We start from the raw sequence: 57,069 nt of genomic DNA on the forward strand, positions 1-57,069 counted from the left end.
ATGGTTGACTGCATTCAAGATACAATGTGGAAGTATCCTTTCTTGACACTTTAAAAGTCCAAATTTCGTTACTAGCTGTTCCGACTACTCCTTTGTCTTCTGGAGCTAAATACATATGATTCGTTTAATGTATAATGGCTTGATCAACGATCGTTGCTAACTCTGGCCACTTGAAACCAGTCGTTTGGTTCGACTAAGTGTGAGCGTACGCATGGAAGGACAAACATCCCGATATTTGCCATATAAATAATATTTTAATTCTTACGGTCCAATATTAGGCATCACAATCGGAGGAGGATTAGACATGAGCGAAGGTCTACCAATAATAATCATAGCTCTTGTACTCGTAGCAGTAGCCATAGCTTTGGTTGCTTTACGCAATCGAGGGAAATTAAAGCAGCCTATCGTTAGTAATAAAAAGTCGTTCTTTCCACTATTTATAATAGGACTTGTGCTATCGTTGATGGCTGCTTTCTTTATGTTTGATGGTGATATTCTGGGAGAAAATACCACAGGCATTGCAATGGTTATTGGCATTGTAGGAATTGGCTTAATAGCTATGTCCAATTTTACCCTATTCAAGCGGTAAGGCAAACGGAGTGGAAGCCATTTCATCTTGCCATAAACATATACGTACTGAAAGGTAACGATCCCAATGAATGGACAAGTGACATATTCTAACAGAGTGGACGAAGTAATCTGGGTTGTTCTTCAAGAATAAGTGAAGCGAAAGCTAGTTTTTTGCTATATTTTTGCAAGTGGTTGGTGGGCGGCCGTGGACTCGAACCACGGACTTCCTGCGTGTGAAGCAGGCGTTCTAACCACTGAACTAGCCGCCCTAACGGTCAGGCCATTTTATCCCAAAGAATGGCAGATGTAAAACCAACACTTTTATTAAAGCCCTAGTTCATATAATGTTTTATTTACTTATGGTTATTTTATTATTATTAAAAATAGGCATTTTGGCGTATATACTTTTGTATATATTATGGTTATTATATGTCATATCTAGAACATCTTATATTACCAAGGAGGTGCAGAACTTCACTGACGCTTGGAAGAGACCAGGTGGCTGCGGGGAAGTCCGCGTTATTTAAATTTGATAGGAGAACGAGATGACCAAATTCCATTCCACACTCAGCCGTCGAGATTTTATGAAAGCACTGGGTGTATCCAGCGTCGGCATGGGCGCCGCCGCTGCCCTGGCTCCAGGTTTCAAGGACTTGGATGAACTAGCTGCTACCGCCAGTAATCAGTCTCAACCCTGGTGGGTCAAAGAACGTGAACATCATAATCCTACAAATGAAATAGACTGGAATACTTTTAAACCATTTGATCGTAGTGCTAATCCCATGCCCAGTATTTCCCAGTCAAATCGTGAAGCTAATACAGCCCGGGATAATGCAATCCTAAAAGCCTCATTTGCCAATAAGACTCCCGGCGATTCACTCCGCGACTATGCCTTTGGCCGAGGTTCCAGCTTCATTGGCCCCAATGCCCCTTGGGACGGTCCTTCCGGTTCATTACATGACTTAGCAGAAGGCAAACGTTGGGAAGACACTCCGGAAAACAATCTACAGATGATGCGGGCGGCTCTGCATACCTACGGAGCGGTATTGACCGGTGCCTTGGAAGTCAATGAAAAGACCAAGATGATATTTGATGCGTCGGGTTATGTCTTTGACTCAACTGACGTAGGTTATCGTGACGAAAGCGGCACTTACCACATACCGCAAAAAGCCAAATATATGCTCACCTTTACTACCCAGCAGCACTATATCCAGAGTCTGTACCAATTACGTAAAGATGATAGTATGCCGGGTGGGTATGGCACCAAAAAACAGCTCGGTAACCAGGCAATAGGTCACGCCTATTCACATGCGGCTCAGGTTGGGTATATGGCTATGGGAATGGTGAAGAATTTGGGGTATGGTACTTATAAAACCGGAGTCCGCGCTAATGTACCGCTGGGTGTATTCTCCGGACTCGGCGAACAGGGACGCTCAACACACCTGATGACTCCACGCTACGGCCTTATGATCCGTTACACCAATTATTTCTTCACTGACCTTCCTCTTGCCGCAACTCCACCAATTGACTTTGGAGCATCCAAATTCTGCCCCACCTGTAAACGGTGCGCCGAACGATGCCCTTCTCAATCAATTTCAGAGGATGATGACATGTCGTGGGATACCGTAAGCGGCGGAAATCGCCCTGGATACAAAGGTTGGTTTATGAATTGGCAGACTTGTATTGACTTCGGATCTCCCGGAGCCTGCGGCAACTGCCAGGCCACCTGCCCCTTCAACCATCCATCTGATGGTATTATTCATCCGGTAGTTCGCGCCGCGGCAGCAGCCACGCCAATCTTCAACAGTTTCTTCGCTACCATGGATCGTGCTTTTGCTTACGCGGAAGCCAAGTCCGACGAAGAACTGGAAGGCTGGTGGACCCGTGACCTCGATAACTGGATGGGAGACACTACTCTCGGTTCCGGCAAGAACGTCTGGTAACCAAAGCCCAATTCATCAAGGCGGGTATCAGTTGATACCCGCCTTGATTTTGTTTTATTGAACTTATCCATATTTATATGTGTTATATTTTGTGATTTTTACTTTACTAAATAATCATGATAATTACGCATAATGGCGGATAGACTTACTATAGTTTTTGTTTTATACTACTTTAGTCGTTTTTTCTAATCTAATAGTAACACATAAAAATAAAAACGTTAAAGGAGTATCTAATGGTAACAAAATTCCACTCTTCGGTCAGTCGTCGGGATTTTATGAAAGCACTGGGATTGACCGGTGCAGGTTTGGGTGTTGCGTCGGCGGTCAATCCATCTTTCAACGATTTGGATGAACTGGCTGCCTCATCACCCTCAGCACTGCATCCCTGGTGGGTCAAGGAAAACGAACTTGAAGATATAACATCTGAGGTTGACTGGACCACCTTCAAACAGGTTGATCTTTCAACAACCGGTATGCCATCTCCAAGCGCTGAAAATGCCGCCTGGCGTAAGGAGCGTGATGCGAATTTTGACATGGAGGGCCTTACTCAGAAAATACCCGGGCGTGATGTCCGTTGCGCGGCGTTAGCTGACATGGTCTCCGGCTTACAACCGTCTGCTCCCTGGGACGGCCCGCCTGTAACCACTCCTCAGGATAAAGGAGTAAGCCCATGGAACGGGTCCCCTGAAGAAAATACCCGTATGCTTCGCGCGGCCTTGCACCTGGCTAGCGCTGACCAAGTCGGCGCCATGGAACTTAACGACCATATGTTGCAGATATTCACTAAAGGTGAAGTTATTTTCGATGGTGTCGAAAAAGGCATACGGGATGGGAGCGTCTATCATATTCCGGCTAAGTGTAAATACTTGTTAACTTATTCCATTCAACAGAATTATATTCAAGGTCTTTATCAACTCCGTGAAGATGAAGCTTATCCCGGCAAGCTCGCTATGCCCATGCCGTTAGGCCGTCCCGCAATTCATCGTGCCTATGGTGATGCCCGATATACTGAATGGCAGGCTATGAGGTTTATTAAAAATCTGGGTTATCACGCCTATAAAGCCGGTGTCCGTACTAATGTCGCTTTGGGTATTTTCACCGGGCTTGGTGAACAGGGACGAGCCACATATATGATGACACCTCGCTCGGGACTGCAAACCCGTATCACTAACTACATCATCACAGACCTGCCCCTGGCCCCTACCAACCCGATTGATTTTGGTGGTACCAAGTTCTGTGAAACCTGTATGCGCTGCGCTGAAAAATGTCCCAGTGAAGCCCTCGGTCAGGAAAAAGAACCAACTTGGGAAGTCGGACCCGGCAACCGTCCCGGCTATCGTGGTTGGCGTGTAGACTGGTTGAAATGCCGTGAAACAGGAGCTCCCTCTCGCTGCGGTGTCTGCCATACCCTGTGTCCCTTCAATCATCCTAATGAAGGGCTGATTCATCCTGTTGTAAGGGGTATTTCTTCCTCCACACCGGTTTTCAATAGTTTCTTCGCAACTATGGACCGGGTTTTCCAATATGCCGAACCCAAAAACCATGAAGAATTGGAAGCATGGTGGAATCGGGATTTAAATAATTGGAAGGCTGATGTCACTCACGGCGCCGGTACCTTTAAGTGGTAACCAAAGCCCAATAACTGAAGAGAGGCAGGTTTTTTTAAACCTGCCTCTCTTTTTGAAAACATCTAAAAAAGAAAACTTCATGATGTTTCTTTATGTTACCATGCTGTTAGCAGTGGTTACACATAGCTTTTTCTAGTATAATAGGTCTCAACATATTGTGGCTTCATAAAAACTGCAGCCTTTTTGGAAAGGGTATTTTTTTATTATGGATGTTTTTGTTTCTTGGAGCGGCGGCAAGGATTGTTGTCTTGCTACCTATCGCGCGCAAAAATCCGGACACCGTGTGCGACGGCTGGCCAGCATCGTAACCGAACATTCCGGAGAAGTGTGGCCTCATCGCATACCTCCGGAAGTAGTCGAGCTCCAAGCTAAAGCTCTGGATATACCGCTTACCCGAACCATCACCACCGTCGCTACCTATAATGACAACTATCGGAAAATGCTTCATTCCTTCAGCGAGGAGGGTATCACCGGAGGAGTTTTCGGTGATGTCAGCGTCGGCAATTACCTGGCCGAGAAGCATTTGAACTGGGTCAGAAGTGTATGTGAGCCAGCCGGTATTACCCCTATTATGCCTCTCTGGAACGAAGGCAGGGCATCACTTTTGGCCGACCTTATTGATTCCGGTTTTACAGCGCCATCATTATTGTCGTTGACAACGTAAGGTTGGGCAGGGAGTGGCTGGGACGCAAACTTGACCATCAAACCCTTGACGAACTTCGCCGCCGTGCCGAATCTTCTCCTTCAGGTGAAGTCGGCTACTATCATACCTTGGTTATTGACGGCCCCAACTTTAAAAAACGTCTTGAAATCACCGATTCAGAACCTAAACTCATTTATGACAACTGGTTTCTCGGTATCAAGTCATGCCGCTTGGTTGAAAAAGACCAGATGTCTGATGAACCTGAAATAGTCTGCACCGGAAGCAAGGAGAATCTATAGTGCTCCCCAAACATTCAGATACAACCAAATCTGAGCGCCCGTATGTTGGCCATTTGGGTGTGTATCACGTTGTCTACGAACCCAGTTACAAGTCCATCATTTTCCACCATTGGACTGAATGTAATTTGAAGTGTCAGGGGTGCTACTGCCAACGGGAGAAACTGGACTTTTCTCTTTTTCCTGATTGGCGGGAAAGGGTTGAATCCAATTCCCCAGAGTCCCCACCGCAAAGATTGCTTTCTTTGCCAGAAGCTGCTGAATTAATACAGGGTCTGGATATCCAAAGGGCTATTTTTATTGGTATTGAACCTTCCCTCGACCGGGGCTTACCGGCTTTGGCCAAATTCCTGAGAAATCAATATCACAGTTATAATATTCTTTTCACTAATGGAATGGTGTTGCCTGACCTGACTAACATTGATGAGATAATAGTAAGCCTTAAGGCAGTAACCCCGGAAATATATCGCGAATACACCTCAGCGGATAACCACAAGACCCTGCAAAATTTTCGGATTCTGGCGAGAATGGGCAAACGGTTACAAGCGGAAATAACATTGATACCGGGAATAATCGAGGCACCGGAAATTGAAAAAGTAGCAAAGTTTATAGCCTCAGTCGACAGTGATATACCATTGCGTATTACCGGATTCATCAGCCTTAAAGGGGTTGAATATAGAAGTCCGTCAGGCGAAGAGGTAGCGGCCGCGGCTGAGCTTGCCCGGAAACACCTCAATACTGTTAACTATCTATCAGGAGAAATGGAACGACAGGGCGACCCGCCCGTAAGGCTTTTTTAGAGAGGCAAAAGGATGAGAGTATTACTTATAAATCCAGGCTCAGAAATTAACCCCAAATTCAACACCTATGCGGTTTTTCCCAATGGTATTTTGTTTTTAGCCGCCGTATTGGAACGAGCTGGACATGACGTAAAAATATTCGACAATGTGGTTGACCGCCGTACTCCTTCTGATTTCCTTGATTTCAACCCTGAACTGATCGGATACTCAGTATTAACCGGGCCGGATATCACCCAGGCAATAGCGCAATCAAAGGATTTCAAGGCGTTGCTGCCTGAGGCAAAAATCGTTTGGGGCAATGTTCATCCTTCCTGTACTCCGGAACAGACCATGAACGAGGACTTTATTGATTACGTCATTGTAGGGGCAGGAGAAAATGCCCTGTTGCGACTTATAGAACATTTGGAAACCGGTAAACCCGCCAAGTCTGAAATCCAGGGCCTGGCCTATCGAGAAAACGGTAAAATAGAAATCAACGAGCGCGCCTCGGAAATAAAGAATCTGGATGAACTGCCCGATCCGGCATGGCATCTTATTGATGTCCCAAAATACTGGCAGATATCACTCAACACTTCCCGAGGGTGTCCGTTCCGATGCACCTTCTGCTACAACTCAGCTTTCCATTCAGGTTATCGCGGTGATTTTTCGGCGGAACGCATTATTTCTCAGGTCGAACATCTCCAAAAAACCTATGATGTTAAGTTTATTCGATTTTTTGAGGACAATTTTACTTTTAACCGTAAAAGGCTGCATCGGTTTTGCGAACTTATCATTGAACGAGATATTAAGCTCAAGTGGGATTGTGAGGCACGGGCAGACTTATCGGAAAAAGATATTGACCTAATGTCACGCGCCGGCTGCGTATCCGTAGGCATCGGGGTTGAAACAGGCTCAAAAAGATTATTGGATTTTCTTAAAAAGGATATAGACCTCGATGAAATGCTGAAAAGCTTTTGGAATGTCGTCCGCCATCGCATGATGCCGCGCATTTACATTATGGAAGCGGTACCAACCGAAACTATGGAGGACTACCAGGCCACGCGAGAATTATTGCACCGAATGGGCGATACCCCTTACTTCTATATGCGCTTTGTCCCATATCCCGAAACTCCACTTTATCACTATTGCGTTGAACAGGGCCTTATCACGCCACCGGAAAAACTTGCTGACTGGCCTCACTTTTCATTTAACTTAGCCACAAAGGGGAACCTGTCGGAAGTGCCGACCGAGGTGGTAAATGAAGCCTTTGCCGAATACGCCCGCACTTATGCTTCCCGGCGTGTTCGCTTTATGTGGCGTTACAATAAGCGTTTCTTCTTAAGCATGATAAAAAATCCGCCTCAATTCTGGGGCGCGGTGAAAGAACTTATCAAAAATACTCTTCCGGTCATGTTTAATAAAAATTCCAGCGAACCCTCCATTAAACCTGAAGACATCCGGACAAAAAAAATAGCTGAAACGGTTAATAAATAATATTATTCAAACAGAATAGACTTCAACATTCGACCAACTGCCTGAATAAAGCTGGTACTAATTACTGGTAGTTGTCTATCTAAAAATTCAGCCCAAAAGCTGCTGGCGTTAGTATTGCGACTCAAGAATGGTTGAGTAACGTGATCAAATCTGCAACTATCTGCTTCCGGTACGCTAGAGTATCAACCACGGTTACCAGGTTTTCCTGGTTTTTCACCCAGCCTTGGGTTTCAACTTCTTGTGCGGCGAAGAAATCATGTAACTGATACAATCTATCCAGATATTCCCGGTTTTTGTTTTCATTTTCATCACCCTCTGTTAATGCATGCCTGATCTGTGCCGCGTAATTTCGCCACTCTTCAGTTTTCATACCGGTACCCTGCAGGAAAATACGCTTAGCCACCGGGCGAACCATTATACTGAGCTGTTCATACTCTTCCGCAACAGCCTCCATAGTTTTTTCTAACGCCTGAGCAATGGCTGCTTTTGACCCTGGCTGAAATTGTGATGATTCAATAGTATTTTCTTTTGTGGGTAATGAACGGCCCTCATTATCCAGCTTTATTTTAGCCAGACCGGATATGATACTAATATCCTGACCGTGAAATTCCCGGCTAAAGCGTATTGCCCCCACCAGCCCTGCCGCGGCTATTTCAGTATCCAAGCATCCAGAAGTGTTAAATGAAAAAACCGAAGCATTCCCATCATCTCCACTTTCCCTGACCAGTGTCTCTCGGAGAGGAGAGGCAAGCTCGGGCTCCCCGACAACAGCTATAACTCCATAGCGTCTCTCAATCATGTCCGCCAAAAATTTATCGACCCCCAGGCACCTGCCGTCAATCACCAATAGATCAATTTTGCCGCAATTTTTTATGACTTCAGGATATAAAAAGTTAAGGTCTATCTTTCCCTGAACATCAATGCCAATATTAGCTGGTGCAGCTTCTCCGCCTTCCTTTTTGATCAACTCAACAGTTCTAACTCCGGCGGCACCATCAGTATCTGCCACAACTACGTTGACCCCGATACGAGCCAGGCTTCTTGCGGAATCTCGCGCAATATCATTCCCGGCACAGACCACCATAGCTGCATTACCACCCAAAGCTTCAGGGTCAAGGCCAGCATTATCTATTATCATAGGGAGCCTCCAGCCAAATTCAACATGAGACCCTAAAACCGGTATTCCCGATAACAACTCTTTTCTACTGGTTTCAGATGATGTAAGAACACGGCTAAGTCATTACTATAGGCGAAAGATTTTAATCCGCTGTTAGACGGCACCAGACTTCGCGCTTGCGTGGCCCGTCAAATTCAGCCAGAAAAACCCCCTGCCACTTACCGAGTTTAAGTTGTCCTTCTTCGATAAAAACCATCTCAGAGTTACCGATAAGACTGGCCTTCAAATGGGCAGGGGAATTACCTTCAGCATGCTCAAAACGGTTGCTTTCAGGTACCAGGTGCTCCAACCCAGTAGTTAAATCACGGCATACCGCTGGGTCGCAATTCTCATTCACGGTAATTCCCGCGGTGGTATGCGGAACAAACAACCAGCATAAACCGGATTCTGTATTACTTTCGCTCACTAATGACTGAACATCCTTAGTGATATCACACCACTCATTTTGGTAGCTGGTAACTATGGTTATTGAATATATTCTGCTCAAGCGCTCCTGCCAAATTCAGTAAGCCGCTGGTTTAATATGCGCGGCAACAGCTTCCCGAAGGTCTTCGGGGGTGAAAGGTTTGGTGATATAACCGTCAGCTCCCAGGCTTTCGGCGAAACGCCGGTTCAGCTCATAATCAATTATTGTCAATACCAATACTGGTATTGAACTCGTAGCGGGGATGCTTTTTATCTGGCTGCAGGCGGTCAATCCATCCATTCCCGGCATCAGTATATCCATAATTACCAGATCCGGCAGCAGTTCCTGGGCCGCCTGAACCGCTTCTTCACCGCTGCCGGCTTCAAAAACCTGGTAATCATTCCCTAAAATACCAGCCACCAGCCTTCGAATCTGTTCCTGGTCATCAACAACAAGTATTTTTGATGTCATACGCTATTCTGAAAAGTATAACCTGCATTATTGATGGGCGCAAGATTTATCTGAAACATGATTTATCACAGCTTTTAGCCGCATAGTTTACAATGGAATAAGATAACATTATTTTATTTAACCTTTTTCAGGCTGGCAACATTATGTTTCCTAACTTGAAAAACATGTTAAAAGTGCTAAAATGGGGGTTAATTATTTCTAAGGATGTAGTCATGAATTCATTCACCCACCGTAAGTTATTGTTATTATTATTATCGGTTACCCTAACCCTTGGTTTGGTAGTCACCGGATGTGGTAACGGCAATAATGACCCATCACCCACTACCACAGCACCTCCAAATACCTATACACCTACCGGACCGCTTACGTTTCCTCAAGGGAAATATGAGCACTATGAAGTCTTTAATGACCTCTTTGCCGTAGCCACCAGCAATGATGAAGCTATAATATCAGTAGGCATAAAAGCCAGGACTACTGGCTGGGTGGCAATAGCCCTGTCAAATAGTTTACAGAAAGCCGGCGCCGACCTTTGGATGGGTTATGTGGATGCTCAAGGAGCAGTAACTGCTATAGACTCATTTAATCCCGGCTACAGCGGCAGTCATCCGCCGGATTCAGCCTATGGAGGAACCGACGACCTCTATGACATAACCGGAAGCGAATCAAATGGAGTTACCACCATTGAATTCAAAAGGCATATTCAAACAAATGATTCCTATGATGTACCTATCCTGAACGGACTAAATGCCTTTATCTGGGCAGTAGGCCCATCAGATAATACTTTTGAGGAACATTCCTTACTCGGTTATGGCGACATTACCGCCGATATTACCCACTCCTGATTGGCTTTAAGCATTAAAATAAATTGGATTTATAATACGCGCACCTCAACAGGTGTGCGTATTACTTTTTAAGAAGTTATTATCAGAGACTGGAGTCCTGAAAACAAACAAGACCGCCAACTGAGTCAGTCTGCCTTCTCACACACGGTTGTCCAGTTTTAACAAACAGCGTAGAATCAGATAAATGTCTGAATTCAATCCTTATCAATATACCGGCAAAGATGACTTTTCGGTAGAACCGTTGAATAATTCGGGTTCATCACAGGATTTCACCCTGACCTTCTCCTCCGCCTGCCCTACTGATTATTCTGAGTTAAACAACGTAACCGGTGAATACCGCCTGCCACGGCAATATGATAAAGTAGCGCCCCTGGTACTGCTGATTCACGGCGTCGGGGATACCAGCACCATCCCCTGTCGCCTGATTGCCGGCGCTCTGGCCAAATCCGGAATCGCCAGCTTGACGCTGTATATGCCCATTCATTCCAGGCGCCTGCCGACAGAAATGAAACATGATTTTTATAATCTGTCTGCCCAGGACTGGTATAACTTATACCGGATTTCCGTAATCAACATCCGTCAGGCGCTGGATTGGGCAGATACCCGTCCGGAATTGGACTCCCGGCATATCGGGATAGCCGGTATCAGTTTCGGAGGTTATGTATCAGCCATTGCCATGGGTATCGACCAAAGGCTTCGTTCAGGCGCATTGCTATTTACCGCCGGGAATATAGAAAAGCTGGCTAAGACCAGGAGCAGCAGCCGATACAAGAAATATGAAGTAAGTGACGAACTGTTTCGTAAAAATCAAAGCCGCTACCTGGCTTATGTGGCTGATGTTGAAGCATATGGCTTTGAAGAGGTAACACCTCCGCAATTGGGATATCTTTTCGACCCCTATACATTCACCCCTGAGCTGAAAAACAAGTCATTGCTTATGATAAACGCCCGTTGGGATGAGTATTTCCCAAAGGATACAGCCAGGGAATTCTGGCAGGCATCAGGAAAACCGAAACAGGTATGGCTTCCGGCCGGACATGCGTCATCTTGGCTTTTTTACCCGTTAATCCGTCGTCACACTGTAGAACTGTTCCGCCGGACATTACTATAATTTCCCTCTGTCAGTATCTATATCCATTTCTTCCAGTAGTTTTATGATGCGAATTCTGATTTCATCTCTAATAAGTCGCACTTCATCCGGTTCCTTGCCTTTTGGGTCCGGCAGTGCCCAATCTTCAGCCGGGGTAAAAACTAGCGGACATACCCCTTCTCCCTTCATACATCCCATGGTAATCACTCTGTCGGCTGACTTTATCATTTCAGCGGTTAAAAGGCGCGGTTTCTTGTTCTCCAGGCTGAAACCCAATTCCTTCATCGCTTCAGCCACCACCGGATTAACGGAATCACCGGGTGATGTTCCCGCGGATTCTGCGACTGCCTCTTCACCAGCGTAACTATTAAAAAAGGCTTCCGCCATTTTACTGCGGCCGGAGTTATGGATACAGACAAATAATACTTTCATCACCAGGTTCAGTACTTACCACCAATTTCTTCCTGCTTACCGGTAACTACAAATACAACACGCTCGCAGATGTTTGTTACTCTATCGGCTGAACGTTCTAGATTATGGCCCGCCCAGATAAGTCTGGTAGCTCTGCTGACAGTCTTGGGATCCTCAGCCATAAAAAGCAGTAATTCTCGAAATATCTGGTCATACAAACCGTCAATCTCATCATCATCATCAGTAACTTTTCTGGCTTCATCCGCATCTCTATTAACAAAAGCATCGAGGGACCGGCGCAGCATGTCAGCCGTTTTCTCTGCCATCCGCGGTAAATCGATGAGCGGCTTCAATGGCGGCTCATCACCAAGCATTATGGCAATCTTGGCGTTTCCCGCCGCATGGTCTCCAATGCGCTCCAAATCTATAATTATGTTTAATACAGCAACTATTATCCGCAAATCACTGGCCATCGGTGCCTGGGTTGCGATGAGATGAATGCAATCCTCTTCAATCTCGAAACGCTTCCTGTTAATTTTTTCATCCTGCTTGACTATTTTTTCAGCCAGTTCAAGATCACGGTTTTTCATTGCGTCCATGGAAATTATCAGGGCATGTTCTACCATGCTGCCCAAATTGAGCACCTTACCCTGCAATTGCTTTAAATTTCGTTCATAGTCAGTTCTCATTTAATCTCCTTTAACCGAAGCGGCCGGTAATATAGTCTTCAGTACGTTTATCCCGAGGATTTGTAAAAAGTTCGCTGGTCGGTCCATATTCCACCAGGTTGCCTGACCGGTCTTCATCAACCATGAAAAAAGCTGTCTGGTCGGAAACACGTGCTGCCTGCTGCATATTATGAGTAACAATAACAATAGTGTAGCTGGACGAAAGAGACCTCATTAAATCTTCAATCTTAAGCGTCGCTATAGGATCAAGTGCAGAGCACGGCTCGTCCATCAGAATGACCTCCGGTTCAACCGCCAGGACCCTGGCAATACACAATCGCTGTTGTTGACCACCGGAAATAGAAAGACCTGACTGACCCAGTTTATCCTTAACTTCATCCCAAAGAGCTGCCTGGCGCAGACTCTTCTCCACTATTTCCTCCAGCACATGTTTTTTCTTGATTCCATGGCGCCTCGGTCCAAAAGCAATATTATCAAAAATTGACATGGGAAAAGGGTTGGGTTTCTGAAAAACCATCCCTACGCGTTTGCGAAGTTCTACTACATCAACCTCTTTTTGATAAATATCAAGCCCGTCGAATTCAACCAAGCCTTCAACACGCGCGATGGGAATAAGGTCATTCATCCGGTTGAAAATCCTGAGAGCGGTTGACTTCCCGCAGCCAGAAGGACCAATCAGGGCTGTGATGCCGCAGGAGGGAATATCCAGTGAAACATCCTTCAGTGCCTGGAAATTCCCGTAAAAAAGATTTACATCCCGCATTCGCAACTTGCCGCCTTCACAGGCGTGTTCTGTTTGGCTTGCATTAACTAATGATGGCCTGATATCCATTATTTACCTCTTGCGCGTTTTCATTCTAACAATGGTAACCATGATATTAAAAAGGAGCACCATAGCAACCAACACTATTGCTACCCCCCACATCACTTCTTTGGACATACCGGGTACATGAGAAGAAACGGTATAAAGGTGATATGGCAATGCCATGAATCTATCGAGCGGGGATGTCGGTAAACCAGGAACGAGAAATGCTGCTCCGACAACCAGGATGGGCGCGGTTTCACCTGCAGCACGACTCATTGCCAGAATAGCTCCCGTCAGAATACCTGGAAAGGCTTCAGGCAATACAGCGTGCCTGATCGTCTGCCATTTAGATACTCCGATGGCCAGGCTTCCTTCTCGATATTCTTTTGGGACTGCTGTAATGGCTTCACGAGAAGTAGTAATAGTCATGGCCAGTGCCTGGGCCGCCAGGGTCAACGAGGCTGCTAATATTGACATGCCAAAATTGAGCGCCATCACAAAAACCGCCAAGCCGAAAAGGCCGAATACAATACTGGGTACACCCGCCAAGTTTATTATCGCCAAGTTTATAAGTCTCGTAACCCAATTGTCACGGGCATATTCGGCAAGGTATATTCCCGCCAGCACTCCGATCGGCAATGCGAAGATTATGGTACCAACCATTAAATAAAAAGTGCCTACTATGGTCGGAAAAATGCCTCCGGCTCGACCTGCCTGTGAAGGGGCTTCGGTAAGAAAATCCCAATTAAGTACACTGTAACCATTGGCTATCATATACACTAATATGAAAATAATAGGAACAACGACCAGAATGGTAGCCACACCCAGCATGGATATAGCGGCCCGTTGGCTAAACATGCGTTTGCGGTGAACACGACCGGCTAAATGACTACTCAAATTTTATGTCCTCGCGAATTTGCGCTTCTGCGCTTCCAGCACATGCGCCGCAATATAATTAACAAAAAGAGTCAGAAGGAAAAGAATTAAACCAATAGCGAAGAGCGCTTGATAAGCAGGCCCGTTTACCACCGCGTTACCGATACCGGAGGCAATGGCTGCGGTCATCGGCATCATCGGTTCAAAAGGTGAATTGGGTATTGATTGAGCACCGCCGGCAACCATTAAAACCGTCATCGTTTCCCCGATGGCCCTTCCCACACCCAGCATTATTGCCGCTGAAACGCCAGACAGAGCGGCCGGGAGTGACACATTCCAGATGGTTTCCCATTTTGTTGCGCCCAAACCATATGATGCCTGGCGAAATTCATCGGGCACAGCCCTCAGTGCGTCTTCAGACACGGAAACAATAATCGGCAGGCTCATCATGGATAACATGATGCCTGCGGTAAAACCGGTCAAACCAGTATTCAAGTTGAAAGTCTCCTGCACCCAGGGCGACAAAAGCGCCAAGCCTATAAAACCCATTACCACCGAGGGAAATCCCGAAAGCAGTTCCACCAGCGGTTTAACAATATCGGTAATTCTCTGCGGGGCTACCTCGGCAAGATAAACAGCACAACCTACCCCAATGGGGACAGCTAGAATAGTAGATACAGCCGTTACCCAAAGGGTAGACACAAAAAATTGGGATATACCCAGAACCGGCGGTTCCGAATATGGCTGCCAGCGGTTTCCGGTCAAGAATTCCCACGGTGAAGTTTCAAATAACGCTGGGATACCGTTCTGCAGTAAAATAACAAAAACTCCGACGAGCACCACAATAGCCAGTAATCCGGTGAAGCGTATCCCAAGTTCAATAAACTGTTCTACTGGTCTTCGACGTTTTCTTAACCGCACCGCGGTCTTATTAGCTGCATCAGTATTGCTGTTAATCATTCTAAGACCTTATGCTCCGAGTTAATCTCGTTTCCCCGCTATATTGGAGGAGTCTATTAGCTGTTTATCACCGGAAGCATCAACAGAAACAAACGTAATCCGTGTTTCGAATAATATTGCTTCGGGGCAAGAATGCCGTCTGGTACCAAATACTCGGACGTTATATTGGACTGAAGTTCTGCCCGTGTGATGCCTGGTTACTTCAAATTTAATAATCTCGCCGCCGGCAACCGGATGTCGGAACGATACATTATCTAAAGCAATGGTAACAAATTTGTTTCCTGGGAAATCTTGTGTTGCTGTAATATAGGCAAACTCATCTATCCACTTAAGCATATTCCCGCCGAACAGAAATCCATCATGGTTAAGATGTTCCGGCAGGATCAATTTATAATGTTCCATTAATAACCAATATCCATTTCACTATCCGCATTTTACGTTTTATTATCGCAGATTATAGCATCTGAATATATATTTTCAGAACCCAATCAGATAAGCTCGAATTACCCCCGCCAAATAAATGGCGGGGGTAATTCGCAATTGTGACCGATTACTGGACAGCCACGAAACCCAGATCTTCTACAATCGCCTGACCGGCGGCTGAGAGACCATAATCAATGAAAGCTTTGGTTAGTCCTTCAGGTTGACCGGCAGTATAGTAGTACAGGAAGCGGGCGATCGGATACGTCCCTTCCTTTGCCGTATCCAGGGAAGGTACAACTGCTTCATCATTTTCAGTCTTTTTTATTCCCAGAGCCTTGACTGATGAATCTACATACCCCATGCCGGCATAGAAGATCGCATTAGCGTTCTGGCTTACCTGGGTAATACCGGTCGTGGTTGAAGGCAGCAACTGCGCCGCGGGGGCATACTGCAGGTCTGAATCTTCCTTATCGGGTACCAAACCCAGCTGAACAACTTCTTCAAGAAAATAGGCATAAGTACCGGAGTTGGTGTCGCGGGAGAGCAGCACAATCGGGGCGTTATTGCCCCCAACTTCACTCCAATTGGTTACTTTACCGGTATAGATATCGGAGAGTTGTTCGATAGTCAGACTATCTACCGGATTGTTAGGATTGACTACCACAGATAAAGCATCGAGGCCAACTATGGTTTCCACCACGTCAACACCGTTTGCTTTTGCCTGGTCTATTTCGGATTGTTTGATGGAACGTGACGCTTGAGCAAATGTGGTTGTCTGATTGATTAAAGCGGCAATTCCCGCACTGGAACCGGGGCCGGAAACTGAAATATTAACCTGTGGGTGCTGATTCATGAATTCCTCAGCCCATGCGGTGCTGATTGGGGTTACTGTGTTGGAACCGATAATATCCAGTGTCCCGGTTAAGGGAGCCGGTCCAGTAGTCGTCGGTGTCGGGTCATCGTTGTCTTCACTGCAACCGGTTACAACCAGCGATGTTGCCATTACCAGTGCCAAGGGCAGGGTTAGCCATTTCAGGGATTTCCTTGATTTCAACTCTTTCTCCTTTATTTTTTTCTTTATATATACGGAACTTAAGTGGTTCCGGTTAAAAAACGGGCGTGCAAGGAAAGCTCCTTGATTATTTCGGGGTGGTCAAAGATCAGGTGCAGCAGAGCCTCTGCTGTAGCCAGATTGGTAGCTAAAGGCACATTATGCACATCGCATACTCTGAGAAGAGCAGTGACATCCGGTTCGTGTGGTTGTACGGTCAGGGGATCACGCAGAAATATAACCGCCTTGACTACGCCAGAGGCTACCAGTGAACCAATTTGCTGGTCTCCGCCCATTGGGCCGCTTTGCATTAAGGTAACCGGTAAATCAGTTCGGGCCTGGATAAGCATTCCGGTGGAACGGGTAGCTACAAGTGATAATTCAGAGAGGTCGTCCCTGTGGTCTCTAACCAGGGATAGCATTTCTTCTTTTTTGTTGTCATGGGCGATGAGAGCCAGGGTTACGGTATTCAAGTTGCCTCCTTGAGATTCTATACTTCTTATCATATTACTGATTCAGTATAGAGCCCCAAGTTTAAGGCTACTTTAAGGGAATATTAAGATATTGTTAAGAATTATCCGCTGTGATTTTCCGCACCTTTGTTATAGCTTCCCGGATACCAGTTTCCTTCACCATCCGGTGGGTAACAGCCCTGACTTGCTCGGAACCAATAGGTATGAGTTTAACGCCAACGGCTTCGGCCTTATTAACAAAATCATGAGCATTCCAACCCGATGACAATCTAAACATCACGATATTTGTAGCCGGTATTTCGACTTCTATGCCGGGTATTTCATTCAAACCTTCCGCCAGTAGCCTGGCATTCCGATGGTCTTCAGCCAATCGTTCGGTCATCGTTTCTAAGGCGTTGATGCCCGCTGCCGCGATAATTCCAGCTTGGCGCATACCGCCGCCCAGCATTTTCCTGATTTTTCTCCCACGGGCTATAAAATCGGCGCTGCCGCACAGAACCGAACCAACGGGAGCTGAAAGCCCTTTAGAAAGACAGAAACAAACGGAATCAACCGGGGCGCATAAAGCGCTGACCGGAACATCAAGTGCTATGGCTGCATTAAAAATCCGGGCGCCATCAAGATGTATTTTCAAACCGTAATGGCGGGCTGTTTCAGCAGCTTTGGCGCTGTAGTCAATATCAAGCACGGCTCCGCCGCAAAAATTATGGCTGTTTTCCAGGCACAGCATTTTTGTCTCAGGCCAATGAATGTTTTTTCCGCGAACCGCTGCCATAATAGAATCAATTGGAATAGTACCATCTGCTTGATTGGGTACCGTCCTGAAGGACACCCCGCCCAAGGCGGCCGCTCCTCCGGCCTCATTGAGGAAAATATGACTGCGGTCACCGAGTATGATTTCGTCGCCGTGACGGGTGTGTATCATAACGGCAATTAGGTTGCTCATAGTACCGCTGGGTGTAAAAAGCGCCGCCTCTTTGCCGGTTAGTTCAGCGGAAGTTTTTTCCAAACGGTTAACTGTAGGATCTTCGCCGAAAACATCGTCCCCAACTTCTGCCACCAACATAGCCTGCCGCATATCCGGAGTGGGATGGGTAATTGTATCGCTTCTAAGATCAATTATTGGCATACAGCCTCCGGTTCAATTCAAGTATTTATTCGGCAAAGGTGGTGATCAAGCAGGTTTACCCTGCTATTATCATCCCGATAGGGTAAAAAAGATAGTGGTTCCCTGGCCTGGTACACTTTCCGCGCGAATTTCCCCTCCATGAGCTTGAATGAGATGCTTGGCAATGGCCAATCCCAAACCTGTACCACCATCATTCCGGGCCTTATCTGCTTTATAGAATCTTTCAAAAATCCGCGGCAGGTCATCTGGGGGTATTCCGCAGCCAGTATCCCGGATAGAAACTTCAACCCCTTTACCCTTGGGTTCAGCCGCTATGGTTATGCTGCCTCCAGGAGGTGTAAATTTTATGGCGTTATGAACCAGGTTCATCAATACTTGTTCAATGCGGCCCGCATCAGCCTGAACTGCCGGTACAGCCTGTCCAACTTCTACTGACATAGCTAATTCAGCCCTGTCTGCCTGAGGACGCAATCTCTCGACAGCATCAGTAATAACGCTGTCAATATTTGTCTTTTTCTTATGCAGTGGCGCTGCGCCGCTTTCAATTCGGGATAACTCTCCCAATTCATCAATCAGCTGCCCCATTTTATCAGCTTCAACCACGATACGAGTCAGAAATTCTTCAGCTGCCTCGGTATCATCAGCTGTTCCATTTCTCAATGTTTCCGCCAGTAGTTTCAATGAAGCCAGGGGCGTACGTAGTTCGTGAGAAATATTAGCCACAAAATCCCGCCTCACCGTCTCGAGCCGCTTCAAATTAGTTAAGTCCCGTATTACAACCACTGCGCCCGGTTCGTTCTGTAATGGCGTTATGATTACCCCGTATTGGCGTCGTCCCGGCCGGTATAATACTTCACCCTCCTGCCTTTTTTCTTCAGATAGACACTTTCTGAGCATATCATCAATTTCATGGTTGCGTATTGCTTCCATCAGTGTCTGCCCATCAGATTTACTATCAAGATGAAACATCGTTATGGCAGCTTCATTTTGATGAGTGATTTCTCCATGTTTATCAACTAGAAAAATGGAGTCGGTAACATGAGACAATACCAATTCCATCCGATTTCTTTCAACACCAAGGGTTTTCAACCGGTCACCGACCTTTTTAGCCATTTCATTGAAAGCATGCTTGATATCAGCAAGTTCCCCGATTGCCACCAGCCGGACTCTATCAGTGGATTCACCACCAGCCATCCTCTTCATTGCCAGCTCAATTTCAGCCTCATCATCACCGGTAGAAGGCACCATCAAATAGATAGTAACTGCTACCGCGATGCTTGCGGCGATACCGGCCACAAGCAGATCCAGGGAAAATCCTCGCACCAGGCCAACAACCGTCAAGGCAACCGCTATAGTAACAACAGCGGTAATGATTAATCGTCGCAGTAGTTTTTCAGTCATGTCATCCCTCAAATTTATATCCGACACCACGTACCGTCAGCAGGTGAGTTGGTTGTGATGGATCAGATTCGATTTTTTGCCGCAGCCATCGGATATGAACATCTACCGTGCGATTATCCCCCGGATAGTCATAACCCCAAACCCGGTCAAGCAGGCTTTCACGAGAAAACACTTGACCACGGTTGAGCATCAAATACTTTAATAAATCAAATTCACGGTGAGTCAGTTCCACTGTTTTCCCCGAAACTGCAACCAGATGGCGAGTATCATCCAGCTCAACATTACCAGCCTTAATGCTTTTTGCTGGCGCCGATGCATTATCACCAGCTGACAATTCAGACCGACGCAGCATGGCTTTGACTCTGGCCAAAAGCTCCCTCATGGAAAAAGGTTTGGTCAGGTAATCATCCGCCCCGAGTTCCAGTCCCAATACTTTATCCAGTTCCTCACTGCGGGCAGTCAGCATAAGTACCGGAATCGGGCTTTCTCGCCTCAAAATACGCGTTAGTTCAAAACCATCAATTCCCGGCAGCATCAAGTCTGTAATAACAATGTCCGGTTTCTGCTGTCTGATGGTCTCCAGACCGCCGCTGCCGTCAGCAGCGGTAAAAACAGTAAAACCTTCACGGCTGAGATTATACTTCAACAACTCAGCCATGGTGCGGTCGTCCTCAACGACAACTATCGTAGCCATTGTTATTCAGTATAGGGCCTGCTGAGGCTGGCATCAACCTGTTAAAAATACATATTATATCCGCTAATTTGCCAAATCAACATACAGAACGTATCATATGCTAACTATGTATCGTCAATACAATCGGCCCATATGGCAGGACCCGCTTTTTGTACTTATCGGGGTCAATGTTTTAATCTACCTGGTTTCTATGGGTATGCCATCGCTCATATACCAGTGGGGACTAATGCCGGCTGCCTTTCTCAGTGAACCATGGACAGCGGTTACCAGCATATTTGTTCACGGCAGCCTTACCCATGTACTTTTTAATATGCTGGCATTATTTTTCTTCGGCAGTTACTTAACTCAAGCGGTTGGCGAACGGAACATGCTCAGCATATACTTTGTCGGAGGTATAATCGGAAGCATCTTTTTCTGGCTGCTGGGACCGTCCAATGCCGTTGCTGTGGGCGCCTCAGGTGCCATATTTGCCCTTGGCGGAGCGCTGGCGGTATTGCGCCCGATGACCAGGGTTTTTATTTTTCCAATTCCGGTCCCCATGCCGCTTTGGATCGCCGTTATAGGCGGCGGACTGCTGATATCTCTTCTGCCCGGCATTGCATGGGAAGCCCACCTGGGCGGGCTATTAACCGGTATCGGTGCGGCTTTGTTTTTCAGTCGCGGACGACTCCGTTACTAGTATCTAATTAAAGGGTTTAAGCCCCCGCAAGCCTATTGTCCACTATTGTTTTGATAGCTTTCCCTTATCTGCATTCTGGTCTAATTCTTGGTTCTGTAGACTATAATGTTTCTTAACCATACTATTGACAATTGTCCCGCTAGGGTTATAAGATGGATAATGTATATATTAAGGTTAAGGGTATATTTTGATAACCGATAAGAAAAAAGTCCTGATAATCGATGACGAACCGTCAATTTGTGAATTCTGTCGGAGAGTCCTTTCAGACTTCGAACATCATATCATGTGTTCTGATAACGGACAGGAGGGCTGGCGACAGGTACTGTCGGGGGAATACGATGCCGTTTTACTTGATATTCGCCTGCCATTGACTTCCGGTAAAACCGTTTTTCGCGAGCTGAAAAAAGAAAGGCCTGAACTAGCAGATCGGATTCTGCTTACAAGCGGAGACTTGATGAATGAGGATACCGCTGAATTTATTCAAAATTCCGGACGTCCGTTTTTGCCCAAGCCTTTTACCCCACAGGAACTACGAAATGCCATATCTCAGATCCTCTCAGTCCCCAGATAATACTATCAGACAACATTCAGTCTATCATTACTCTCTATTCCTAAAAGTGTAACATTTGCTCCTTGCCGAAAGGTGCAATATATGTTATCGTTTGTTCTGTAATTGTTATATCGGTATAAAGATTATTTGTTTAGGAATCATCTCGGAAAACGAATCCAATCGTGAACTTGTCTTTTTCCTTCGTAACATTAGAGTCGTTTCCTTCGTTTTTAACGCTGAGTACTAATACCGAATTCGTAGCTAATTGCTTTGCGAACCTATAAATTAACTCGTACCAGCCGGCTCCCTTCAAAGCCCAAAACTTGCACTCATCTGTCGATTACTGGTAACTTAAAAAAAGCTTTATAAGTAATAATCTGAGGATAAAAATTCCAGTGCCAACTCCCAGCTCTGACTTAGTTTTCATCCCCATTATTGCCGCTTTGTTGTCATTGGGGTGCCTTCTGGCGGCCTTTCATTTTTACCGTCGCCTTTGCCTGATTGACGATACCCCCACATCTAAGGCAAAAGGTGTATTTATCGGGACAGTTGAACTAAAAGGAACAGCGGAAAGTGAAACACCACTGCGGAGTTATCTGGCTGGTGTCGACTGTGTTCATTATTCCTATAAAATTGAGGAGCACTGGCGACGCACCAGCCTGGATGCTAAAGGCCGTCCTAAAACTCAAAGCGGCTGGAAAACAGTAGCCCAAAAATCAAAGAGCGTGCCTATTTATCTGAAAGATGATACCGGTCTAATCCGCATTCTACCTGATGGGGCTGAGATTCACGCCGACTCAGTTTTCAGTCAGGAATGCCGCCGCAATAATTCTCTATACTATGAAAAAGGACCGGCTGAATCCGTTTCCAACTCTACTCACCGGCGCCGCTTCACTGAACAAGCTATACCATTGCACAACCCGATATATGTAGTCGGTCACGCCCGTGAACGTCAGGACTTAGTAGCGGCTGAAATAGCCCAAAATAAAAATTCTCCGTGGTTTCTTATATCCACCCATGATGAAAAGCATCATAGCAACCGCTATCGGTTATGGTACTGGCTATGGCTGGCTGGTGGTCTGGGTTTGCTGTTGGGTGGAATTGCATTATATCAATCTCAAATCCAAACTCCGACTGCTCCAACCATTTCTCTGTTAACCGGGACCATACTGTATTTGGCAGTATTAATGATTGGCTGGATTTGGAATGCCTACAATAACCTGGTGCGTCTGCGGCAGCGGGTCAATCAGGGCTGGTCTCAAATCGACATTGAACTCAAGCGCCGTCATGATCTCATCCCCAACCTGATTAAAACAGTGGAAGGATACCAACGGCACGAAAGTAGCTTGCAGCAGTTAACTGCCGAAATAAGACAACAAGGCGATAATCCAGGGGAACTAGAGCACAAAGGTCTACAGGGAATAAATTCTAAGCTGTTGTTAATCATAGAGGAATATCCGGAGTTAAAAGCAGACCAATCATTCTTAGCCTTACAGCAATGCCTGGCAGAAACAGAACAACGTTTGGCCATGGCAAGAGACTATTACAATGAAATCGCTACTTTCTACCGGACTAGGCTGGAGATAATACCGGACCGCTGGCTGGGTAAACTAACCGGTTTTAGATCCAGTCCATTGCTCGAAAATACGGATTTTGAACGCGCAGAAGTAACGGTTAAATTGGCTGATTGACCAAAATACTCACCCTGTACGCTGACGGATTAATGTTAAATCAGCGAAAAACAGGTCAATAAACCATACCCAATTAGCGCCCCGACAGTCAGCGGTGGCAATGCCGGTGTCGGTCCGCCCTTGAAAAATATCTTCTGAACCCAGTACACAGACAATAACCCAACCAGCAGGCAAAGAGACATGATTACCGCGGTAGCCAGTCCGCCGACAGCCAGAACGGATACCAAGACAATAAGAGAAAAACCCACATCACCGCCGCCCAGTAGAGATACAGGCCTTTCGTCAGGTTTATCCAGCCTGATATCTGTTATTGAAAGATGCCAGTTGGTCGGCTCAACAGGGAAAATAAATGCCGGCACAATATCCATACCGGTCATTTTTTTTACCATCCACATCATATGACCGGAACGTACTGAAACCAGGTCATAAATAGAAATAACTGCCATCAAGCCCAAAGCCACGCCGGGGGACAATAAAAATCCGAATACCGAAGCATAACCTACCAGCGCTACACCCAGCAGGATATTATGCAGCCATATCCATGGCCAACGCAGCCAAACCAGGGCTCCGGCAGCCGCAATAATACCTGCTGCCGCAACCGGCAGAGGCAAAGCAAGCACAACAAAAACACCCCAAGCATAAAGTATCAAAAACAGGGCTTTGATAATAAATCTCAGAGCGGTAATCGGCAGCAAGGCCAAAGCTAAGCTGACGACAACTACCGTACCTAAAAAATAAGCTAACGGCATACCAGCCGAAACGTCCGGTAACGCAATATTTTCATCTTCAATAAAGCGCAGTTGACGCAGAGCCACCACTACTGCCAGTACTTCACTTATGAATAGTGTTAAGAAACTCCAGTGGACTGGTTTTAATGACATAAGGAAAACCTTTTACCAAAAATATTCACAATGCTCAAGATATTGGCCTGGAGCTTGATTGTCAAGAAAACCTTTAGCACAGCGTCTTGTCGGCAGCCATGCATCCTGATAACATTAGATAATGGATTTTTATAATCGACTTATCACCACCGCCAACACTAATAACAGTTGGCTGTGCATCGGGCTTGATCCCGAGCCGGATAAGATTCCGACTGGAATGAGCGTTCTTGATTTTTGTCGCTCAGTGATTGAGGCCACACAAGACTTGGTCTGCGCATATAAACCCAATGCTGCCTTTTTCGAGGCTCTTGGCAGTAATGGCCTGGGAGACTTGAAGGCAGTTATCAAAGCGGTACCGGATAGCATACCGGTCATCCTTGATGCCAAGCGGGGGGATATCGGCAACACTGCACGGGCTTATGCCCGCGCAGCCTTTGATGAACTGGGGTCCGATGCCGTGACTGTTAATCCCTACCTGGGATATGACTCCATTGAGCCTTTCATTGCCTACCACGATAAGGGCGTTTTCATCCTATGCCGCACCTCAAATCCCGGTGCCGCTGACTTCCAGTCTCTTGACTGCAACGGTAAACCACTATACCGTCTGGTAGCTGACCGCGTCGCAGACTGGAATATTCACCACAACCTAGGCCTGGTTGTCGGCGCCACCCAACCAAAAGAACTCAAGACTATAAGGCAGGAACACCCAACCATACCCTTCCTAATACCCGGAATCGGAGCCCAGGGCGGCAATTTGGAACAAGCGGTAAAAAACGGATCTGATCAAAATGGCCGGATGGCTATCATCAGCAGCTCACGTCAAATCATTTACGCCTCATCAAACAAAGACTATGCCATGGCCGTCCGCCGGACGGCTCAGTCAACCCGTGATGAGATCAACCGCTATCGCTGATTCGTTCATCTGATATAATTACCTTGGTGGGTATGAAATGATAGTCGACTTCCGCCTCAATGATATTATACGGTTGCGCAAACCCCATGCTTGCGGCAGTTGTGATTGGAAGGTTTACCGACTGGGCGCCGACATAGGCATCATTTGTCTATCCTGTCAGCGTCGGCTGCTCGTACCCAGGGCACAACTGGAAAAACGTCTGAAGTCATTTATGTCCAGAGGAGAAGAAGCGTGATAAGCCGTATTCTGCGTATTCAGCCAGCTGCATTTTATGACAATGAAACGGGGATATGCTCGTTTTAAAAGTATTGATATGTCGCAATGCTGTGTTAAGATAAATATCTTAAATGGATAACATTAAACGCAACCTGAAACCAACCTTTATAGGGCAAAAGACGTTCCACTGGGGAACACAGACTTTTATCATGGGAATCCTCAATGTCACGCCCGATTCTTTCTCCGGTGACGGCGTGGGAAGAGATATTGGGGCGGCAGTAAACCAGGCACTGCAGATGGCGGCTGAAGGGGCTGATATTATTGATATCGGCGGAGAGTCTACCCGGCCCGGAGCTGCTGAAGTTACCGCTGATGAAGAGATTAGACGGGTTATACCAGTCATCGAAAGGATAAAAAGTGAACTCGGTATTATTGTTAGTGTCGATACTTATAAAGCAGAGGTGGCCGAAGCTGCAGTTAAAGCCGGAGCAGACCTGCTCAACGATGTCTGGGGTCTCAAGCGAGATATAAGAATGGCTGAAGTAGCAGCCCGTTCAGGAATCCCGATTATCCTGACCTCAAGTCAGCGTGACAGGCCGGTGACCCGAATAATGCCCGCCATTTTTGGAAGCCTGAATATGGCTGTTAATCAAGCGGAATCCGTCGGAATTCCACCGGAAAATATATTAATTGACCCCGGTTTTGGCTTCGGTAAAACCGTAAGCCAGAACTTGGAACTATTGCGACGGTTGAACGAATTGAAAGAAATGGGCAAACCTATTCTCTTCGGTGCTTCCCGTAAATCCACCATCGGTAAGGTATTAGGAGATGCCCCCGTTGAGGAACGTTTGATGGGAACAGCCGCTGCCAATGCCATCGCCATTTTTAATGGAGCCGATATACTCCGGGTGCATGACGTGGACGCAACGGCTCAGCTAGCCAGGATGAGTGATGCTGTAGCTAGGGGCTGGCATGATGACTGATGAAAATCAACTTGAACTGACTTCAGCGGTTACCATATATCTGGGTTTAGGCTCCAACTTGGGGGACCGCCTGGGCAACCTCAGCCGTACTATTAGTATTTTAGGCCGGCCGCTTAAAATAACAAGGTGTTCACCAATTTACGAAACCGAACCACAAGATGTACCGACACAACCCAAATTTCTTAATATGGTGATTGAAGCACAGACACATATAGCACCGGCTGACCTTCTAAAATTCTTGAAAGGCGCTGAACAGGTAATCGGCCGCGGCAAAGCTGGGTCCGACCAACCCCGCATAATTGATATAGACATTCTTCTTTACAGCGACCGTAAAATAAACACCCAAGCATTGATTATCCCTCATCCCCGCCTCAGCCGGCGAGCTTTTGTACTCAAACCGCTGGCTGACCTGGCGCCGAAAATGAGACTTCCCGGCAGTCGGAAAACAATATCTGAAGCACTGGCTTCTCTAGGTAAATTGGAGGGAATCACTTTATTCCGCGAGGATTTTTCATGAGGCAATACATATGAAATTAGGCCTGGCTCTTTCCGGAGGAGCAGCCAGGGGGTTGGCCCATGTCGGTGTTATTGAGGTACTGGAGCAAGAAGGAATACAAATTGATATGGTTGCCGGCACCAGTATGGGAGCTATAGTCGGCGCTGCCTTTGCCCGTGGATTATCCGCGGCAGAAATTAAAGCTGAGGCAACCGACCTAAGCTGGGGTAAACTAGCACCATTGATTGATATCAACCCTTTACAGACAAGCGGCATATTCGGCGCCCGACGCATCAAGAAAAAACTTAAAAATCTTATCGGAGATCCTGACTTCAGCGAACTTGAAAAACGATTTGCTTGCATTGCTACCGACTTGTTCACTGGAAAAGAAGTAGTCTTCACCAGCGGAAAAGTGCTTGACGCGGTATTGGCTAGTATGTCGCTGCCACTGGTCTTCAAAGTCTCTAAACTGCGGCGGCAATATTTAGTTGATGGCGGTATAGTAGATCCATTGCCGGTAACCCCTTGCAGAAAACTGGGGGCTGACAAAATAATAGCAGTGAACGTATTAAAACATCTGGCCATAGATTCACCCGAACATTCTCCCAATATAATGCATGTACTGAGCCAGGTTATCTATATCGCCTCCGCCCATCTGGCTAATGACGGACTGGTAGAAGCAGATGTAGCTATTGAGCCGAATATGACTGGGATCCACCTGGCGGATTTCAACCAGGCTTCGGAAGCTATATTGCGCGGTCAACTCTCGGCAACTGATGCCGTTCCGCATATCAAGCGGCTATTGAAGAGTATGGGCGTCTGAACAACAAAATATCCGGGCTGCGCTAACAAGTCTTCACGACGGGCGTTATAAGCATAAGCAGCAGTTGCTAAAGTCACACTGATTGGCATCAGTGTTATAATTTTCGTGCGCAGAAAATATAAGATGAAATGAGGCACTGATGACTATAAAACAATTTGATATAAGCGGTTTTACCGGGATAGAAGCCCGCAATGCCATGAAGGTTGAAGTTAATCAAGGCGATGATTTCAGTGTAAATATCGAAGCGGACGCTGAAATCATTGAAGAAGTAAAAGTAATCCTGGCTGGTGATATGCTGAAAGCTAAATTTGAAACCAGGCTGGGACATATCGGACTCCTGTTCAAACAAGTAGCCGCCCCAAAACTGATTATCACAATGCCGGAACTTAAATACCTCGAACTAGCCGCCGGTACCCGAGGTAAAATCAAAGGCTTCAAAGAAGTCGAATGCTTTCATGCCGTACTCGCCGGAGCCAGTAAATTGAATGGAGATGTAGATTGCCGAAGCATCAAGTTAGACGGAGGGGCAGCTTCATTTTTTGAGCTTTCCGGCCATGCTGATATTGCCGATATTGAGCTTACCGGCACGTCACATGCCAGTCTGGAAAAATTCACGGCCGGAGATACCAAAGTAAAACTCCATGGTGCTTCAAGTTTAACCCTGGAAATAAACGGCAAACTGGATGCGGACATAGCAGGAGCTTCCAGTCTGCGTTGGAAAGGGGCTCCGGTGATGGGGGATATCAAAGTCACCGGCGCTTCCAGCCTCAACCGCAAATAAAATATTAGGCGTATTTCCTAATACTGACTGAAAGAATAGAATAAAACTCGTGATCTGTATAGTACAATAGAGAGGTCTTTTAGTTTATATTGGAACTGAGGAGGCCGTTAATGATAAAAAAATGGGTAGGCCTGCTGGTCATACTAACCCTTTTAGTCACAGCAACCGGATGTTTCCCCTTGGGTGCCATAGTAGGACGAGGGCCGGAGGAAACACAAAGCTTTGAATTTTCTGGCTTCACCCGGGTAAATGTTGCTTCCGCTTTTGAGGTGGACATTACCAGGTCGGAAGAATTCAGCGTGAGCGTAACCACCAACGAAAACCTGTTTGAATACCTGGACCTTAAACGCAGCGGAGATACACTGTGGATACAACTGCGCCCTGGCAGCTATTCTTTTGCCTCTCTAGAGGCGAAAATTACCATGCCGGACCTGTTCAGCGTAAATATCTCTGGGGCTTCAACCGGCAAAATCAGCGGCTTTAATTTTAGCCACTCCCTTGAACTCAATGCCTCAGGAGCCAGCAGTATTGAACTGGCGGATGTTAATTCCGGTAATACCCAGATGGTAATTTCCGGGGCTTCCAAGTTGAACGGCAATTTAAACGCCGGAGACACGCATTTCAACATCAGCGGCGCCTCTTCGGCGGAACTGACAGGGCAAAGCGGAATAATGGAGCTTACCGGATCCGGTGCCTCCAGCATTGAGCTGCGGGACTTCAGTGCCACCAATGCCGAAGTAAATCTATCCGGCGCCACCTCGGGCACCATTTATGCCTCCGGCAAACTGGATGTCCAGCTTTCCGGCGCCTCATCCTTACGTTATTACGGCAATCCGACGCTGGGAGACGTCAATGTAAGCAGCGGGTCGTCAATCAACCAGGACTGAAAATGAGTTCATTCGAATTCCAAAGCGCAGTTGACTGGCTTTACAACTTCATTGATTATGAAACTACCGCCCGGACACGGGACCCCTCAAGGTTCGACCTGCGGCGGGTGGTGCTGCTGCTGGAGCAACTGGACAACCCCCACCTGAAAGCTAAAACTATTCACATTGCCGGTAGCAAGGGTAAAGGTTCCACCGCCGCCATGATACAGGCTGTGCTGATGCAAGCCGGGTTCAGAACCGCATTATACACCTCCCCTCACTTGGTAGAACTAACAGAGCGCTTCCGAATCAACAGGCAGGATATCAGCCCGGCGGAACTGACCTCCATTATCACCAGATTGAAGCCCCAGGTGGAGCACGTCAATACCGAAGACCGCTACGGCAAACTAACCACCTTTGAGATAATGACCGCCGTCGCGTTTGAGTTCTTCACGCAGCACCGTGCTGAATGGCAGGTTATCGAAGTCGGGCTGGGAGGACGACTGGACGCCACCAATGTAGTCAGGTCGGAACTGGCGGTCATCACCCCCATCAACCTGGAGCATACCGAAACCCTGGGTGATACCCTGGCCGAAATTGCCGCGGAAAAAGCAGGTATCATCAAGCCGGGTGTGGCTGTAGTAACCGCGCCACAGGCTGATGAGGCCATGGCAGCGATAAAAGAGCGCTGTCGACAACTCAAGGCACCACTGCACAAGTCAGACCCGGTTTCCATATCCGACGCCCGCTTTGAAAAAAACCGGCAGCTATTCAGTTTTAAAGGCAGATCAGGTGATTATGATATCGCCCTGCCGCTATTAGGCAGCTACCAACTCACCAACGCCGCTACGGCAATCACCGCCCTGGAAACACTGGCAGCACGGGGTGTTCAAATATCAGAAACCGACATTGAAACCGGACTAGGGTCCACTCGCTGGCCGGGACGATTCCAAATCATACGAGATCAACCTCTGACCATCCTGGACGGCGCCCACAATCCAGCAGCCATGCGGGCGTTGGCTGAAGCGGTCAGCAGCTTTCTGCCAGAACGACGGCAACCGGCAGTTCTGGTGATCGGGGCATCAGAAGATAAGGACATCATGTCCATGGCGGCTATATTATCACCGATATTCGATAACATCATTGCCGCCAACGCCAAACACCCGCGGTCAATGGACACCAGTCTCATCAACAACGCCTTCATAAAATATGGTAAAACCGTCTTGACAGCCTCGGACGTTGCCGTTGCGCTCAAGACCGGAATGGAACTGGCTGGTGACAGCGGACTACTGTGCGTGACCGGCTCCCTGTTTATAGTCGGGGAAGCCCTGAAGTTTTTCAAACAAACAAGCTGACGAACAATATTTTTCCCTATCTTTCACCTGAAATACCAAGTATAATATAGTTCAATAAGTTAAAGGAGGTGTTTTATGCCCGAAGATTTCAAACCCGGGTGCCAAAGACCCCCAATAAAAAAACCAGCCGCTGATACCGGCGCTGCAGCAGATGCAACACCAATAAAGGAGGCGAAACAATCCATGGTTAAAGTAGGCAAAGCAGCCCCTGATTTTACAGCCTCAGCCTTTTATAACGGTAAATTTGTCAACACCAGCCTTTCCGAATATAAGGGTAAGTGGGTACTATTATGCTTCTATCCCGGTGACTTTACTTTCGTCTGAGCAACAGAAATTTCAGCAGTTGCTGAAAAACACTCCGAACTCCAGGAACTGGGAGTCGAAGTCCTCTCAGTCAGCGTGGACAGTATTTTCGTGCACAAGATGTGGAATGACCACGAACTTTCCAAGATGATTAACCGGGATATCCCCTTCGCCATGCTGTCCGATCAGGATGGCAGCATTGGCAAAATGTACGGTATCTACGATGATGATTCCGGCGTGGAGACCAGAGGCCGCTTTATCATCGACCCAGACGGCAACATCCAGGGTTTCGAGGTACTGACGCCGCCGGTGGGACGCAATGTGGCGGAGTCTATACGCCAGATCAAGGCATTCCAGCTGGTACGCAATTCCAAGGGCACCGAAGCTACACCTTCAGGCTGGAAACCGGGTAAGCAGACCCTGAAACCGGGTCCCGACCTGGTGGGCAACGTCTGGAAGGTCTGGAACGTCAAAGAAGCCTTTGACTAGTAGCGCTCGGGAAAATAGCAATATCAAAATTATTGACAGGGAGGCTCAGCAGAGTCTCCCTGTTTATTTATGTTGTTTGCCGGCCAGCCACCAATCCGGATGCCCAGGCCCAGCCGAGATTATACCCGCCGCGGCAGCCGTCAACATCCAGCACTTCACCCGCCAGATAAACTCCACCAGCTATTTTAGACTCCAGAGTTCCCGGATCGACCTCGCTGACGGCAACGCCGCCGGCGGTGAATTCGGCTTCATTCCAACCGCGGGTGCCGGCAATTTGAAAACGCCTCTTTTTCAGGCTCCTTACAACCGATTCAATATCACTCCGGTCAAGAAGTTCCTTCAATGCCAGCCCGAATTTATTGGGCAGAATGCCGGCCAGCATATCTTCCGGCGGCAGATTCATCTTCTGCCGTGAAATAAGCCGCCGCTTGATCTCATCCGCATCCAAGAATGGCACAAGGTCAACTTCTATCTCAGCCTCCGTACGGTGGCGATTCAGGGCAACCGAAACTTCTTCACTGATATCCAGAATACAAGTACCGGATAGCCCGTATTTGGTGAACAGGAGTTCACCGGACACCGATTCACCCGAAGTGCCGGCAATAACACTCCGTGCGGCGGCAAAAATCCGCTGCCCCTGCAACTGATGACACAAACGGTCTTTGACCACCAGCGGCACCGCTGAAGGTACCGGCTCTATTATGGTGTGCCCCAGCTTCCCGGCCAGTTCAAAGGCTCCACCATCAGCACCGAAAGACGGATAGGTTCGGCCACCGCCGGCGATGATTACCCGGCGGCAGGCAACTCGCTTGCCGGCATCTGATACAACCGACAGTTCATCAGCTTTCCTGACTACCTCAACGCAGTTAAAACCATATTCCACCGGGATAGACAACCGCATAAGTTCAAGTTCCAGGACCTTAAGGACCGAGGCTGCCTGATTAGTGCGGGGAAAAATCCGGCCGTCCTGAGAATAGGTTTCCAACCCCAGGTCATGGAAAAAACCTAAGATTTCTGCCTGACCGCATCGGTCAAAGACAGACCGAACCAAGTCCCGGGCGGCGGAATTATATCGGTTCTCATCCAGAATATCATTCAGAAGATTGCAACGGCCGTTACCGGTAGCCAGGATTTTCTTGCCCAGAAAACGGGTTTTTTCACATATCAGCACCCGACCACCGCTTCGGGCAGAACCAATAGCGGCACAGATACCGGCAGCTCCACCGCCGATAACAACGGTTAAATCATGAATCATCACCCAGGATTATACCTGAGAACGGACATGGGAGCGACCATGCCGACACCAGGGTAAATAAGAATCGCGCTAAAACTTGGTGATTCGGGCTTCCTCTGGCAGCATGGAGCCGAGAATTTTTTCCAGCGCCATGGTGTGGCAGCAGCGCCCCCAGGTAACAAAGAAGTCGCAATTACAGTGCCACTGACCATCTTTAAGCTGGGTATTATGAATATCGTTCTCACCCTGGAATTTGACGCTCAAATCGGTAAAGGAAATACGGTCCGGTTCCCGGGCGTAACGGGTGGCTTTCTCGATTTTGCCGATCAAACTGGATTGCATTTTACCCCTCCTCTTCTGTCTTCTAGAAATTAAAAAGCACCGCCGCTTATTATGCGCCAGTGCTGCAGCACCCCATTGTCAGGCTGCTGATTACCAGCATATTTTATTGTCCCTTAATGTTGTCATCACCCCTCCATTTTACCCCTCCGGAGGGGTGAAGTCCATACCCTTTTCCAGGGTTATTTTATTATGTTTTCTTGCTTTACCTAACCACGGCTATTAGCCTACAATAAAAAGATGAAAGCACTGTTGCAACGGGCCAGCCGAGCTGAGGTAAGGGTTGATGACCGAACTGTCGGGACCATCGGTTGTGGCCTGGCGGTGCTGGTCGGCGTTGCCGAAGGCGATACACAGGCAGATGTTGATTACCTGGCCAGCAAGCTGGTCAACCTGCGCATATTCTCTGATGACAATGGCAAGTTCAATCTTTCACTGCTGGATATCGGCGGCGAAGCGCTGCTGGTAAGCCAGTTCACCCTGCTGGCAGACACTCGCCGTGGTCGGCGTCCCGGGTTTACCGGAGCCGCGGCACCGGAGGAAGCCGACCGGCTTTTCAATGAACTGGTAGCAGCCGTGCGCCGAGATGGCGTCAAGACGGAAACGGGGCAATTCCAGGCACACATGCAGGTAGAACTGGTCAATGACGGCCCGGTAACCATCATGCTGGACTCCGCTGACCGGCTAAAACCAAGGTCCTGACTAGTCTCGTTTAATCTACTTTGATGTGGGTTTTTTCCGCTTCCGGTGCGGCGGCTTCGTCGGTTTTGACGATAGCCTCATCCAGCAGGCTCCGCAGCGCCAGCAGCATCTCTTTTTTGGCGCCCGCCAGGTGCTGGAAGGCTTCACCCTGCATTTTCTTCTTGATGTCCGGCGACTTGATCTTAATAGTCAGGTCTTCCCCGGGCTGAAATGAGATTTCAAACATACTGTCACTCATCTTTTTCCTCCTTTGCTCTTATTACTAGATGACTGCGGCGACGAGCCCGCCGGCTGGTCATCAATAAAGCGGATATTCAAAATATGGTCCTTCATAGCGGCACCTTCAACCTTCAGCCTGGTCAAAACGTGGGGCAAAATAATAGAACGGCGGTAGCTGCCGACTTTGACATTTAGTTCATCCCGGTGGCGCACCAGGTCAATCTGTTCTTTTGAGGCGAAAGGCAGCACCAGTTTAAGAATGTAGCCCTCAGTGGTCTTTTCCACTGCCTGTACCTGCCCCTGGTAGTATAATTTGGACGGGTCATCATCGCCGTACACACCGCGGGCCATGCGCCGCAGCATTTCCAGGCCGACCACTTCCTGGTCCAAAAGCGGCATGTTGAGTATCGGCAGCGGTGAGAAAGCCTGGTCAATATACTCCCGGTATTTTAGCTGACTGGCTTTCCAGTTGGTAAAATAATCATCCCGAAGCCCTTCCGGCAGAATGCGGTTGACTATGACCGCGTCGGTGGCATATCCGAACAGATTAAGGTAGGTCAGCGTCCGCTGGGCTTCCTTGATGACCATTTTTTCAGGATTGACCACCAGCCGCACTGACGAACGCTGGCCGTCTATCAGCAGTTTGTGGACATCCTCCAGTTCAGCATAAAGCTCGGCCACGGCATCCAACACGTTATTGCCGGGAAGGGGAATGTCGGAGACAGCGCCGACCACCGGGCGCATCACCGAGGCGACCCGCCGCTGAATGGGGAACAGGCGGTTCATCCACCACTGCATCATGTCCGGGAAGGAAAGCAGCCGCAGCGTTTCGCCGGTGGGAGCCGAATCCACCACCACCAGGTCATAATTGCCCTCTTTCTGGTAGCGGGAAATGTAAAGCAGATTGGCCAGCTCTTCCATGCCCGGCAGCACCGCCACCTCATCGGCGACCACGCCACCCATGCCGCGCCAGGCCATTAAAGCCGAGATGTAACGCTGGATGGTGCCCCAGTAATCCTCCATGGTCTGGTAAATCTCAATCTCCTGTCCCCAGAGATTGGGCAGGATCCGGCGGGGTTCATTGCCAAGCTGCAGGTCCAGCGAATCCGAAAGACTGTGGGCGATATCGGTGGAAAGCACCATGGTGCGGTGCCCCTGCTCGGCGGCACGGACAGCGGTGGCCGCGGCCAGACTGGTCTTGCCGACACCACCTTTTCCGGTAAAAAGGATGACTCTCATGCCGAAGCCTCCGATTGACAGTATATACCCTGCTAAGTATAATTGACACTTGCCTGTAATCCAAAACACGCCGAAGTGGCGGAACGGCAGACGCGCTACGTTCAGGGCGTAGTGTCCGCAAGGGCGTGAGAGTTCAAATCTCTCCTTCGGCACCATTTACAGGTTACGGGCGCTTGTAGCTCAGATGGATAGAGCGCAGCCCTGCGGAGGCTGAGGTCGTGGGTTCGAGCCCCGCCAAGCGCGCCACACTTTCCGCACCCCACAGTAACCATCCCGGAATTGTTTTTGTTTCTGCACCCCTGTTACCGCCTCACAGAAACGACTCCTCTTTTCCAGCTTTGGGATTTTTACCTCTAATCGTGAGTCGTTTTGCCAATTCAAACATATTCAAATAATTCAATGTTTTTGGTTAACAGTTCGTAGTTGTCAGTTTATAGTGTTCAGTTTTATGGGGGAATGGGTCATCCGCTGTCGCGGGTAATGACAGATCCGCGGGTAGGAAATTCTAATACCGTAACTGGGGACGCGGGAAAACTCAAATTTCAAGCACCAAATAACAAACAAGATTCAGTTTTCTTAGTTTATAGTTCTCAGTTTTCAGTTGTTAGTAGTTAAGAGTTTATAGTTTTCAGTTTATGGATTCCCGGCTTTCGCCAAGGATGACGGTTTGTGAGTAACCATTTCTCAGTTATCAACGTATTACACCAGGGGATTGGAATTTTACGGTTGAAACGAAGGAAACGACTCTAATGTTACGAAGGAAAAAGATAAATTCACTATTGGATTCGTTTTCCAAAAGGGCATCTAAACAAATAATCTTTATACCAATAGAACATTTACAGAACAAATGATAGCATAGAATCCGTTCTGGAGCAAGGGGCAAAGGTTACACTTATGGGGATTGGCTCAACGGTCCAAAGCTGTATATACCAAATTTTAACAATTTTGGGTATTTAGTCGTCAACTTTATCTTATCAAGACACCAGGGCAAATACTTTCTGACCGACAACAAGATACTCTTCAAAACCAGCATCTTTTACAGCAGAGAGGCTTTTGGTCTAAAATAGCAAGATAACAGGGGCGGTTAGCTCAGTTGGTTAGAGCACCTGCTTTACACGCAGGGGGTCATAGGTTCGAGTCCTATACCGCCCACCAGTTGTCCTTAGACGACAAGTTCCATTGTCAAAACCAGCCTAACTTTTAACCATATTATTAGTTCTTCTATTCAATCTTCAAAGAAGAAATTTATTACTGTTATCTATTACTATTTTGATTATTTATAATCGTCTACTACCCATTTATAACTGCTTGCACCCATAAACTATCATTCACCATCATGCCAACCCGTTCAATTATTCTACTGTTATTAACGAACCAATGTAACGGACATTTATTGTTGGGTAAACAGCCTAAAGTAATATCATATGCTGCTTTAGTAGCATTATGATACCCAATAAAGGGTATCATAATGCTTAGACTAAAACTACTTTTTTATATTGTTATTAATAATATTAGTCACTATAATAACTTCTAAAGCCTATATTAACAATGTTATAAGGAGTATTAATATGATATTGCCTTTCTGGAGAGACAGAATGGCGGCGGGGAAGACCGTAAAGTATTAAAATTAATTCTAAGGAGAAGAAGATGGCTAAATTCCATTCTACTGTTTCCCGCAGAGATTTTATGAAAGCACTCGGTTTTGCGGGAGCGGGTATCGGGGCCACAGCTGCATTAACACCACAGTTTAATGACCTTGACGAGGTTATGGGTTCTTCTAATGCCGTAAATACTAGACCATGGTGGGTCAAAGAGAGAGATTTACTTGATCCCACTATTGATATTGACTGGGATATTGTCAGCAGGTTTGACCGACGCAATCAAGCCCAAAACAGCAACATTGAAGATCATTATTACGGGCAACAAATGATTGATGCCCGTAATGGACAAAGCGCAGAAAAAGCGAGAAGAATAGCAGAGGGAGGCCCTGGATACACCCGTAAGACCCAGGCTTTTGCTGACGCGTACGGTCAAGTTCGTGGAGTAGCTCATGTCGAAGCAGACTTCGGCGGACTTACCCATCCAGGCACAAAGACTCCAGAAGAACTTGGGGTTCCCAAATGGCAGGGGACTCCAGAGGAAAACTCCAAATTACTGACCGCAGCTGCACGAATTTTTGGTGCTGCCTATATGGGTTATGCACACTTAGATTCAACATACCGCAATAAACTTGTGTGTTCCCATACTACCAAGAAAACGGCCCGCTTTGTATATGAAAACGCTGATAAAGGTTACGCAGCACCAGATCCTACCGGAGAAATGAATGAAAAATGGGTTATTCCTAATCATGACATGTGGTCCATCACTATCGGTGTTCCAGAATCACTCTTTGCTACCAAAACCGCACCTTCTTTAATAAGCAAGGCTAATATGTACGGCACTGTCAATATGCATCGGGCTTATGCCGGCGTCGGTAACTTTCTGCATACTCTAGGTTATCAGCTAACCGGAAAACTTGGTCACCAGACTATGCCTCTTAATGTTGGCGCATCCTGTGTACTCACAGGTATCGCCGAACAAAGCCGCCAGAATCTTTATGTCCTGACACCGGATTCTGGCCCCCGCATTAATCCCGAAAACGTTTTGACTGACTTTCCGCTGGCTCCAACAAATCCCATTGACGCCGGAATGTGGAAGTTCTGCCATACTTGCGGTATCTGTGCCGACAACTGCCCAGGTGGATGGATCAGTTTCGAAAAAGAACCTACCTACGAACCACCAGATGTCAATGGAAAATCAACCGCCAATATGACTCATGCTCTTGGCCCTAAGGCATTCTGGCTCGACGCTGCCGGCTGCCGCATGCAGTTCAAGCTTTGGGGCGGTACCTGTCACACCTGCTACTCCTTCTGCCCCTTCAATGAAGGCCGCGATGCCATTATTCACAATGCAGTTAAATTGACAGTAGCCAATGTAGGCCTCTTTAATGGCTTCTTTGCTACGCTTGGGCCTTTAATGGGTTATGGTTCTCGCGAAAAAGAAGCATGGTGGGACGAACCGCAATTAGTTGCCGGACTTGAATCAGACATATTTGTTAGATACCAATAATTGAGCCCTATATAGTAACGTAGCCACCATACCCCGGATGCGGTAATCCCGCATCCGGGGTATAAATAAGAACTATTCAACTATTTCTCATATCAACGAGGTGTCCTCTTGAAATACTACGCTACCGGTAAACAAACCGTCTATCCCGAAGATTACAAGACCAAGGTTGAGTTCCTGCGCAAGTCCCAGGAATGGATTAACCAGAAAATGGCCGATGGCATCCTGGAATCCGCTTATTCCTTTACCGCCGGCGGCGGCTTCCTTATCTTTAATGTTTCCTCCCACGAGGAACTCATTAAGCACCTCATTGACTTTCCCATGTACTGCCTCTCCGAGTTTACCGTCCACCCACTGGTAACTTTCAACGATAACGCCGACCTTATTATCGACGAATTCAAACAACTGGGTGTCTACCAGGATGAATAATACTCCTACCAATATCTACCACATCGCCTATACCCCCGAACTCAAGGAAATCTGCCTCTTCCTCTGGGGCTGCAACATGGACTGCGGAGGCTGCTACTGCCGCCGCCGCATCTACTCCCCCATGCTCAAGGACTTCCTCGGCGTTCACATAGACGACCCGGACGGCCATGCCGCACCGCCGGAGCGCTTCCTTACCCTTGGGGAACTGACCGATATCCTGGACCATTATGATTTCAATACCGTTATCATCGAGGGCCAGGAAGCTACCCTGGATCCCCAGTTCGCGGCGGTCACCAAGCTGCTGCACCAGCGATATGGCACCCATAACCTGCTGCTTACCAACGGCCTGGTTTTACCTGACCTATCTGACGTGGATAAGATTGAAGTGGGTATCAAGGCCTTCTCCGATGAACTGCACCGGGAATATACCGGCGTTTCCAATAAACCTATCCTTGATAACCTGGTAAGAATCTTTAAATCCGGCAAGGAAGTATTCGTAGAATCCGTCTTGATCCCCGGCTACATTGACACTGATGAGATTGAAGCCATCGCTCAATTCATGGCCTCCCTCTCCCCTGATATGCGCTTTGTCATCCTGCCCTACTTCAAATCAGGCGACAATCCCTGGCGCAGGCCTTCTCCCTCAGAAATGGAAGCCGCGGCAAAGGCGGCCAGCAAGCATCTCCATAAAGTCATCTTCTTCCGCGGTGATGAGCAGCTTAAATATGAGGTGTTTTCGGCTTTTCCCAAAATAAGTGAAGTTGATGACTATTTGGAACAAGTCAGAAACGGTGAGAAACAAACTGAATCTCTCTTTGTTTAGTCAAACCTAAAATAGTATAATCTCACTGTTATGTAATAACTCGCACGGCTGGCGAGGTGTTAAGGACTCACCTCGCTATTTGTTTCACTATCAATCCAACCGGAATAATTATGAAAATACTGCTTGAAATTCCCTCAAGGGCGCTCGGCGCCCAGCCTGGTTATACCAAATTTCCAGACGAAATACTGTTAATGGCTTCTTACCTGGAAAAAGCCGGCCACCAAATTAAAATCCATGACTGCAATCTCGACAATCTCCAACCTGCTGACCTGGTGGATTACGCACCCGATATTATCGGTTTTTCCGTCGCTACCGGCCCGAACATAGCTGATTCTCTCACCCGCGGCAGGCAATACAAACAATTATTACCAGAATCAAAAGTTGTGTGGGGATTCCGTCATCCCAGCGCATTACCGGAACAAACACTGAAAGAGTCTACGATAGACTATGTGATTATCGGTGCCGGTGAGGAAACCATGGCAGAGTTAGCAAACTACCTGGAAGACAGTGAGGCCGATATAACTTCAATAAAAGGCCTGGCTTTCAGGGATTCGCGAAACAAAGTTGTTATCAATGAACCCAGACCGTTTATTTCCAGTTTGGATCTTCTGCCGGACCCCGCCTGGCATTTAGTTGACCTGAAAAAATACTGGGACGTAAGCCTGATAGTAAGCCGCGGGTGTCCTTACAACTGTACTTTTTGCGATGACAAGATGTTTCATCGGGGGTACATAGGTGACCTGTCGGCTGAACGAATAGTGTCTCAGATGGAGAAACTCCATCACCAGTACGGAGTAAATCACATCCTGTTCTCCGGGGAAAACTTTGCGCTTAATCACCAGAGACTCCGGGAATTCTGCGAACTTGTTATAAGCAAAAAGCTCAAAATGACCTGGAGCTGCCGCGTCAGCGGCGGACTGGAAAAAGAAGATATCGCTTTGATGGCAAAAAGCGGCTGCACCGCGGTGATCCTTGAAATAGAAACCGGTTGCCAGCGAGTCAGGCAGGAATTACTCAATAAGGGTTCTGTCCAGGAAATGGAGGACACCTTCTGGCAGTTAACCAAACACAAGATAATGCCGACATTATTCATCATGTATGGATTCCCCACCGAAACCGAGGAAGAGTTCCAGATGAGTCTAACAATGCTAAAAAAACTCGGTTACCCGCCATACATGTATATGAAATACGTTCCATATCCAGGTACTGAATTATTTGATTACTGTGTAGAGCATAAAATATTTCCTGAACCTCAATCACTGGAAGACTGGGTGGACTTTCACATGAACTTCCTGGTTGACGTTAACCTGAGCCAAGTCCCTCAGGCCATGATTGATGAAGCTCTAGAAGAATACAGAAGCACCTACGGTGAACGCCGACTGATGTTTACGCTGAAGCACAACCCGAAATATTTCCTGAAGGCCATTAAAAACCCCCGGCAATTTTTTAAGGACCTGAGAAATTTAATCAGATATTCAATGTTTTATCGGTCAAAAAGGGGGAAATCCGCTTAAGGCGATTCATTTTAACCTCATCCTATATTCTTTCAGCATTTCAAATACTATTAATCCAAAAAAATCTAGTTACCTCTTTTTCACTCCAACCGTTTTAGAATTAAGCTTCACGGCTTAATTTCAGAGGGAGGCAAATGCCTCCCTCTGAATCTCTTGAGCTAAAGCAAACTAAGGCTATCGCCAAGTAGTAGATGTTTCAGTTCCAAACCTCGGTAGTTCTATTTTCCCTTCCCAGAAGGCATTGATATTATCAGGCTCTTTCATCTTTTCTTCACCATAGCCCATAGCGTCATCCATATTCCTGAAGAAACTATTAAAAAGAGGGGTGAATTTACTAGTTGTCATCACCAGTTCATGAACTGACGATTTACCTTTACCCTTGAAGGGACAATTCACTCCGCAACCCCAGGTACCACAAATATCATACATCGGACGGCAATCAGGCATTGAGTACCACCAATGAGAGTAAAATGCCGGCTCGTTGATACCGGGTTCCTGCCTGAATACTTCAGGAGTTTTAGCTTCGAATGCACTGCGGTTAGGCCAACGCTGCCATGGACCAATAGGCTCCCAACTGGGTTCCTTAATAATTTCACCGGTTGGGTCACCTTGCCGGCTAAGAGCGCCACCCGGGCATAGCTCAGCACACTTCATGCAGGTATAGCAAAAGCGGTGAATACCGGCATCAATGGGTTTAGTAGGAGCAAGTTCCAAATCAGTTATGATACTGGAACATTCACCATGGACAGCACCGAATCTAGGTGAAATAGCCAAATTATTTCTACCCAACTCCGCAGTACCCCCGAGAATAGCCATTCCGATGTTTTCCGATAGGTTATTTGTATAGTCCAACGGACCGATAGCTTGATAACCGAGTCCATGCAAAAAGGCTTGGATTCGAAGCTGAACCTGGCGGCCTTCCGGATACCGTAAACCGCCTTCTTCAGCAAATCTTCCCAGCCAATGATGACTCTCATCAAAATTGAATTGAATTACCCAGCGACATTTATTAGGTATCACTCTTTTACCATCATTATTGGGGGCACGAGTGGTACTAACAGTTCCGGTAAAATAAGCTTGATCAACATCTTCAAAAACATAAGGTTTGCCATCATGGAATTCATGGCTATGAATCATATTCCTGCTGGTAGAAGGATTAAGTTCGACGATAGAGATATCAGACGCACCTAGCAAAATGCACACCTGGCGAAGCATAACCGCAGCTTCTTCCGGTGTGCCACTCCATTTTGGCACCTTCAAGTCTTCAGGGGTTGTGACCTTAGGCCCAATAAACCCATCCGGGGTATATGCGTTAAAACCGAGACCGGGTGAAAAAAGAACCCCAGTCAAGGCACGATTTCTCAAATCATAGAACGGGTCATTTGATTTAAGACCCTGTTCACGCCTCTGTGCGTTTTCAGCATAGAGCCGATCAGCAGTACCTGCCCCATCGCGCAAATTGATCCATGCCTCTCCCTCTTTCTTGCCTTGCCAACTGCATTGATTTACGTGTCTAAAATCCGCTCTTGTTACCTTACTCCAATCGATATCCACCGTAGTTTTATCGTATTCCAGTTGCTGCACCCACCAAGGCCATTCATGAACAGCAGGGCTTGCGGAAATCATTTCATCAAAATCATGAAATACAGGTGAAACCAGAGAAGCTAATCCCAAGCCAGTTCCCGTTATGCCAAGGCCTTTCATAAAATCTCGCCTACTTACCGTGGAATGGAATTGTTGCATACACTTACCTCCTCGTACTTGTTGTGTCAATTTCTCCATTTTATCCGGTCTCTCCCGGAAGCCAGATGCCATACAACCTCCTATCGTATATATGTAATTACATCCTAAATATACTATTTTTTTATACTTATACCATCGTACTTAAGTATTAATACATCTACGCATTAAGATACTTGTAGAGGTATCATCCAGCTACAAAAAAATAGATGGGTACAGGCTACTGGGCAAGTGAACAGCATAAGCTTTAAGTCCAAACAGATTTATGTTGAATTTGTGATATATGACTACCACACCGGGATATTTAGTATTCAACCTTCACCCGGCAGCCTGAATTACACCTACTATAAGCACTTGATAAATGAGAAATAGGTAGGGGGACATAAATGTCCCCCCTACCGAATACGTTATAGAAATAGCCACAGTAAATTACTGATAGTCTATACCCATAGTTCCATCAACACCGTAGATCGGCATTTCAATATCCCATAGCTCTTCAGCCCGCTCGTTGGAATGACCGTCATAGTTAGCAGCCGAACGGCCATAACCAAAGATATCATCCATCTCTCTGAAGAAGCCATTGAATAACGGTGTAGTGGCAACGGTAGCCGATACCCACTGGTGGATTGAAGCATCATCACCCTTGGTAAAGGTACAGGCGCCAAAACAACGACCATTGGAGCAATTACCAGGGGTGGCTTTCCACATTCGGCACATGATCTGGTCATCCCACATAGCCTTGTGGCCAAAGTTGCGATAGCCGGTAACGCCACCGGTGGCATGTTGGTCTATTTCCCAGCTGGGCTCGTCGGCAGCCCAGGGACCACCTAAACCACAAGCGTCATGACACTTCTTACAGGTGTGGCAGAATTTAAAAAGACCCGCGTCTATCGGTTTGGTTTCAGCCAAAGGCAGATTAGTAACGATTACCCAGGTACCGACCACCGGCCCATGTGGTGTCGGGGTCATACCACGGTTTACGCGGCTCATTTCAGTAAGACCAGCCATAGTGCTGAAAGCAGGAGCAATACCCAGACCGTTAATCTGCGTACCTTCAACACCCTGACCCATACCCTGATATCCTATATAGCGTAAGAATTCTAAAGTGCAGTCGGTAGTGTTAGCCCAGCGCATATAACGACCGTGAGGAGCAAAACCCATCACGTGGCCTTCAAGCTGACGATTCGGGATAGATTCCTGATTGGTGAAAGCTATCGCCCAACGGTAGGAATCTGGTATAACATATTTGGTATCAATAGTGGGCGGATTAGGCCCGTCAACATAAGCTTCAGTGGCATTGTTTTCAAATACATACCTGCCCTTTCGGCCGGGTGCTCCATCGTAGATAAGCTTGCGGGTTGTTTCCGGATTTAACTCCACAGCGCCTACTGTAAAGGCGCCAAAACCACGCATAACATGCCTTATCATGCGCAGGTTTTCCTCAGGGGTACCTTCCCACTTTGGGACACCCTGCTCAGCAGGCGTGGGCGCTACCTGAGGGCCAAGAAATGATGACCTGGTAAAAGTACCGTGTACACCTGATGTCGCAGGCACCCTAAAGTTGAGCATGCCGCTGAAACCCCAGGCCTGATCCCTTAGAGTCAGCCCCGGAAGGCTGTTAATCATACCCTGTCTGGTAATATCAGCCCCCTCGGCCTGAAGCTGATTATACTCATCAATTTTACCGGATTCCGAAATCCACTTAGTACCAGAACCACGCATTGAGTCAAACTCATTAAAGCGTTTCATATTAGGCCAGTCGACCTCGATAGTGGGATTTTCAACGGTTTTAACCCACCAATGGTTTTTGTTTTCCGCTGTTGGTGCCGCCAGCATTTCATCAATATCATGAAATTGAGGTGCCATCAACGACGCCGCACCCAACCCAGCTCCTGAAAATCCAAGCGCTTTCATAAAATCCCTTCTGCTTAAAGTACTGTGAAATTTTGACATTGCAACCTCCTTTTAATGAACTGTAAATTTACTATAGTATGATAAACATTCTTTATCATCACTCAATAGTATTATATTTCGTAAGCATTTTGATACCGTAAAATAAAAAAAGTTATTAAGGGGGGGGCTGCTTTCAATAAAACGCATAAATAAAGCTAAAAAAGAGTCTAACTGGTGATGGTATCATTTGATACCATCACCAGTATCCAAAAGCTGATAGCAACATGCCCCTTAGTACGATGGCAAGAATGATAATCTGTAATAGAATGTATATTGGAAGTTGATAGAAAAAATGGTGTTGATGAATATTGCATCAAGTAAATAAATCAAGAAATACCTGGGGGTTACCAGCAACTCAAACGGCATCACTACCATATGTCAGGCCAGCTTAATTATAAGTTTCTCCCCATAAGAACATGGGGCAAAATACTCATAAACAAAGCCTGAAAAACGTATTACCCTGGTGTATTCAGCAAGGTGTAAAATATAATAGTCAAGATGACAATAGTGGTTATATTAAGAAATTTTAGCAAGAACGGCAACCTGCTCCGTGAGTGAGCAGATCAATAAGGGGCGATAACAGAGATTGCTGAGTTTTATAACGCGGAGTATTAAATGAATTTAGTCTTGGCCAGGTCTTGTACCAATTCCTGTCCCTACTGCTTTGAGGCACCGGAGCGAAAAGAAGGGAAACGCGACCTGACATCCATGGAAAACATCGTGAAAGTGGCTGAATGGGCCCGAAAATCCAATTTGGCTTCTCTATCTCTCCTGGGGGGGGAACCGTTTCTACACCCAGAGCTGGCTAACATCGTCAGGCTATTCCACCGGGCCAATCCGGGCATGAATTTAAGATTGCTCACCGGCGGTATTTTCAACAAGAAGCTGCTTGACGACATCTCCCCCTATCATGTGGGGCTGGTTTTCAATATAAATGAACCCCAGGACTACCGAAACCCCAAACATTACAACAAAGTGATAAACAATGTAGAACTTGCCATTAAAAAAGGCTTTAACGTTGTACTAGGATTCAATGTATGGCGCCCGGATTTTGATACCAGTTTCATGCCCAATCTGGCCCACCGACTCGGCAGGACGAACTTTGCCTGGACGGTGGCCAATCCGGTACAGGGACTGGAATCCAAGGTGGTTGACGCGGAAAAATACAGCAGCCTGGCTGACCGTTGTTTTGAAATGTTGAAAAACGCGGCTGAACTGGGTATTGATGCACGCACCGATTGCCCTTTACCATACTGTTTTTTCAAAGATTTCCAATTGGGCTGGGTTACCCAGTATCACCCCAAGATGGCCGCCAACCTCGGTATATGCAATCCGATAATGGACATAACTCCGGAGCTGGATGTAATAAGATGCTTTGCCCTGTCCGGAATGCCGAGGGTAAAGCTGACCGATTTCAGGAATGAATGGGAACTCCGGGAATGGTTTGTCAAAAACATAGATGACCAGCTGCTCCAGGGCGGGTGCTATACAGAATGCCGGCAATGCGGCCATTTCAAACACGGGCGCTGCTACGGCGGCTGCCTGGCGTGGCACACCAAAGACCACAATGATCAAGATGCCAGACCCGTGGCACTCCGGCTCATTGAAAACATAAACACGGCACTTGAGGAAGAGAAGCCCGAACAGGCAATGAAATATTTCCGAGAAGCCGGCGGCTGGGCCAAGACGGATATTGCCACTTTTTCAGCGGCGGTGGCCGCCTCCCAAACGGAAAACTGGCGCCAGGCTTTTATCTGGGCTTGTGACGCACACCATATGTGCAGCAACAAAGAATTGACACAAGAAATAAACAACTTAATATCCTCCCTGCCGGCAGAAGCTTTTACCGATAATGCCGATGCTGGCAATTCAGATAAACCAGATTATGTCACCTGCCCCGGTCAGGACGGGTTGAAGGCCTGATAAAAATAAAAATAGTGATTATTATAGTATGAGCCAAACAATTGAACGAATAACCGAAAAAATCCCATTTATCGATATGCTGGCGGATTCCGTTTTTATCTGGGATATGGCCGGCAACCTGGTTTACGCCAACAAACAGGCTTACGAATCCAAGGGATACACCGAATCCGAGATCTACCAAAAAGGACTTCAGGGGCTACTTACCCCAGAGTTCGCGGCCAGGGCCAAACTATTACTGCAGAAAATTCGTGAAGATAAGTTTATTAAAGTCGAGTCCTGTCATATCCGAAAGGATGGAACCCTGATGCCGGTTGAAGTCAAATCACGCCTGATTGAAATTGACGGTGAGGAATTCGCGCTCAGCATTGCCAGAGATATCAGTGAACGTAAATTCAATGAAAACAAGGACGATTTTTTAAAGCGACTGCTGACCATTACCAACGAATCTTCGAAAACAGACATGGTGCTGGAGAAACTGGTAACTGCCATCAAGAATTATACCGGCTGCGCCGCGATCGGAATCAGGATACTGGACAAAAAAGGTTATATTCCATACCGAAGCTGGGTAGGTTTCAGCGAAGAGTTTTACAAAATGGAAAACCTGCTTTCCCTGCAATCTGACCATTGCATGTGCACCAATGTTGTCAACGGCACTACTGACAGTGAAAAGTCTTTTTATACGGCCAACGGATCCTTTTACATGAATACGACATCCAAGTTCCTGGCCAGTGTATCAGAAGAGGAAAAGGGCGCCACCAGAAATGTGTGCAACCAAAGCGGATATGAATCAGTAGCCCTGATTCCCATCAAATTCCAGGAAAAGATACTGGGTCTGATACACCTGGCTGACCCCAAAGAAAACATGGTTCCGATGAATATGGTTGATGTATTAGAAGACGCGGCGGTCAGCATCGGAACAGCCCTTCACAGGATAACCATTGAACAGGAGCTGGAAAAATCTCACCAACTGCTTGAAACACGAGTCAAGATGCGTACAGCGGAGTTGCTGTCATCCAACCAGCAGCTTGAGAAGAAGATAACGGAATGCAAGCAAGTTACGAGAGAACTATCTCTAAATAAAAACAAGATTCAAAAACTAGCGGAAAACGTAAAGGCCATAATATGGGAATATGATATTGAAACCGACAGTTGGACCTACGTATCACCACAGGTAGAAAAAATAACAGGTTATAAACCGGAAGAGTGGACAGGTCTGACTTTCTGGGTTTCAAGGATTCACCCGGAAGACCGTGAATGGGCATCCCGATACTGCGACCAATGCACCAAAGAGGGAAAAGCCCACGATTTTGAATATAGGTTCATCACAAAAACCGGTGAAACCATATGGGTCAGGGATTTTGTTGACGTGGAGATGGAGGGCAGCAAACCAGCCAAACTCCGCGGATTCATGTTTGACTTCACGGAAGAAAAAAAGGCCCAGGAGCAAATAGAGAACCAGAACAAGTTCCTTAAAACCATCATCGATTCTCTGCCGTATCCCTTCTATGTGATAGACGCGAGTAATTTTAATATTATCCTGGCGAACAAGGCTTCCGGACTGGTTGACCTTTCCCGGCCGGTTTCCTGCTATTCCTTTATGCATGATAAATCATACCCCTGCAACAAGATGGGCACAGCGTGTCCGATCGATGAAATCAGTCTTAATAATAAGAAAATGGTTGTTCACGAACACCAGCATAGAGATGAGAACAACAATCTGCATACGGTGGAAGTCCGGGCTTTCCCGGTTTTGGACAGGGCGGGGAAAGTGTCGAAAATTATCAAGTACTGCATCGACATAAGCGAGCAAAAGAAACTTGAAGAGCGCCTTAAAAACCTGGCATCATTCCCAATGCATAACCCCAGCCCGGTGCTGGAGTTAAAAGAAGATGGCGAATTAACTTACCTCAATCCCATCGCCGCGGAGTTGTTTCCGGAGCTTGCGCAAAAAAATATCAATCACCCATTCCTGGCAAACTGGTCAAAAATCATTAAGTATTTTAAAAAGCATCCCAACAAGCCGATGACCAGGGAAGTGAACGCCAATGACCGTTTTTTCCAACAACTCATAGTAAATGTTGGTGACCTGATAAGAATTTATTCCACCGATATCTCAGACCTGAAACTAGCCCAACGGGAGATAACGGAAAAAAATAAAAGAATACAGCAGCTGATAAATGATTACATCCACGCGCAAGAAGAAGAACGTAAACTAATAAGCATCGAAATACACGACCGCATCACCCAGGAACTGATCAACGTTTCTGAAGAACTGCAGAACCTGGAAGAATCAACAGAGAAGATCCAGCCTAGAGATTTGGTTCCAGTCAGCAAAAGCATCAGCGGCACTATAAAAGAAACGCGCAACCTGATGACAACGCTGTATCCACCAACACTATCCAAATTCGGCCTAGTAAGCCTGTTGAAACAGGAACTGGTGCAACTTGAAAACCTTATTAACTGCCAGACGAATGTCTCGGTGGATATGAAGCATGAACTACCCAAATATGTTGAGGTCATTTTATATCGAATACTGCATGAGGCACTAACAAATATCCGGAGACACGGGGACCAGGTCAAAAACGTGGTTGTTTCTATCATTGAAACTGATGACTCAATTGAACTTATGATTTCTGATGATGGAAAGGGCGTAAAAATGGATACAGCCGGGATTGAAGAAAAACCCAGAGGCATCTCAGGCATGCAGCACCGTACCGAGCTGCTGGGCGGCAGTTTTACTTTTGAAAGTAAAGTCGGCCAGGGCACTAGTATTGATATTGTTATTCCCAAACCGGAAATGAAACCTGGAAAAGCTAATAATATTCAAGGCTAAATAAATATGGTTAAAGAAAAAATTTCCGTTTACCTGGTGGATGACCATGAAATTGTCAGAAGGGGTTTCAGCGTCATGGTCCAGAGAGAACCCAGCCTGAAACTGGTGGGGGCTACGGATAATCCCGACAAGGCTCTCAAAGAGATTGAGGAACTGGACCCTGACGTGGTCATTCTAGATATAAGCCTGCATGGGGCTACCGTAGACGGATTCCACATAGCCCAACAAATAAAAGAAAAAAATCCCGACAAACCAATCATAATGCTCACCGCCCATGAATCAGAGTTATTCCTGGCTGAAGCCTTGAAAATTGGGGCTTCCGGATTTATCACCAAGGACCACGCTCACGATATTTTGTTCTCCGCCATCAAACTGGTAAAACAGGGGGTTTCCATCTGGGACAAGGAACTGCATTCCCGCGCCATCAGATACCTGTCCAAACAATCAAAACAAGGCACCGGAGAATCAGAATTAAATGAACACTTCGGCAAAGCTCTTACTGAGAATGAAATGGCGGTCCTGAGGTTACTGGAGAAAGGATTCTATAATAAAGATATTTCCAGGGAATTAAATATTTCAGCGGCCATGGTGAAAAAAAATGTCTACCTGTGTCTTCGGAAACTGGGGGTGGAAAACCGGACACAAGCTGCCCTGGTAGCTCGGCAAAGAAAACTGGTTTAACTGGTTGTTACTATAATCAATAATAAAAAGGAGTGTAAGACTAAATGAGTGTAAAAAAAATGCCGGTATGCTATATCGTGGGAATCGGGCCGGGCGGGTCATCAAAATGGCTGACCCATGCCGCCGAAGAAGCGATAAAAGATTCCGACATCATTCTGGCCTGGGACTGGTCACTGAAGCCAGTAAAGGACCTGGTAAACGGAAAGGTAATCTTTTTCCAAGGCACCAAAGATTACCTGCAGAAAGAGAAGGACGCGGCAGCGCGCGCTTTAGAAACTGGTCAGACCGTAGCAGTGCTGCGGGTTGGAGATCCATGCGTGTCTTCTTCCCTGGCCCAGGTATTAGATGTGTTCAAGGGCTTTGACATCCGGATAATACCTTCAGCCGGGGCGGCGCAGTTTGCCGCGGCAAAGGCTCAAATATGCCTGGATGAATCAGTACTGGTTTCTTTCCATGACGGAAATGAAAAGGTCAAAAATCTCAAGCTCAAATTCCTGGTAGACAGTTTTAACAACGGCCGCAACCTGCTGATGCTGACAAATGAAACCCAGGTACCGCGGCAGACCGCCAAGCACCTGTTGGATAATGGCATAGCGGCAGATACTCCTACGCTCATCTGTGAATACCTTACCATGGAAGATGAGCGCATCTACCAGGTTACACTTGGAGAAGTAGCCGACAATGATTATCGGCTGACATCAGTAATGGTAGTTAAGAATCCGGCACCTCATCAATGCTGCGTGTAAATGATGGTTTCTTCTATTCTGTTTCTCAAATGCACGAGAGACACTATAAGGTGAGAGTTTCGAGGCGGCAATGCTGATACCGGCAATATTGCATCAAATAGTTTCTCCTGAGGATTTATCCTCCGCGATAAGAATCGCGGAGGATAATTCAAGGACACTGGGAAACAGGTACGGCAAGTTCATAAACCGGGTGAGCCAGGTTTTAAAATCCATTTACCCGGGAAGCGCCGGCCTGGAGGACGATGAACTCAACACCATCGTGATGGTTGCCGACACGATAGGGCAGCCGTCAAGAAATAACATGAAACGCATGAAAGGCGCCTGCAACGGCTGCGGCTGGTGTTGTTCACAGACCAATCGGATCATCGTTAACGAAGCAGATGCCAACAGAATCAGTAAAAAGTTAAAGCAAAAGCGTGAAGAGCTTTTTACTTTTAACAACGACGAGTGGAGTATCAAAAAAGTTAAGCCATGCCAGTGGTGGAATGCCAGAAACGGGCGCTGCACCATATATAATGACAGGCCGCAGACATGCCGGACCTGGCCATTGGGCATAAGCGATGAAGGCATAAATACGATAATCACTGAAAGTGAATGCAACTACGCGGTAATGGTACTGGCGCATATGGCAATAGAGTTGATTGAGAAAGGGAACCACTGCGAGTAAATTATCATATCTCAATTAACAGAAGTGTTATGGTTTCTCTGTAGTATCTGTCAATTAAAACAGGGACCGGTCATATGACCGGTCCCTGTTGCTGTTGGTCGTTAAATCCAGACTAAATCTGACGACCACCGCCGCGAGTGGTGTCAATACCATAGATAGGAGTATTGGATCTCAGTTCCCAGAATTGGTCCATCTTCTCCTGCGGTCGGCCATCAATGCCGTAGTCATACATCGGATAGCCGAAAGCTTCATCCATTTCTCGGAAAAAGCCGTTGAACATTGAAGTAGTAGCCAGTGTACCCATAACCACGTCATGAATGGCTGCCTCTGTACCACGTCCGAATACGCAACGGGTACCGCAGCCAAATGAGCCGCACTTGCTGATGCCGACGCTAGAACGACAGTCACCGGGCGAGAACCACCAATGGGCATAGAAACCGGGCTCATCAACACCCTTGTACTCATTGTGCCCGTTGTTGACCGCTCCCAGTTCCGGGTGCTTGGCGTCAAAAGCGCTGCGGCCGCTCCACCGGTTCCAGGGACCAATTCCTTCCCAGGAAGGTTCCCTGACTATCGGCGCTCCAGGCCCACCACCATCACGGCTGAGCGCGCCACCGGGACAAAGCTCAGCGCACTTCATGCAGTCATAGCAGAACCGGTTCATGCCGGCGTCAATGGGGAAGGTTGGTTCTACCGGCAGGTCAGTGATAATACCCGCCGCTACACCAAAACTGGAACCGAAGATCGGCGAACCAGAAATGTAGTTGCGCATGATTTCACTGGCGCCACCGAGAACCGAGAAGGCTACGTTCTCTGAGAAGTTGTTGGTGTAGTCCAGAGGACCATACGCCTGGTAACCCAGTCCGGCCAGCCAGCCCTGCAGCTGCCGCTGGATGGTGCGGCCATGGCCGTAACGCCGGTCTGACAGGTTGTTGTCAATGGTGTCATTGCTCATCTGCAGCTGGTAGTTGATGATGTACTTGGCACTGTTGGCCAGAACTCTTTTGCCGGCCCGGGGGGCTTTGGAGGTGCCGGTCTCGCCGGTTTCATAACCTACCGGTACATCTTCAAAGACATAGGGCTTACCGTCATGAAAGTCATGGGTGAAGATGAAGTTGCGGGTGATGTCATCAAGCTCCAGGAAGGTTACGTCACAGGCGCCCCAGGTCTTCAGACCCGCCTTGATCATGCGCGAGTTTTCTTCTGGAGTCCCCTGCCACTTAGCTACGCCACGGTCTTCAGGGGTCGTAGCCTTGGGCGGCAAGAAGCCGTAAGGGGTGTCTTCCTTATTGTTCTTGTTCATGAAACTGCGATAGGCCATGTTGCGCAGACCGCCCCAGCCGTAGGGATCTTCCAGGCCACGCTGAGCATAGGCAGCTTTCTCAGCCTTCCATTTTTCTATGGTTCCAGCACCGTCACGGTCATCAATCCAGGCCTCGACTTCTTTCGATCCTTGCCAAGAGCACTGAACAGTATGGCGCTGGTCATGGCGGGTTATCTTGCTCCAGTCATGCGGCGCGGTGAAGTCATACTGATCTCGCATTTTTACGAACCAGGGATATTTCTGCAGCGGACCTGCCTCAGATGAAATCATTTCATCAATGTCATTAAACTGCGGCGCGGCCAGAGAAGCGGCTCCCAGTCCGGCGCCAGCCAGGCCAAGACCTTTCATGAAGTCTCTTCTGCTTACCGTTGAATGAAACTTACTCATTCATTTTCCTCCTTTTTGTGTTTAAAACTAAAATCTTTCCGCGGTCTTTCCCGCTGCCACCCGGTCTTTCCCGGGGGTCAACTTGCATAAAGCACTCCTTTCCAAGATAGTTTTAATGGCGTTACTACCGTTTAACGCATCATCACGCATTTGTCTTTGAATGATAAAAGCAGTTCGTTGACTGGAAAGCCCATATCTCCGGGCAATATCGGTAATCCTGGCTTCCGGATGGGTGAGGTAATACTTAAAAATAGACTTATTTCTCAAAGAACTGTTTTTGTGGGGAACCGCATAAACACTTTTTACTATTTCTTTCCGAACCATAAACGCAATTGCTACCTTTTTAATATTCGTAAAAAGCATAACATCGGGAAAAACCGCTGCATATCGGTCAGAAGGACTATTTTTATTAAGCATTAGGTTACTGGCAGTTACCTGGATACGGTGGTATTGAAAAGCCAAATAGAACAAACCTTTAGGTGATAATATAAAGGAGTTAAGTGCCTGTATTAGGTGTTATTGGTTTTTATAGATTAAACTTTTAGATAATGGTAATAGGTAATACTAAGAAAAATAAACAGGGGCTTAAAAATAAGAAAACAGGGACCGACCTGATTGGCCGGTCCCTGTTTTTTAGCAATTTGTGAATATAGACTAGAGCTGACGACCACCACCGCGAGTGGTGTCAACGCCGTAGATGGGAGTATCAGACCTCAGTTCCCAGAACTGGTCCATCTTCTCCTGCGGCCGACCATCAATACCGTAGTCATACATCGGATAGCCGAAAGCTTCATCCATAGTGCGGAAGAAACCGTTAAAGATATCCGTTGTCGCCAGTGTACCCATAACCACATCATGGATAGCCGCATGGGTACCGCGACCGAATACGCATCGGCTACCACAGCCAAAGGAGCCGCACTTGTTGATACCGACGCTCTGGTTACAGTCACCGGGTGAGAACCACCAATGGGCATAGAAACCGGGCTCATCAACACCCTTGTACTCATTGTGCCCGTTGTTGACCGCTCCCAGTTCCGGGTGCTTGGCGTCAAAAGCGCTGCGGCCGCTCCACCGGTTCCAGGGACCAATACCTTCCCAGGAGGGCTCCCTGACTATCGGCGCTCCAGGCCCACCACCATCACGGCTGAGCGCGCCACCGGGACAAAGCTCAGCGCACTTCATGCAGTCATAGCAGAACCGGTTCATGCCGGCGTCAATGGGGAAGGTTGGTTCTACCGGCAGGTCAGTGATAATACCCGCCGCTACGCCAAAACTGGAACCGAAGATCGGCGAACCAGAAATGTAGTTGCGCATGATTTCACTGGCGCCACCGAGAACCGAGAAGGCTACGTTCTCTGAGAAGTTGTTGGTGTAGTCCAGAGGACCATACGCCTGGTAACCCAGTCCGGCCAGCCAGCCCTGCAGCTGCCGCTGGATGGTGCGGCCATGGCCGTAACGCCGGTCTGACAGGTTGTTGTCAATGGTGTCATTGCTCATCTGCAGCTGGTAGTTGATGATGTACTTGGCACTGTTGGCCAGAACTCTTTTGCCGGCCCGGGGGGCTTTGGAGGTGCCGGTCTCGCCGGTTTCATAACCTACCGGTACATCTTCAAAGACATAGGGCTTACCGTCATGAAAGTCATGGGTGAAGATGAAGTTGCGGGTGATGTCATCAAGCTCCAGGAAGGTTACGTCACAGGCGCCCCAGGTCTTCAGACCCGCCTTGATCATGCGGGAGTTCTCTTCCGGGGTTCCCTGCCACTTAGCTACGCCACGACCTTCAGGAGTCGTCGCCTTGGGCGGAAGAAAACCATAAGGTGAATCTTCTTTACTGTTCTTGTTCATGAAGCTGCGATAAGCCATGTTGCGCAAACCGCCCCAGCCGTATGGGTCTTCTAAACCTCTCTGGTCATAGGCTTTCTTTTCAGCAAGCTGACGCTCAATAGAACCCGGACCATCCCGGTCATCAATCCAGGCCCTGACTTCAGGAGTACCCTGCCAGGAACACTGAATAGTGTGGCGCTGGTCATGACGGGTTATTTTGCTCCAGTCATGCGGCGCGGTGAAGTCATACTGATCTCGCATTTTTACGAACCAGGGATATTTCTGCAGCGGACCTGCCTCAGATGAAATCATTTCATCAATGTCATTAAACTGCGGCGCGGCCAGAGAAGCGGCTCCCAGTCCGGCGCCAGCCAGGCCAAGGCCTTTCATAAAGTCTCTTCGAGATACTGTTGTATGGAATTTACTCACTTCTTTTCTCCTTAGTGTATTTTGGCTTGTTTCTCTTGCGGTCTTTCCCACTGTCACCCGGTCTTTCCCGGGGTCAACTTGCATAAAGCACTCCTTTCCAAGATAGTTTTAATGGCGTTACTACCGTTTAACGCATCATCACGCATTTGTCTTTGGATGATAAAAGCAGTTCGTTGACTGGAAAGCCCATATCTCCGGGCAATATCGGTAACCCTGGCTTCCGGGTGGGTGAGGTAATACTTAAAAATAGACTTATTTCTCAAAGAACTGTTTTCGTGGGGAACCATACAAACATTGTTTCCAACGTTTTTCTGAACCATAAAATGAATTCATACCTCTTTTATAAGCTAAAATTACTATAACACCATATAATTTGATTAAACATCGTACTTAAGAACTATTGTTAATAAGTATTAAGTTACTAGTAGTTACTCATATGTTTGGGTATTATATGGCTATTTCATGTATATATTTAGTCTTTATTTAAATGACTTTTGTAACTTTTTATAAGGTATTTCGTCTTGTTTGCTCGTAAAATACCAAGATTTCTGGCGTAAAGGAGTTTAAATGAATGAGTAAAATATGGGTCAATGTTTCTAGAAAATTAAAACTTTCAGATGTATCCAGAAAAACGCGAGCAATTTCAAAACCAAATTGCATTACCATACTGGGTAGTTGTCTGAAAGAGAAGTAAGAGGTTTATTGCAGGTGACTAATAAAGGTTAGAACCCCAATAACAAAGGGGAGAGCCGTTTTAAAGCTCTCCCCTTTTGTTACCTCTGTGCTAATAACGCACTAATGGTGTTTGGAGACTAAATCCTGCGGCGACCGCCACGGGTAGTATCAATACCATAGATGGGAGTATTGGTTTCATAGTTCCAGAAAGCATCCATTTGTTCCTGGACACCGGGGCCGTCAATTCCGTAGTTGTACATCGGGAAACCAAAAACGTGATCCATCTGGCGGAAGAAACTGTTGAAGAGAGATGTATTGGCAACAGTAGTCTTAACAACTTCGTGAACCATAGCCTCTTTTCCATAAGCAAAGACGCAACGGGAACCACAACCAAACGAACCGCACATATTGATACCCACACTCTGGGTACAATCTCCAGGTGACAGGGTCCAATGGGCAAAAAAGCCTGGTTCATTCACACCTATATATTCATTATGCCCATTATTAACAGCACCTAGTTCAGGATGTTTTTTATCAAATTCCGTACGACCACTCCAGCGATTCCAGGGGCCAATGCCTTCATATTGAGGTTCTTTGACAATGGGACCCGTGGGATCACCATTACGGCTGAGGGCGCGGCTGGGACATACCTCAGCACATTTTCCACAGTCATAGCAGAAACGGTGCAAACCGGCATCAATCGGAGTGCCCGGCTCTAGCGGGAGATCAGTGATGATACCCGCACCCACACCGAGGCTAGCGCCATATATCGGGTGACAAGAGAAGAAACTACGCATATGCTCTGTGGCACCGCCGAGAATGGCGAAGGCGACGTTTTGAGTAAAGTTATTGGTGTAGTCCACAGGGCCATATGCCTGATAACCAAGACCGGCCAGCCAGCCCTGAAGCTGTCTCTGAATGGTACGGCCATGACCGTAGCGCCTGTCAAAAAGGCCATTTTGGATTGTGTCATTGCTCATCTGGAGCTGGTAATTGATGATCCATT

At 47.2% G+C, this 57,069-nt stretch carries 58 protein-coding genes and 4 tRNA genes (2 of these 62 only partly in view); 34 read left to right on the forward strand and 28 right to left on the reverse strand.

The genetic code is table 11. From position 1 onward, the window contains the following. Nucleotides 1–115, reverse strand: partial view of a protease inhibitor I42 family protein gene (locus ACZ48S_RS08295; protein WP_464212538.1) — the 5' portion only. Its footprint begins 56 nt before the window's first position; the window shows 115 of its 171 coding nt (coding positions 1–115); the start codon lies at nt 113–115; its stop codon lies off the left edge, out of view. A gap of 189 nt (nt 116–304) precedes the next feature. Between ACZ48S_RS08295 and ACZ48S_RS08300 the strand changes: the two genes are divergently transcribed. Continuing rightward, the gene (locus tag ACZ48S_RS08300; protein WP_464212540.1) at nt 305–589 is read left to right on the forward strand and encodes a hypothetical protein; all 285 of its coding nucleotides are present in this window, start codon (nt 305–307) and stop codon (nt 587–589) included. A 174-nt stretch (nt 590–763) separates the two neighbouring features. Here the strand turns inward: ACZ48S_RS08300 and ACZ48S_RS08305 are convergent. Further along, a tRNA-Val gene (locus ACZ48S_RS08305) sits at nt 764–839 on the reverse strand. 276 nt (nt 840–1,115) lie between these two features. Here ACZ48S_RS08305 and ACZ48S_RS08310 point away from each other — a divergent pair. The 6 genes from ACZ48S_RS08310 to ACZ48S_RS08335 all read left to right on the forward strand — a co-directional run bounded on the left by ACZ48S_RS08310 (nt 1,116) and on the right by ACZ48S_RS08335 (nt 7,353). Continuing rightward, on the forward strand, nt 1,116–2,513 hold the full coding sequence (locus tag ACZ48S_RS08310) for a reductive dehalogenase (RefSeq protein ID WP_464212542.1): 1,398 nt from the start codon (nt 1,116–1,118) through the stop codon (nt 2,511–2,513). Nucleotides 2,514–2,746: 233 nt separating this feature from the next. Beyond that, the gene (locus ACZ48S_RS08315; RefSeq protein ID WP_464212544.1) at nt 2,747–4,141 is read left to right on the forward strand and encodes a reductive dehalogenase; all 1,395 of its coding nucleotides are present in this window, start codon (nt 2,747–2,749) and stop codon (nt 4,139–4,141) included. A gap of 205 nt (nt 4,142–4,346) precedes the next feature. After that, nucleotides 4,347–4,805 carry a Dph6-related ATP pyrophosphatase gene (locus ACZ48S_RS08320; RefSeq protein WP_464212546.1) on the forward strand — a complete coding sequence of 153 codons (459 nt, stop codon included), beginning with the start codon at nt 4,347–4,349 and terminating at the stop codon, nt 4,803–4,805. 2 nt (nt 4,806–4,807) lie between these two features. Continuing rightward, nucleotides 4,808–5,083, forward strand: a complete 276-nt coding sequence (locus ACZ48S_RS08325; RefSeq protein WP_464212548.1) for a Dph6-related ATP pyrophosphatase — start codon at nt 4,808–4,810, stop codon at nt 5,081–5,083. Continuing rightward, nucleotides 5,083–5,880: a radical SAM protein gene (locus tag ACZ48S_RS08330; RefSeq protein WP_464212550.1), complete on the forward strand. Its 798-nt coding sequence runs from the start codon at nt 5,083–5,085 to the stop codon at nt 5,878–5,880. Before ACZ48S_RS08325 ends, ACZ48S_RS08330 begins: the two co-directional genes overlap by 1 nt. 12 nt (nt 5,881–5,892) lie before the next feature. Further along, nucleotides 5,893–7,353, forward strand: coding sequence for a B12-binding domain-containing radical SAM protein (locus tag ACZ48S_RS08335; RefSeq protein ID WP_464212552.1), 1,461 nt, complete (start codon nt 5,893–5,895; stop codon nt 7,351–7,353). A gap of 121 nt (nt 7,354–7,474) precedes the next feature. Here the strand turns inward: ACZ48S_RS08335 and ACZ48S_RS08340 are convergent, their stop codons facing one another. The 3 genes from ACZ48S_RS08340 to ACZ48S_RS08350 all read right to left on the reverse strand — a co-directional run bounded on the left by ACZ48S_RS08340 (nt 7,475) and on the right by ACZ48S_RS08350 (nt 9,407). Further along, on the reverse strand, nt 7,475–8,491 hold the full coding sequence (locus ACZ48S_RS08340; RefSeq protein ID WP_464212554.1) for a Rossmann-fold NAD(P)-binding domain-containing protein: 1,017 nt from the start codon (nt 8,489–8,491) through the stop codon (nt 7,475–7,477). A gap of 121 nt (nt 8,492–8,612) precedes the next feature. Then, nucleotides 8,613–9,017, reverse strand: coding sequence for a secondary thiamine-phosphate synthase enzyme YjbQ (locus ACZ48S_RS08345; protein WP_464212556.1), 405 nt, complete (start codon nt 9,015–9,017; stop codon nt 8,613–8,615). A gap of 15 nt (nt 9,018–9,032) precedes the next feature. Then, nucleotides 9,033–9,407, reverse strand: coding sequence for a response regulator (locus ACZ48S_RS08350; protein WP_464212558.1), 375 nt, complete (start codon nt 9,405–9,407; stop codon nt 9,033–9,035). A 212-nt stretch (nt 9,408–9,619) separates the two neighbouring features. On the opposite strand from ACZ48S_RS08350, the gene ACZ48S_RS08355 reads away from it, so the two are divergent. Then, nucleotides 9,620–10,249 (forward strand): DOMON domain-containing protein, encoded by a 630-nt coding sequence (locus tag ACZ48S_RS08355; protein WP_464212560.1) that lies wholly within the window; start codon nt 9,620–9,622, stop codon nt 10,247–10,249. 184 nt (nt 10,250–10,433) lie between these two features. Beyond that, a complete protein-coding gene (locus ACZ48S_RS08360) occupies nt 10,434–11,360 on the forward strand; it encodes an alpha/beta hydrolase family protein (RefSeq protein ID WP_464212562.1) in 927 nt (308 codons plus the stop codon). Here the strand turns inward: ACZ48S_RS08360 and ACZ48S_RS08365 are convergent. The 11 genes from ACZ48S_RS08365 to ACZ48S_RS08415 all read right to left on the reverse strand — a co-directional run bounded on the left by ACZ48S_RS08365 (nt 11,355) and on the right by ACZ48S_RS08415 (nt 20,251). After that, complete coding sequence (locus ACZ48S_RS08365; RefSeq protein ID WP_464212564.1) at nt 11,355–11,771, reverse strand: arsenate reductase/protein-tyrosine-phosphatase family protein; 417 nt, start codon at nt 11,769–11,771, stop codon at nt 11,355–11,357. The two genes, ACZ48S_RS08360 and ACZ48S_RS08365, sit on opposite strands and share 6 nt — an antisense overlap. Before the next feature lie 8 nt (nt 11,772–11,779). Next, nucleotides 11,780–12,439, reverse strand: coding sequence for a phosphate signaling complex protein PhoU (gene phoU, locus ACZ48S_RS08370; protein ID WP_464212566.1), 660 nt, complete (start codon nt 12,437–12,439; stop codon nt 11,780–11,782). 10 nt (nt 12,440–12,449) lie between these two features. Further along, on the reverse strand, nt 12,450–13,202 hold the full coding sequence (gene pstB / locus ACZ48S_RS08375) for a phosphate ABC transporter ATP-binding protein PstB (protein ID WP_464214594.1): 753 nt from the start codon (nt 13,200–13,202) through the stop codon (nt 12,450–12,452). Nucleotides 13,203–13,274: 72 nt separating this feature from the next. Further along, nucleotides 13,275–14,141: a phosphate ABC transporter permease PstA gene (pstA, locus tag ACZ48S_RS08380; protein WP_464212568.1), complete on the reverse strand. Its 867-nt coding sequence runs from the start codon at nt 14,139–14,141 to the stop codon at nt 13,275–13,277. Nucleotides 14,142–14,144: 3 nt separating this feature from the next. Beyond that, nucleotides 14,145–15,080 (reverse strand): phosphate ABC transporter permease subunit PstC, encoded by a 936-nt coding sequence (gene pstC, locus ACZ48S_RS08385; RefSeq protein WP_464212570.1) that lies wholly within the window; start codon nt 15,078–15,080, stop codon nt 14,145–14,147. A gap of 21 nt (nt 15,081–15,101) precedes the next feature. Then, a complete protein-coding gene (locus ACZ48S_RS08390; protein ID WP_464212572.1) occupies nt 15,102–15,482 on the reverse strand; it encodes an acyl-CoA thioesterase in 381 nt (126 codons plus the stop codon). Between the two features lie 148 nt (nt 15,483–15,630). Further along, nucleotides 15,631–16,557 carry a PstS family phosphate ABC transporter substrate-binding protein gene (locus tag ACZ48S_RS08395; RefSeq protein WP_464212574.1) on the reverse strand — a complete coding sequence of 309 codons (927 nt, stop codon included), beginning with the start codon at nt 16,555–16,557 and terminating at the stop codon, nt 15,631–15,633. A gap of 38 nt (nt 16,558–16,595) precedes the next feature. Beyond that, nucleotides 16,596–17,027, reverse strand: coding sequence for a methylglyoxal synthase (locus ACZ48S_RS08400; RefSeq protein ID WP_464212576.1), 432 nt, complete (start codon nt 17,025–17,027; stop codon nt 16,596–16,598). A 94-nt stretch (nt 17,028–17,121) separates the two neighbouring features. Continuing rightward, nucleotides 17,122–18,156, reverse strand: coding sequence for a low-specificity L-threonine aldolase (gene ltaE / locus ACZ48S_RS08405; protein WP_464212578.1), 1,035 nt, complete (start codon nt 18,154–18,156; stop codon nt 17,122–17,124). Between the two features lie 69 nt (nt 18,157–18,225). Then, complete coding sequence (locus ACZ48S_RS08410) at nt 18,226–19,557, reverse strand: HAMP domain-containing sensor histidine kinase (RefSeq protein WP_464212580.1); 1,332 nt, start codon at nt 19,555–19,557, stop codon at nt 18,226–18,228. Between the two features lies 1 nt (nt 19,558). Next, on the reverse strand, nt 19,559–20,251 hold the full coding sequence (locus tag ACZ48S_RS08415) for a winged helix-turn-helix domain-containing protein (protein WP_464212582.1): 693 nt from the start codon (nt 20,249–20,251) through the stop codon (nt 19,559–19,561). A gap of 97 nt (nt 20,252–20,348) precedes the next feature. Between ACZ48S_RS08415 and ACZ48S_RS08420 the strand changes: the two genes are divergently transcribed. From ACZ48S_RS08420 to ACZ48S_RS08430, 3 genes are all read left to right on the forward strand, one after another. After that, the gene (locus ACZ48S_RS08420; RefSeq protein WP_464212584.1) at nt 20,349–20,930 is read left to right on the forward strand and encodes a rhomboid family intramembrane serine protease; all 582 of its coding nucleotides are present in this window, start codon (nt 20,349–20,351) and stop codon (nt 20,928–20,930) included. A 187-nt stretch (nt 20,931–21,117) separates the two neighbouring features. Continuing rightward, the gene (locus ACZ48S_RS08425) at nt 21,118–21,501 is read left to right on the forward strand and encodes a response regulator (RefSeq protein ID WP_464212587.1); all 384 of its coding nucleotides are present in this window, start codon (nt 21,118–21,120) and stop codon (nt 21,499–21,501) included. Nucleotides 21,502–21,875: 374 nt separating this feature from the next. Further along, nucleotides 21,876–23,171 carry a LemA family protein gene (locus ACZ48S_RS08430; protein WP_464212589.1) on the forward strand — a complete coding sequence of 432 codons (1,296 nt, stop codon included), beginning with the start codon at nt 21,876–21,878 and terminating at the stop codon, nt 23,169–23,171. Between the two features lie 35 nt (nt 23,172–23,206). Here the strand turns inward: ACZ48S_RS08430 and ACZ48S_RS08435 are convergent, their stop codons facing one another. Next, nucleotides 23,207–24,052 (reverse strand): hypothetical protein, encoded by an 846-nt coding sequence (locus tag ACZ48S_RS08435; RefSeq protein ID WP_464212591.1) that lies wholly within the window; start codon nt 24,050–24,052, stop codon nt 23,207–23,209. Between the two features lie 121 nt (nt 24,053–24,173). On the opposite strand from ACZ48S_RS08435, the gene pyrF reads away from it, so the two are divergent. The 9 genes from pyrF (at nt 24,174) to prxU (ending at nt 31,277) form a co-directional block, all read left to right on the forward strand. Next, a complete protein-coding gene (pyrF, locus tag ACZ48S_RS08440) occupies nt 24,174–24,965 on the forward strand; it encodes an orotidine-5'-phosphate decarboxylase (protein ID WP_464212593.1) in 792 nt (263 codons plus the stop codon). Nucleotides 24,966–25,002: 37 nt separating this feature from the next. After that, nucleotides 25,003–25,200 carry a DUF951 domain-containing protein gene (locus ACZ48S_RS08445; RefSeq protein WP_464212595.1) on the forward strand — a complete coding sequence of 66 codons (198 nt, stop codon included), beginning with the start codon at nt 25,003–25,005 and terminating at the stop codon, nt 25,198–25,200. Nucleotides 25,201–25,312: 112 nt separating this feature from the next. Beyond that, the gene (gene folP / locus ACZ48S_RS08450; protein ID WP_464212597.1) at nt 25,313–26,164 is read left to right on the forward strand and encodes a dihydropteroate synthase; all 852 of its coding nucleotides are present in this window, start codon (nt 25,313–25,315) and stop codon (nt 26,162–26,164) included. Then, entirely contained in the window at nt 26,154–26,681 is a 528-nt protein-coding gene (gene folK / locus ACZ48S_RS08455; RefSeq protein WP_464212599.1) for a 2-amino-4-hydroxy-6-hydroxymethyldihydropteridine diphosphokinase, read from the forward strand. Before folP ends, folK begins: the two co-directional genes overlap by 11 nt. A gap of 10 nt (nt 26,682–26,691) precedes the next feature. Then, entirely contained in the window at nt 26,692–27,483 is a 792-nt protein-coding gene (locus ACZ48S_RS08460) for a patatin-like phospholipase family protein (protein ID WP_464212601.1), read from the forward strand. A 139-nt stretch (nt 27,484–27,622) separates the two neighbouring features. After that, a complete protein-coding gene (locus ACZ48S_RS08465) occupies nt 27,623–28,264 on the forward strand; it encodes a GIN domain-containing protein (protein WP_464212603.1) in 642 nt (213 codons plus the stop codon). 110 nt (nt 28,265–28,374) lie between these two features. Continuing rightward, nucleotides 28,375–29,151 (forward strand): head GIN domain-containing protein, encoded by a 777-nt coding sequence (locus ACZ48S_RS08470; protein ID WP_464212605.1) that lies wholly within the window; start codon nt 28,375–28,377, stop codon nt 29,149–29,151. A gap of 2 nt (nt 29,152–29,153) precedes the next feature. Next, nucleotides 29,154–30,485, forward strand: coding sequence for a bifunctional folylpolyglutamate synthase/dihydrofolate synthase (locus ACZ48S_RS08475; RefSeq protein ID WP_464212607.1), 1,332 nt, complete (start codon nt 29,154–29,156; stop codon nt 30,483–30,485). Between the two features lie 75 nt (nt 30,486–30,560). Continuing rightward, nucleotides 30,561–31,277 carry a thioredoxin-dependent peroxiredoxin gene (gene prxU, locus ACZ48S_RS08480; RefSeq protein WP_464212609.1) on the forward strand — a complete coding sequence of 239 codons (717 nt, stop codon included), beginning with the start codon at nt 30,561–30,563 and terminating at the stop codon, nt 31,275–31,277. A 67-nt stretch (nt 31,278–31,344) separates the two neighbouring features. Here prxU and ACZ48S_RS08485 read toward each other — a convergent pair whose 3' ends face one another. Beyond that, entirely contained in the window at nt 31,345–32,532 is a 1,188-nt protein-coding gene (locus ACZ48S_RS08485; RefSeq protein WP_464212611.1) for an aminoacetone oxidase family FAD-binding enzyme, read from the reverse strand. Nucleotides 32,533–32,601: 69 nt separating this feature from the next. Next, the gene (locus tag ACZ48S_RS08490) at nt 32,602–32,853 is read right to left on the reverse strand and encodes a hypothetical protein (RefSeq protein WP_464212613.1); all 252 of its coding nucleotides are present in this window, start codon (nt 32,851–32,853) and stop codon (nt 32,602–32,604) included. A 237-nt stretch (nt 32,854–33,090) separates the two neighbouring features. Here ACZ48S_RS08490 and dtd point away from each other — a divergent pair, with 237 nt between their 5' ends. Further along, nucleotides 33,091–33,552: a D-aminoacyl-tRNA deacylase gene (gene dtd / locus ACZ48S_RS08495; protein WP_464212615.1), complete on the forward strand. Its 462-nt coding sequence runs from the start codon at nt 33,091–33,093 to the stop codon at nt 33,550–33,552. 10 nt (nt 33,553–33,562) lie between these two features. On the opposite strand, the gene ACZ48S_RS08500 is transcribed toward dtd, so the two are convergent. Both ACZ48S_RS08500 and ACZ48S_RS08505 read right to left on the reverse strand, forming a co-directional pair. Further along, entirely contained in the window at nt 33,563–33,790 is a 228-nt protein-coding gene (locus ACZ48S_RS08500; RefSeq protein ID WP_464212617.1) for a hypothetical protein, read from the reverse strand. Further along, a complete protein-coding gene (locus tag ACZ48S_RS08505) occupies nt 33,787–35,010 on the reverse strand; it encodes an ArsA family ATPase (protein ID WP_464212619.1) in 1,224 nt (407 codons plus the stop codon). The genes ACZ48S_RS08500 and ACZ48S_RS08505 overlap by 4 nt, the downstream gene beginning before the upstream one ends. Before the next feature lie 69 nt (nt 35,011–35,079). Here ACZ48S_RS08505 and ACZ48S_RS08510 point away from each other — a divergent pair. The 7 genes from ACZ48S_RS08510 (at nt 35,080) to ACZ48S_RS08540 (ending at nt 40,881) form a co-directional block, all read left to right on the forward strand. After that, nucleotides 35,080–35,165: transfer RNA gene (locus tag ACZ48S_RS08510), tRNA-Leu, on the forward strand. Nucleotides 35,166–35,179: 14 nt separating this feature from the next. Then, nucleotides 35,180–35,256, forward strand: a tRNA-Arg gene (locus ACZ48S_RS08515). Nucleotides 35,257–36,088: 832 nt separating this feature from the next. Beyond that, nucleotides 36,089–36,165: transfer RNA gene (locus ACZ48S_RS08520), tRNA-Val, on the forward strand. A 492-nt stretch (nt 36,166–36,657) separates the two neighbouring features. Continuing rightward, a complete protein-coding gene (locus tag ACZ48S_RS08525) occupies nt 36,658–38,118 on the forward strand; it encodes a reductive dehalogenase (RefSeq protein WP_464212621.1) in 1,461 nt (486 codons plus the stop codon). A gap of 108 nt (nt 38,119–38,226) precedes the next feature. After that, nucleotides 38,227–38,544 (forward strand): hypothetical protein, encoded by a 318-nt coding sequence (locus ACZ48S_RS08530; protein WP_464212623.1) that lies wholly within the window; start codon nt 38,227–38,229, stop codon nt 38,542–38,544. Beyond that, complete coding sequence (locus tag ACZ48S_RS08535; protein WP_464212624.1) at nt 38,537–39,367, forward strand: radical SAM protein; 831 nt, start codon at nt 38,537–38,539, stop codon at nt 39,365–39,367. The genes ACZ48S_RS08530 and ACZ48S_RS08535 overlap by 8 nt, the downstream gene beginning before the upstream one ends. 110 nt (nt 39,368–39,477) lie before the next feature. Further along, on the forward strand, nt 39,478–40,881 hold the full coding sequence (locus tag ACZ48S_RS08540; RefSeq protein WP_464212625.1) for a B12-binding domain-containing radical SAM protein: 1,404 nt from the start codon (nt 39,478–39,480) through the stop codon (nt 40,879–40,881). A 174-nt stretch (nt 40,882–41,055) separates the two neighbouring features. On the opposite strand, the gene ACZ48S_RS08545 is transcribed toward ACZ48S_RS08540, so the two are convergent. Beyond that, nucleotides 41,056–42,624 carry a reductive dehalogenase gene (locus tag ACZ48S_RS08545; protein ID WP_464212627.1) on the reverse strand — a complete coding sequence of 523 codons (1,569 nt, stop codon included), beginning with the start codon at nt 42,622–42,624 and terminating at the stop codon, nt 41,056–41,058. 426 nt (nt 42,625–43,050) lie between these two features. Then, nucleotides 43,051–44,574, reverse strand: coding sequence for a reductive dehalogenase (locus tag ACZ48S_RS08550; RefSeq protein ID WP_464212629.1), 1,524 nt, complete (start codon nt 44,572–44,574; stop codon nt 43,051–43,053). A gap of 615 nt (nt 44,575–45,189) precedes the next feature. Between ACZ48S_RS08550 and ACZ48S_RS08555 the strand changes: the two genes are divergently transcribed. From ACZ48S_RS08555 to ACZ48S_RS08575, 5 genes are all read left to right on the forward strand, one after another. Continuing rightward, complete coding sequence (locus tag ACZ48S_RS08555; protein WP_464212631.1) at nt 45,190–46,497, forward strand: radical SAM protein; 1,308 nt, start codon at nt 45,190–45,192, stop codon at nt 46,495–46,497. Between the two features lie 28 nt (nt 46,498–46,525). After that, entirely contained in the window at nt 46,526–49,330 is a 2,805-nt protein-coding gene (locus tag ACZ48S_RS08560) for a PAS domain S-box protein (RefSeq protein WP_464212633.1), read from the forward strand. A 6-nt stretch (nt 49,331–49,336) separates the two neighbouring features. Continuing rightward, nucleotides 49,337–50,011: a response regulator transcription factor gene (locus tag ACZ48S_RS08565; RefSeq protein WP_464212635.1), complete on the forward strand. Its 675-nt coding sequence runs from the start codon at nt 49,337–49,339 to the stop codon at nt 50,009–50,011. A 44-nt stretch (nt 50,012–50,055) separates the two neighbouring features. Continuing rightward, on the forward strand, nt 50,056–50,757 hold the full coding sequence (cbiE, locus tag ACZ48S_RS08570; protein ID WP_464212637.1) for a precorrin-6y C5,15-methyltransferase (decarboxylating) subunit CbiE: 702 nt from the start codon (nt 50,056–50,058) through the stop codon (nt 50,755–50,757). A gap of 70 nt (nt 50,758–50,827) precedes the next feature. Then, nucleotides 50,828–51,424 carry a YkgJ family cysteine cluster protein gene (locus ACZ48S_RS08575; protein WP_464212639.1) on the forward strand — a complete coding sequence of 199 codons (597 nt, stop codon included), beginning with the start codon at nt 50,828–50,830 and terminating at the stop codon, nt 51,422–51,424. Nucleotides 51,425–51,536: 112 nt separating this feature from the next. Here the strand turns inward: ACZ48S_RS08575 and ACZ48S_RS08580 are convergent, their stop codons facing one another. The 5 genes from ACZ48S_RS08580 to ACZ48S_RS08600 all read right to left on the reverse strand — a co-directional run. After that, on the reverse strand, nt 51,537–53,135 hold the full coding sequence (locus ACZ48S_RS08580; RefSeq protein WP_464212641.1) for a reductive dehalogenase domain-containing protein: 1,599 nt from the start codon (nt 53,133–53,135) through the stop codon (nt 51,537–51,539). 27 nt (nt 53,136–53,162) lie between these two features. Next, nucleotides 53,163–53,459: a hypothetical protein gene (locus ACZ48S_RS08585; RefSeq protein ID WP_464212643.1), complete on the reverse strand. Its 297-nt coding sequence runs from the start codon at nt 53,457–53,459 to the stop codon at nt 53,163–53,165. 330 nt (nt 53,460–53,789) lie between these two features. Then, the gene (locus ACZ48S_RS08590; RefSeq protein ID WP_464212645.1) at nt 53,790–55,388 is read right to left on the reverse strand and encodes a reductive dehalogenase domain-containing protein; all 1,599 of its coding nucleotides are present in this window, start codon (nt 55,386–55,388) and stop codon (nt 53,790–53,792) included. 53 nt (nt 55,389–55,441) lie between these two features. Beyond that, the gene (locus ACZ48S_RS08595) at nt 55,442–55,708 is read right to left on the reverse strand and encodes a hypothetical protein (RefSeq protein ID WP_464212648.1); all 267 of its coding nucleotides are present in this window, start codon (nt 55,706–55,708) and stop codon (nt 55,442–55,444) included. Between the two features lie 492 nt (nt 55,709–56,200). After that, nucleotides 56,201–57,069, reverse strand: the 3' portion of a protein-coding gene (locus tag ACZ48S_RS08600; RefSeq protein ID WP_464212650.1) for a reductive dehalogenase domain-containing protein. Its footprint extends 730 nt past the window's final position; the window shows 869 of its 1,599 coding nt (coding positions 731–1,599); the start codon falls outside the window, past its right edge; the stop codon is at nt 56,201–56,203.

It is taken from the genome of Dehalogenimonas sp. NIT-SK1, assembly GCF_055384165.1.

What these genes read in the sequence shown, in the direction of transcription:
- ACZ48S_RS08300 (WP_464212540.1), top strand. Translation starts at nt 305, where the DNA reads ATGAGCGAAGGTCTACCAATAATAATCATAGCTCTTGTACTCGTAGCA.
- ACZ48S_RS08310 (WP_464212542.1), top strand. Translation starts at nt 1,116, where the DNA reads ATGACCAAATTCCATTCCACACTCAGCCGTCGAGATTTTATGAAAGCA.
- ACZ48S_RS08315 (WP_464212544.1), top strand. Translation starts at nt 2,747, where the DNA reads ATGGTAACAAAATTCCACTCTTCGGTCAGTCGTCGGGATTTTATGAAA.
- ACZ48S_RS08320 (WP_464212546.1), top strand. Translation starts at nt 4,347, where the DNA reads ATGGATGTTTTTGTTTCTTGGAGCGGCGGCAAGGATTGTTGTCTTGCT.
- ACZ48S_RS08335 (WP_464212552.1), top strand. Translation starts at nt 5,893, where the DNA reads ATGAGAGTATTACTTATAAATCCAGGCTCAGAAATTAACCCCAAATTC.
- ACZ48S_RS08340 (WP_464212554.1), bottom strand. Translation starts at nt 8,491, where the DNA reads ATGATAATAGATAATGCTGGCCTTGACCCTGAAGCTTTGGGTGGTAAT.
- ACZ48S_RS08350 (WP_464212558.1), bottom strand. Translation starts at nt 9,407, where the DNA reads ATGACATCAAAAATACTTGTTGTTGATGACCAGGAACAGATTCGAAGG.
- ACZ48S_RS08355 (WP_464212560.1), top strand. Translation starts at nt 9,620, where the DNA reads ATGAATTCATTCACCCACCGTAAGTTATTGTTATTATTATTATCGGTT.
- ACZ48S_RS08360 (WP_464212562.1), top strand. Translation starts at nt 10,434, where the DNA reads ATGTCTGAATTCAATCCTTATCAATATACCGGCAAAGATGACTTTTCG.
- ACZ48S_RS08365 (WP_464212564.1), bottom strand. Translation starts at nt 11,771, where the DNA reads ATGAAAGTATTATTTGTCTGTATCCATAACTCCGGCCGCAGTAAAATG.
- phoU (WP_464212566.1), bottom strand. Translation starts at nt 12,439, where the DNA reads ATGAGAACTGACTATGAACGAAATTTAAAGCAATTGCAGGGTAAGGTG.
- pstB (WP_464214594.1), bottom strand. Translation starts at nt 13,202, where the DNA reads ATGCGGGATGTAAATCTTTTTTACGGGAATTTCCAGGCACTGAAGGAT.
- pstC (WP_464212570.1), bottom strand. Translation starts at nt 15,080, where the DNA reads ATGATTAACAGCAATACTGATGCAGCTAATAAGACCGCGGTGCGGTTA.
- ACZ48S_RS08390 (WP_464212572.1), bottom strand. Translation starts at nt 15,482, where the DNA reads ATGGAACATTATAAATTGATCCTGCCGGAACATCTTAACCATGATGGA.
- ltaE (WP_464212578.1), bottom strand. Translation starts at nt 18,156, where the DNA reads ATGCCAATAATTGATCTTAGAAGCGATACAATTACCCATCCCACTCCG.
- ACZ48S_RS08410 (WP_464212580.1), bottom strand. Translation starts at nt 19,557, where the DNA reads ATGACTGAAAAACTACTGCGACGATTAATCATTACCGCTGTTGTTACT.
- ACZ48S_RS08415 (WP_464212582.1), bottom strand. Translation starts at nt 20,251, where the DNA reads ATGGCTACGATAGTTGTCGTTGAGGACGACCGCACCATGGCTGAGTTG.
- ACZ48S_RS08420 (WP_464212584.1), top strand. Translation starts at nt 20,349, where the DNA reads ATGCTAACTATGTATCGTCAATACAATCGGCCCATATGGCAGGACCCG.
- ACZ48S_RS08435 (WP_464212591.1), bottom strand. Translation starts at nt 24,052, where the DNA reads ATGTCATTAAAACCAGTCCACTGGAGTTTCTTAACACTATTCATAAGT.
- pyrF (WP_464212593.1), top strand. Translation starts at nt 24,174, where the DNA reads ATGGATTTTTATAATCGACTTATCACCACCGCCAACACTAATAACAGT.
- ACZ48S_RS08445 (WP_464212595.1), top strand. Translation starts at nt 25,003, where the DNA reads ATGATAGTCGACTTCCGCCTCAATGATATTATACGGTTGCGCAAACCC.
- folP (WP_464212597.1), top strand. Translation starts at nt 25,313, where the DNA reads ATGGATAACATTAAACGCAACCTGAAACCAACCTTTATAGGGCAAAAG.
- folK (WP_464212599.1), top strand. Translation starts at nt 26,154, where the DNA reads ATGATGACTGATGAAAATCAACTTGAACTGACTTCAGCGGTTACCATA.
- ACZ48S_RS08460 (WP_464212601.1), top strand. Translation starts at nt 26,692, where the DNA reads ATGAAATTAGGCCTGGCTCTTTCCGGAGGAGCAGCCAGGGGGTTGGCC.
- ACZ48S_RS08465 (WP_464212603.1), top strand. Translation starts at nt 27,623, where the DNA reads ATGACTATAAAACAATTTGATATAAGCGGTTTTACCGGGATAGAAGCC.
- ACZ48S_RS08470 (WP_464212605.1), top strand. Translation starts at nt 28,375, where the DNA reads ATGATAAAAAAATGGGTAGGCCTGCTGGTCATACTAACCCTTTTAGTC.
- ACZ48S_RS08475 (WP_464212607.1), top strand. Translation starts at nt 29,154, where the DNA reads ATGAGTTCATTCGAATTCCAAAGCGCAGTTGACTGGCTTTACAACTTC.
- ACZ48S_RS08485 (WP_464212611.1), bottom strand. Translation starts at nt 32,532, where the DNA reads ATGATTCATGATTTAACCGTTGTTATCGGCGGTGGAGCTGCCGGTATC.
- ACZ48S_RS08490 (WP_464212613.1), bottom strand. Translation starts at nt 32,853, where the DNA reads ATGCAATCCAGTTTGATCGGCAAAATCGAGAAAGCCACCCGTTACGCC.
- dtd (WP_464212615.1), top strand. Translation starts at nt 33,091, where the DNA reads ATGAAAGCACTGTTGCAACGGGCCAGCCGAGCTGAGGTAAGGGTTGAT.
- ACZ48S_RS08500 (WP_464212617.1), bottom strand. Translation starts at nt 33,790, where the DNA reads ATGAGTGACAGTATGTTTGAAATCTCATTTCAGCCCGGGGAAGACCTG.
- ACZ48S_RS08505 (WP_464212619.1), bottom strand. Translation starts at nt 35,010, where the DNA reads ATGAGAGTCATCCTTTTTACCGGAAAAGGTGGTGTCGGCAAGACCAGT.
- ACZ48S_RS08525 (WP_464212621.1), top strand. Translation starts at nt 36,658, where the DNA reads ATGGCTAAATTCCATTCTACTGTTTCCCGCAGAGATTTTATGAAAGCA.
- ACZ48S_RS08535 (WP_464212624.1), top strand. Translation starts at nt 38,537, where the DNA reads ATGAATAATACTCCTACCAATATCTACCACATCGCCTATACCCCCGAA.
- ACZ48S_RS08540 (WP_464212625.1), top strand. Translation starts at nt 39,478, where the DNA reads ATGAAAATACTGCTTGAAATTCCCTCAAGGGCGCTCGGCGCCCAGCCT.
- ACZ48S_RS08545 (WP_464212627.1), bottom strand. Translation starts at nt 42,624, where the DNA reads ATGCAACAATTCCATTCCACGGTAAGTAGGCGAGATTTTATGAAAGGC.
- ACZ48S_RS08550 (WP_464212629.1), bottom strand. Translation starts at nt 44,574, where the DNA reads ATGTCAAAATTTCACAGTACTTTAAGCAGAAGGGATTTTATGAAAGCG.
- ACZ48S_RS08555 (WP_464212631.1), top strand. Translation starts at nt 45,190, where the DNA reads ATGAATTTAGTCTTGGCCAGGTCTTGTACCAATTCCTGTCCCTACTGC.
- ACZ48S_RS08560 (WP_464212633.1), top strand. Translation starts at nt 46,526, where the DNA reads ATGAGCCAAACAATTGAACGAATAACCGAAAAAATCCCATTTATCGAT.
- ACZ48S_RS08565 (WP_464212635.1), top strand. Translation starts at nt 49,337, where the DNA reads ATGGTTAAAGAAAAAATTTCCGTTTACCTGGTGGATGACCATGAAATT.
- cbiE (WP_464212637.1), top strand. Translation starts at nt 50,056, where the DNA reads ATGAGTGTAAAAAAAATGCCGGTATGCTATATCGTGGGAATCGGGCCG.
- ACZ48S_RS08575 (WP_464212639.1), top strand. Translation starts at nt 50,828, where the DNA reads ATGCTGATACCGGCAATATTGCATCAAATAGTTTCTCCTGAGGATTTA.
- ACZ48S_RS08580 (WP_464212641.1), bottom strand. Translation starts at nt 53,135, where the DNA reads ATGAGTAAGTTTCATTCAACGGTAAGCAGAAGAGACTTCATGAAAGGT.
- ACZ48S_RS08585 (WP_464212643.1), bottom strand. Translation starts at nt 53,459, where the DNA reads ATGGTTCGGAAAGAAATAGTAAAAAGTGTTTATGCGGTTCCCCACAAA.
- ACZ48S_RS08595 (WP_464212648.1), bottom strand. Translation starts at nt 55,708, where the DNA reads ATGGTTCAGAAAAACGTTGGAAACAATGTTTGTATGGTTCCCCACGAA.